General features: G+C 72.6%; 50 protein-coding genes and 1 riboswitch (2 of these 51 running past the window's edge). Of the genes, 29 read left to right on the plus strand and 21 right to left on the minus strand.

From position 1 onward, the window contains the following. The 4 genes in view from ACGF5O_RS09650 to ACGF5O_RS09665 are tightly spaced (at most 1 nt apart) and all read right to left on the minus strand, a layout consistent with a single transcriptional unit that may run on beyond the window. Positions 1 to 868 carry the 5' portion of a sensor histidine kinase gene (locus ACGF5O_RS09650; protein ID WP_393809349.1) on the minus strand. The gene continues 314 nt to the left of window position 1, outside the view, so only the first 868 of its 1182 coding nucleotides appear in the window; its start codon is at positions 866 to 868; its stop codon lies off the left edge, out of view. Then, complete coding sequence (locus ACGF5O_RS09655; RefSeq protein ID WP_393809350.1) at positions 865 to 2577, minus strand: cation acetate symporter; 1713 nt, start codon at positions 2575 to 2577, stop codon at positions 865 to 867. The genes ACGF5O_RS09650 and ACGF5O_RS09655 overlap by 4 nt, the downstream gene beginning before the upstream one ends. After that, positions 2574 to 2933 carry a hypothetical protein gene (locus tag ACGF5O_RS09660; protein WP_393809351.1) on the minus strand — a complete coding sequence of 120 codons (360 nt, stop codon included), beginning with the start codon at positions 2931 to 2933 and terminating at the stop codon, positions 2574 to 2576. The genes ACGF5O_RS09655 and ACGF5O_RS09660 overlap by 4 nt, the downstream gene beginning before the upstream one ends. A gap of 1 nt (position 2934) precedes the next feature. Then, positions 2935 to 3684: a LytR/AlgR family response regulator transcription factor gene (locus ACGF5O_RS09665; protein ID WP_393809352.1), complete on the minus strand. Its 750-nt coding sequence runs from the start codon at positions 3682 to 3684 to the stop codon at positions 2935 to 2937. A 111-nt stretch (positions 3685 to 3795) separates the two neighbouring features. On the opposite strand from ACGF5O_RS09665, the gene ACGF5O_RS09670 reads away from it, so the two are divergent. The 3 genes from ACGF5O_RS09670 to rocD all read left to right on the plus strand — a co-directional run bounded on the left by ACGF5O_RS09670 (position 3796) and on the right by rocD (position 6486). Further along, positions 3796 to 4281, plus strand: coding sequence for an Lrp/AsnC family transcriptional regulator (locus ACGF5O_RS09670; RefSeq protein WP_393809353.1), 486 nt, complete (start codon positions 3796 to 3798; stop codon positions 4279 to 4281). A gap of 145 nt (positions 4282 to 4426) precedes the next feature. Next, complete coding sequence (gene ddaH, locus ACGF5O_RS09675; RefSeq protein ID WP_393809354.1) at positions 4427 to 5236, plus strand: dimethylargininase; 810 nt, start codon at positions 4427 to 4429, stop codon at positions 5234 to 5236. A gap of 29 nt (positions 5237 to 5265) precedes the next feature. Then, a complete protein-coding gene (gene rocD, locus ACGF5O_RS09680) occupies positions 5266 to 6486 on the plus strand; it encodes an ornithine--oxo-acid transaminase (RefSeq protein WP_393809355.1) in 1221 nt (406 codons plus the stop codon). 56 nt (positions 6487 to 6542) lie between these two features. Here the strand turns inward: rocD and ACGF5O_RS09685 are convergent, their stop codons facing one another. Then, positions 6543 to 7160 carry a DUF305 domain-containing protein gene (locus tag ACGF5O_RS09685; RefSeq protein ID WP_393809356.1) on the minus strand — a complete coding sequence of 206 codons (618 nt, stop codon included), beginning with the start codon at positions 7158 to 7160 and terminating at the stop codon, positions 6543 to 6545. Positions 7161 to 7242: 82 nt separating this feature from the next. After that, the gene (locus tag ACGF5O_RS09690) at positions 7243 to 7656 is read right to left on the minus strand and encodes a DUF6153 family protein (protein ID WP_393809357.1); all 414 of its coding nucleotides are present in this window, start codon (positions 7654 to 7656) and stop codon (positions 7243 to 7245) included. Positions 7657 to 7925: 269 nt separating this feature from the next. Here ACGF5O_RS09690 and ACGF5O_RS09695 point away from each other — a divergent pair, with 269 nt between their 5' ends. Then, positions 7926 to 9149 carry a metallophosphoesterase gene (locus ACGF5O_RS09695; RefSeq protein WP_393809358.1) on the plus strand — a complete coding sequence of 408 codons (1224 nt, stop codon included), beginning with the start codon at positions 7926 to 7928 and terminating at the stop codon, positions 9147 to 9149. A gap of 139 nt (positions 9150 to 9288) precedes the next feature. Beyond that, complete coding sequence (locus ACGF5O_RS09700) at positions 9289 to 10014, plus strand: lysophospholipid acyltransferase family protein (protein WP_393809359.1); 726 nt, start codon at positions 9289 to 9291, stop codon at positions 10012 to 10014. Between the two features lie 69 nt (positions 10015 to 10083). Here ACGF5O_RS09700 and ACGF5O_RS09705 read toward each other — a convergent pair whose 3' ends face one another. The 8 genes from ACGF5O_RS09705 to ACGF5O_RS09740 form a co-directional block, all read right to left on the minus strand. After that, positions 10084 to 11688 carry an alpha/beta hydrolase gene (locus ACGF5O_RS09705; RefSeq protein WP_393809360.1) on the minus strand — a complete coding sequence of 535 codons (1605 nt, stop codon included), beginning with the start codon at positions 11686 to 11688 and terminating at the stop codon, positions 10084 to 10086. Between the two features lie 130 nt (positions 11689 to 11818). Next, a complete protein-coding gene (locus ACGF5O_RS09710; protein WP_393809361.1) occupies positions 11819 to 12589 on the minus strand; it encodes an urease accessory protein UreD in 771 nt (256 codons plus the stop codon). Continuing rightward, positions 12586 to 13266 carry an urease accessory protein UreG gene (ureG, locus tag ACGF5O_RS09715; RefSeq protein ID WP_393809362.1) on the minus strand — a complete coding sequence of 227 codons (681 nt, stop codon included), beginning with the start codon at positions 13264 to 13266 and terminating at the stop codon, positions 12586 to 12588. Before ureG ends, ACGF5O_RS09710 begins: the two co-directional genes overlap by 4 nt. Positions 13267 to 13568: 302 nt before the next feature. Beyond that, the gene (locus ACGF5O_RS09720) at positions 13569 to 14246 is read right to left on the minus strand and encodes an urease accessory protein UreF (protein WP_393809363.1); all 678 of its coding nucleotides are present in this window, start codon (positions 14244 to 14246) and stop codon (positions 13569 to 13571) included. A 15-nt stretch (positions 14247 to 14261) separates the two neighbouring features. Then, positions 14262 to 15983, minus strand: coding sequence for an urease subunit alpha (locus tag ACGF5O_RS09725; protein WP_393809364.1), 1722 nt, complete (start codon positions 15981 to 15983; stop codon positions 14262 to 14264). Then, positions 15976 to 16287, minus strand: coding sequence for an urease subunit beta (locus ACGF5O_RS09730; RefSeq protein ID WP_362585627.1), 312 nt, complete (start codon positions 16285 to 16287; stop codon positions 15976 to 15978). Before ACGF5O_RS09730 ends, ACGF5O_RS09725 begins: the two co-directional genes overlap by 8 nt. An 11-nt stretch (positions 16288 to 16298) precedes the next feature. Then, positions 16299 to 16601 (minus strand): urease subunit gamma, encoded by a 303-nt coding sequence (locus tag ACGF5O_RS09735; RefSeq protein ID WP_037782101.1) that lies wholly within the window; start codon positions 16599 to 16601, stop codon positions 16299 to 16301. A gap of 456 nt (positions 16602 to 17057) precedes the next feature. Continuing rightward, positions 17058 to 17345, minus strand: coding sequence for a type II toxin-antitoxin system Phd/YefM family antitoxin (locus ACGF5O_RS09740; RefSeq protein ID WP_393809365.1), 288 nt, complete (start codon positions 17343 to 17345; stop codon positions 17058 to 17060). Positions 17346 to 17464: 119 nt separating this feature from the next. Between ACGF5O_RS09740 and ACGF5O_RS09745 the strand changes: the two genes are divergently transcribed. The 3 genes from ACGF5O_RS09745 (at position 17465) to ACGF5O_RS09755 (ending at position 19439) form a co-directional block, all read left to right on the plus strand. Further along, entirely contained in the window at positions 17465 to 18100 is a 636-nt protein-coding gene (locus ACGF5O_RS09745; RefSeq protein ID WP_393809366.1) for an ATP-dependent Clp protease proteolytic subunit, read from the plus strand. A gap of 7 nt (positions 18101 to 18107) precedes the next feature. Further along, complete coding sequence (locus ACGF5O_RS09750) at positions 18108 to 18416, plus strand: hypothetical protein (RefSeq protein ID WP_393809367.1); 309 nt, start codon at positions 18108 to 18110, stop codon at positions 18414 to 18416. A gap of 361 nt (positions 18417 to 18777) precedes the next feature. Beyond that, a riboswitch (cyclic di-AMP (ydaO/yuaA leader) is annotated at positions 18778 to 18962 on the plus strand. A gap of 3 nt (positions 18963 to 18965) precedes the next feature. Then, positions 18966 to 19439 (plus strand): C40 family peptidase, encoded by a 474-nt coding sequence (locus ACGF5O_RS09755; RefSeq protein WP_362585614.1) that lies wholly within the window; start codon positions 18966 to 18968, stop codon positions 19437 to 19439. 34 nt (positions 19440 to 19473) lie between these two features. On the opposite strand, the gene ACGF5O_RS09760 is transcribed toward ACGF5O_RS09755, so the two are convergent. Continuing rightward, a complete protein-coding gene (locus ACGF5O_RS09760) occupies positions 19474 to 19947 on the minus strand; it encodes an ATP-binding protein (RefSeq protein WP_393809368.1) in 474 nt (157 codons plus the stop codon). 212 nt (positions 19948 to 20159) lie between these two features. Between ACGF5O_RS09760 and ACGF5O_RS09765 the strand changes: the two genes are divergently transcribed. Both ACGF5O_RS09765 and ACGF5O_RS09770 read left to right on the plus strand, forming a co-directional pair. Further along, positions 20160 to 21020, plus strand: coding sequence for a helix-turn-helix domain-containing protein (locus ACGF5O_RS09765; protein ID WP_393809369.1), 861 nt, complete (start codon positions 20160 to 20162; stop codon positions 21018 to 21020). Positions 21021 to 21029: 9 nt separating this feature from the next. Beyond that, entirely contained in the window at positions 21030 to 21257 is a 228-nt protein-coding gene (locus ACGF5O_RS09770; protein ID WP_393809370.1) for a DUF397 domain-containing protein, read from the plus strand. Positions 21258 to 21367: 110 nt separating this feature from the next. Here the strand turns inward: ACGF5O_RS09770 and ACGF5O_RS09775 are convergent, their stop codons facing one another. After that, positions 21368 to 22495: an 8-amino-7-oxononanoate synthase gene (locus ACGF5O_RS09775; protein ID WP_393809371.1), complete on the minus strand. Its 1128-nt coding sequence runs from the start codon at positions 22493 to 22495 to the stop codon at positions 21368 to 21370. Positions 22496 to 22642: 147 nt separating this feature from the next. Here ACGF5O_RS09775 and bioB point away from each other — a divergent pair, with 147 nt between their 5' ends. Genes bioB through bioD form a run of 3 tightly spaced genes read left to right on the plus strand, consistent with a single transcriptional unit; the run spans position 22643 to position 25882 of the window. Continuing rightward, on the plus strand, positions 22643 to 23884 hold the full coding sequence (bioB, locus tag ACGF5O_RS09780; protein ID WP_393809372.1) for a biotin synthase BioB: 1242 nt from the start codon (positions 22643 to 22645) through the stop codon (positions 23882 to 23884). Then, a complete protein-coding gene (locus ACGF5O_RS09785) occupies positions 23877 to 25163 on the plus strand; it encodes an adenosylmethionine--8-amino-7-oxononanoate transaminase (RefSeq protein ID WP_393809373.1) in 1287 nt (428 codons plus the stop codon). Before bioB ends, ACGF5O_RS09785 begins: the two co-directional genes overlap by 8 nt. 2 nt (positions 25164 to 25165) lie before the next feature. Continuing rightward, positions 25166 to 25882, plus strand: a complete 717-nt coding sequence (gene bioD / locus ACGF5O_RS09790; RefSeq protein WP_393809573.1) for a dethiobiotin synthase — start codon at positions 25166 to 25168, stop codon at positions 25880 to 25882. Between the two features lie 73 nt (positions 25883 to 25955). Here the strand turns inward: bioD and ACGF5O_RS09795 are convergent, their stop codons facing one another. Continuing rightward, complete coding sequence (locus ACGF5O_RS09795; protein ID WP_393809374.1) at positions 25956 to 27326, minus strand: BTAD domain-containing putative transcriptional regulator; 1371 nt, start codon at positions 27324 to 27326, stop codon at positions 25956 to 25958. A gap of 324 nt (positions 27327 to 27650) precedes the next feature. Beyond that, positions 27651 to 29822, minus strand: a complete 2172-nt coding sequence (locus ACGF5O_RS09800; RefSeq protein WP_393809574.1) for a LuxR C-terminal-related transcriptional regulator — start codon at positions 29820 to 29822, stop codon at positions 27651 to 27653. A 119-nt stretch (positions 29823 to 29941) separates the two neighbouring features. Here ACGF5O_RS09800 and ACGF5O_RS09805 point away from each other — a divergent pair, with 119 nt between their 5' ends. Next, positions 29942 to 30628 (plus strand): triacylglycerol lipase, encoded by a 687-nt coding sequence (locus ACGF5O_RS09805; RefSeq protein WP_362585591.1) that lies wholly within the window; start codon positions 29942 to 29944, stop codon positions 30626 to 30628. 79 nt (positions 30629 to 30707) lie between these two features. Then, positions 30708 to 31391: a class I SAM-dependent methyltransferase gene (locus ACGF5O_RS09810; protein ID WP_393809375.1), complete on the plus strand. Its 684-nt coding sequence runs from the start codon at positions 30708 to 30710 to the stop codon at positions 31389 to 31391. A gap of 19 nt (positions 31392 to 31410) precedes the next feature. On the opposite strand, the gene ACGF5O_RS09815 is transcribed toward ACGF5O_RS09810, so the two are convergent. Further along, positions 31411 to 31785 carry a fic family toxin-antitoxin system, toxin component gene (locus tag ACGF5O_RS09815; RefSeq protein ID WP_362659459.1) on the minus strand — a complete coding sequence of 125 codons (375 nt, stop codon included), beginning with the start codon at positions 31783 to 31785 and terminating at the stop codon, positions 31411 to 31413. A 4-nt stretch (positions 31786 to 31789) separates the two neighbouring features. After that, positions 31790 to 32041, minus strand: coding sequence for a toxin-antitoxin system HicB family antitoxin (locus ACGF5O_RS09820; RefSeq protein WP_393809376.1), 252 nt, complete (start codon positions 32039 to 32041; stop codon positions 31790 to 31792). Positions 32042 to 32195: 154 nt separating this feature from the next. On the opposite strand from ACGF5O_RS09820, the gene ACGF5O_RS09825 reads away from it, so the two are divergent. The 10 genes from ACGF5O_RS09825 to mug all read left to right on the plus strand — a co-directional run bounded on the left by ACGF5O_RS09825 (position 32196) and on the right by mug (position 42816). After that, the gene (locus tag ACGF5O_RS09825) at positions 32196 to 33029 is read left to right on the plus strand and encodes an ABC transporter ATP-binding protein (protein WP_393809377.1); all 834 of its coding nucleotides are present in this window, start codon (positions 32196 to 32198) and stop codon (positions 33027 to 33029) included. A 4-nt stretch (positions 33030 to 33033) separates the two neighbouring features. Further along, complete coding sequence (locus tag ACGF5O_RS09830; protein ID WP_393809378.1) at positions 33034 to 35601, plus strand: ABC transporter permease; 2568 nt, start codon at positions 33034 to 33036, stop codon at positions 35599 to 35601. Positions 35602 to 35630: 29 nt separating this feature from the next. Next, positions 35631 to 36485 carry an LLM class F420-dependent oxidoreductase gene (locus ACGF5O_RS09835; RefSeq protein WP_393809379.1) on the plus strand — a complete coding sequence of 285 codons (855 nt, stop codon included), beginning with the start codon at positions 35631 to 35633 and terminating at the stop codon, positions 36483 to 36485. 44 nt (positions 36486 to 36529) lie between these two features. Continuing rightward, complete coding sequence (locus ACGF5O_RS09840) at positions 36530 to 36964, plus strand: GNAT family N-acetyltransferase (protein WP_393809380.1); 435 nt, start codon at positions 36530 to 36532, stop codon at positions 36962 to 36964. A 157-nt stretch (positions 36965 to 37121) separates the two neighbouring features. Next, the gene (locus ACGF5O_RS09845) at positions 37122 to 38459 is read left to right on the plus strand and encodes a hemolysin family protein (RefSeq protein WP_393809381.1); all 1338 of its coding nucleotides are present in this window, start codon (positions 37122 to 37124) and stop codon (positions 38457 to 38459) included. Continuing rightward, positions 38456 to 39469, plus strand: coding sequence for a hemolysin family protein (locus ACGF5O_RS09850; RefSeq protein WP_393809382.1), 1014 nt, complete (start codon positions 38456 to 38458; stop codon positions 39467 to 39469). The genes ACGF5O_RS09845 and ACGF5O_RS09850 overlap by 4 nt, the downstream gene beginning before the upstream one ends. Before the next feature lie 106 nt (positions 39470 to 39575). Beyond that, complete coding sequence (locus ACGF5O_RS09855) at positions 39576 to 40358, plus strand: SGNH/GDSL hydrolase family protein (protein ID WP_393809383.1); 783 nt, start codon at positions 39576 to 39578, stop codon at positions 40356 to 40358. A 10-nt stretch (positions 40359 to 40368) separates the two neighbouring features. Next, positions 40369 to 40713, plus strand: a complete 345-nt coding sequence (locus ACGF5O_RS09860) for a DUF4326 domain-containing protein (RefSeq protein ID WP_393809384.1) — start codon at positions 40369 to 40371, stop codon at positions 40711 to 40713. A gap of 103 nt (positions 40714 to 40816) precedes the next feature. After that, complete coding sequence (gene purB, locus ACGF5O_RS09865) at positions 40817 to 42262, plus strand: adenylosuccinate lyase (RefSeq protein ID WP_393809385.1); 1446 nt, start codon at positions 40817 to 40819, stop codon at positions 42260 to 42262. Between the two features lie 65 nt (positions 42263 to 42327). Beyond that, positions 42328 to 42816, plus strand: coding sequence for a G/U mismatch-specific DNA glycosylase (gene mug, locus ACGF5O_RS09870; RefSeq protein ID WP_393809386.1), 489 nt, complete (start codon positions 42328 to 42330; stop codon positions 42814 to 42816). Positions 42817 to 42905: 89 nt separating this feature from the next. Here the strand turns inward: mug and panD are convergent, their stop codons facing one another. Continuing rightward, on the minus strand, positions 42906 to 43325 hold the full coding sequence (gene panD, locus ACGF5O_RS09875) for an aspartate 1-decarboxylase (RefSeq protein WP_393809387.1): 420 nt from the start codon (positions 43323 to 43325) through the stop codon (positions 42906 to 42908). 487 nt (positions 43326 to 43812) lie between these two features. Here panD and ACGF5O_RS09880 point away from each other — a divergent pair, with 487 nt between their 5' ends. The 4 genes from ACGF5O_RS09880 to ACGF5O_RS09895 all read left to right on the plus strand — a co-directional run. Continuing rightward, complete coding sequence (locus tag ACGF5O_RS09880) at positions 43813 to 44073, plus strand: acyl carrier protein (protein WP_393809388.1); 261 nt, start codon at positions 43813 to 43815, stop codon at positions 44071 to 44073. Between the two features lie 150 nt (positions 44074 to 44223). After that, on the plus strand, positions 44224 to 44409 hold the full coding sequence (locus tag ACGF5O_RS09885) for an MbtH family NRPS accessory protein (protein ID WP_350782525.1): 186 nt from the start codon (positions 44224 to 44226) through the stop codon (positions 44407 to 44409). Positions 44410 to 44419: 10 nt separating this feature from the next. After that, the gene (locus ACGF5O_RS09890) at positions 44420 to 56524 is read left to right on the plus strand and encodes an amino acid adenylation domain-containing protein (protein WP_393809389.1); all 12105 of its coding nucleotides are present in this window, start codon (positions 44420 to 44422) and stop codon (positions 56522 to 56524) included. Continuing rightward, positions 56518 to 56526 carry the 5' end (the start) of an amino acid adenylation domain-containing protein gene (locus ACGF5O_RS09895; protein ID WP_393809390.1) on the plus strand. 1563 nt of this gene lie beyond the right edge of the window, so the window shows 9 of its 1572 coding nt (coding positions 1-9); the start codon lies at positions 56518 to 56520; its stop codon lies beyond the right edge, outside the window. Before ACGF5O_RS09890 ends, ACGF5O_RS09895 begins: the two co-directional genes overlap by 7 nt.

Consider the following 56526-nt stretch of genomic DNA (forward strand, 5'->3'; position numbering starts at 1 on the left):
GCTGGAGGCAGAGGAAGGGCAGGGTGACCGGCAGTACCTCGGGGGCGATCTGCAGCGTGACCGTGAGGCGGTCGCCGAAGCGGGCCCGGACCAGCGCCAGGTAGTGGTCGATGGCGTGGAGTTCGTCGGCGAGGGTGGTGAAGTCGCCGTGCCTGCGGAACGAGTAGCGGGTGAAGTCGGCGAACTCCAGCAGCAGCTCGCGGGCGCGCTCGGGATCGGTGCGGACGAACGAGGCGATCACCGCGAGCGAGTTGAAGATGAAGTGCGGGGAGATCTGGGCGCGCAGGGCGCGGATCTCGGCCTCGATGAGCCGGGTGCGGGAGCGGTCCAGGTCGGCCAGTTCCAGCTGGACGCTGACCCAGCGGGCGACCTCGCCTGCCGCCCGGACCAGGACGGCTGACTCGCGCGGGGCACAGGCGACCAGGGCGCCGTGGACGCGGTCGTCGACGGTGAGGGGCGTGACCACCGCCCAGCGGACCGGACAGTCGGGGTGCTCGCAGTGCAGGCGGAAGGCCTCGCCGCGGCCGGACTCCAGCGGCCCGGCGAGCCGCTCCATGATCTCGGTGCGGTGGTGGTCGCCGACGCCGTCCCAGACCAGCAGGTTCTCGTGGTCGGTGAGGCAGAGCGCGTCGGTGCCGAGCAGGGTGCGCAGCCGGCGGGCCGAGCGGCGGGCGGTCTCCTCGGTGAGGCCCGCGCGCAGCGGGGGCGCGGCGAGGGAGGCGGTGTGCAGGGTCTCGAAGGTGGCGTGCTCGACGGGGGTGCCGAGGCCGCCGAGGTTCTCGGGGCGTGCGGTGCGGCGGCCGAGCCAGAAGCCGGCGGCGAGGAGCGGGAGTACGGCCACGAGGAGGCCGGCCAGGAACCCGGTCACGCCTTGACCTCCGCGCGCAGCTCTTCGGGCAGGTGGAAGCGGGCCAGGATCGCGGCCGTCCCTGGCGGCACCCGGCCGGGGGTCGCCAGGGAGACCAGGATCATGGTGAGGAAGCCCAGCGGGACGGACCAGAGGGCGGGCCAGGCGAGCAGGGCGTGCAGGCTCCCGGTGCCGGGCAGGTCCGCCATCGTCGCGGCCACCGCGCAGAACGCCGAGCCGCCTCCGGTCAGCATCCCGGCCGCCGCGCCGGGCGGGGTCAGCCGGCGCCACCAGATGCCGAGGACCAGTAACGGGCAGAAGGAGGAGGCGGACACGGCGAAGGCCAGTCCGACGGCGTCGGCGACCGGCAGGCCGCCCACCAGCACGCTGGCGGCGAGCGGTACGGCCATGGCGAGGACGGTCCCGAGTCTGAAGTGCCGTACGCCGCGGGACGGGAGGACGTCCTGGGTGAGGACGCCGGCGACGGCCATGGTGAGGCCGGAGGCGGTGGAGAGGAACGCGGCGAAGGCGCCGCCCGCCACCAGCGCGCCGAGCAGCTCGCCGCCGAGGCCGCCGACGACCCGGTCGGGCAGCAGCAGGACGGCGGCGTCCGTCTCGCCGGTGAGGGTGAGCTCGGGGGTGTAGAGGCGGCCGAGGGCGCCGTAGACGGGCGGCAGCAGGTAGAAGAGGCCGATCAGGGCGAGCACGGCGACCGTGGTGCGGCGGGCAGCGACGCCGTGCGGGCTGGTGTAGAAGCGGACGACGACGTGCGGCAGGCCCATGGTGCCGAGGAAGGTGGCGAGGATCAGTCCGTACGTGGCGTACAGCGGGCGTTCCTCGCGGCTCTCGGCGAGCGAGGTGGACATGCCGCCGTTGGTGCCCCGGTCGGTGGCGGGGACGCGGGTGCCCTCGGCGAAGGTCAGGCGGGTGCCGGCGGTGATGCGGTGGGTGCCCTCGGGGAGGGTGACCCTGGCGTCCTCGTGTCGCCGGCCGTCGACGGTGCCGGTGACGGTGACCGTGAGCGGGCGGTCGAGCTTGAGGGAGAGGGTGTCCTGGACGGCGACGGCACGCTGGGTGCGGAAGGTCGCCGGTTCATCGAAGGCGTGGACGGGGGCGCCGGCGCTCTGCCAGGCCAGGACGAGGAAGAGGGCGGGGACGAGCAGGGCGGTGAGTTTGAGCCAGTACTGGAAGGCTTGCACGAAGGTGATGCTGCGCATGCCGCCGGCCGCCACGGTGGCGACGACGACCACGGCGACGATGAGCCCGCCTAGCGCGTCGGGGGCGCCGGTGAGGACCGCCAGCGTGAGTCCGGCGCCCTGGAGTTGGGGCAGCAGGTAGAGCCAGCCGACGCCGACGACGAACGCCCCGGCCAGCCGCCGTACGCTCTGCGAGGCGAGCCGGGCCTCGGCGAAGTCGGGGAGGGTGTAGGCGCCGGAGCGGCGCAGCGGGGCGGCGACGAAGAGGAGCAGGACGAGGTAGCCGGCGGTGTAGCCGACCGGGTACCAGAGCATGTCGGGGCCCTGGACGAGGACCAGTCCCGCGATGCCCAGGAAGGAGGCGGCGGAGAGGTACTCGCCGCTGATCGCGGCCGCGTTGAGGCGGGGGCCGACGGTGCGCGAGGCGACGTAGAAGTCGGAGGTGGTCCGGGAGATGCGCAGGCCGAAGGCGCCGACGAGGACGGTCGCGACGACGACGAGGGCGACCGCCGGGACGGCATAGCTGGAGTTCATCGGTCCTCGACGAGGCGGACGAAGTCCTCCTCGTTGCGTTCGGCGCGGCGCACGTACCAGCGGGCGAGCAGGATCAGCGGGGCGTACAGGCAGAAGCCGAGTACCAGCCACTCCAGGCGGCGGGCTTCGGGGGCGGCGGCGAAGACCAGCGGGAGCGGGCCGACGAGCAGCACCAGGACGGCGAACACGACGAGGGCGACGCGCAGTTGGCTGCGCATGAGGGAGCGGACGTAGGTGTGGCCGAGGGTGGTCTGCTCGTCGATCTCGGTGCGCGGCCGGTAGTAGCCGGAGGTACGGCCGCTGCGGCGGGGCGGGCCGGTGACGGTGACCCGGCGCTCGGCGGGGTCCGCGGCCACGTCAGGCCCTCCTCATCAGGAGGTCGCGCAGCTCGCGGGCGTGGCGGCGGCTGACCTGGAGCTCCTCGGCGCCGACCAGGACGCTCACCGTGCCCGCGTCCAGGCGGAGTTCGCCGATGTGGCGGAGGGCGACGAGGTGGCGGCGGTGGATGCGGACGAAGCCCCGGGAGCGCCAGCGGTCCTCCAGGGTGGAGAGCGGGATGCGGACCAGGTGGCTGCCGCGGTCGGTGTGCAGGCGGGCGTAGTCGCCCTGGGCCTCGACGTGGGTGATGTCGTCGACCGCCACGAACCGGGTCACGCCGCCGAGTTCGACGGGTATGTGGTCGGGGTCGGGTTCGTGGACGGGTATCAGTGGTGCGGCGCCGCGCAGTTCGGCGGCCCGGCGTACCGCCTCCGCGAGGCGTTCCTTGCGTACCGGCTTCAGGACGTAGTCGACCGCCTTCAGATCGAAGGCCCTTACCGCGAAGTCCTCGTGGGCGGTGACGAAGACGACCAGCGGGGGCCGGGCGAAGCCGGTGAGCAACCGGGCCAGGTCGAGGCCGTCCAGGCCGGGCATCTGGACGTCGAGGAAGACGACGTCGACAGCCTCGGGGCCGTGCGGGCCGGACTCCAGTGCGCGGGTGATGCGGCGCAGTGCCTCGGTGGCGTCCCCGGCGCCCTCGACGCTGCCGATGCGCGGATCGGCGTGCAGCAGATACAGCAGCTCCTCCAGCGAGGGGCGTTCGTCGTCGACGGCGAGGGCGCGCAGCATGAACGGAGTGTAGGCGGCGGAACGCGGCGCTGGACATGTACCGGACGTGGACGTCGGCGCCGGATGACGTGGCGTTCCCGAAGTGTCTTCGCCCGTGGTTACAGTGCGGGCATGAACAGCGGCACCGCCCCCTTCGACGAACTCGACCGGAAGATCACCATCGCGTTGATGGCGAACGCGCGGACCAGCTTCGCCGAGATCGGCGCGGCCGTCGGGCTCTCCGCGACGGCCGTGAAGCGGCGGGTCGACCGGCTGCGCGAGACCGGTGTGATCACCGGGTTCACGGCCACCGTCACCCCGGCGGCCCTCGGCTGGCGCACGGAGGCGTACGTCGAGGTCTACTGCGAGGGCGCGGCCCCGCCCCGGCGGCTCGCGGAGGTGGTGCGCAACCATCCGGAGATCACCGCGGCGATGACGGTGACGGGCGGCGCGGACGCGCTGCTGCATGTGCGGGCCCGGGACGTGGACCACTTCGAGGAGGTGCTGGAGCGGATCCGCGTCGAGCCGTTCATCCGGAAGACGATCAGCGTGATGGTGCTGTCGCATCTGCTGCCGGAGAGCCCGGAGGCCGGGGCCACGCAGCCCGTGCCGGAGTAAACGCACCGATGCTGCGTTTGTAGGACCGGAGACGCAGCGTTCCTGCGCGAACGCGCAACATTTGTTTCTTGTCGTCCGTATCCGACGCTTTCTACCTTGGTGTCAACCCTCAGTCGACACCGCGGGAAAGCGGAGGAACACCTCTGTGTCCGAAAGCCGTGCGCCGCGCCTCAGGCGCTTTCTCGTCTGCGAGCCCAGACATTTCGCCGTGCAGTACGCGATCAATCCCTGGATGAACCCCGACACCAGGGTCGACGTCGACCTGGCCCAGGAGCAGTGGACCGCGCTGATCGGCGCCTACCGCACCCATGGCCACAGCGTCGACCGGCTGGAGCCGGTCCCCGGCCTGCCCGACATGGTGTTCGCCGCGAACTCGGCGGTGGTCGTCGGCGGCCGTGTCTTCGGCTCGCTCTTCCACGCGCCCGAGCGGCGCCCCGAGTCCTCCCACTACGACCTCTGGTTCAAGACCGCGGGCTACGACGTGTACCGCCCGGGCTCGGTGGTCGAGGGCGAGGGCGACCTGGTCTGGACGGGTCGGTACCTGCTCGCCGGCACCGGGTTCCGCACCAGCCGCGAGGCGCACCGCGAGGCGCAGGAGTTCTTCGGCCACCCGGTGATCAGCCTGACCCTGGTGGACCCGTACTTCTACCACCTGGACACCGCGCTGTTCGTCCTCGACGAGGACAACGTCGTCTACTACCCCGAGGCCTTCTCCCCCGGCAGCCGCGACGTGCTGAGCCGGCTGTTCCCGGAGGCGGTCCTCGCCACCCGCGACGACGCGCTGGCGTGGGGGCTGAACTCGGTCTCCGACGGCCGCCACGTCTTCATCGCGCCGCAGGCCGAGGCGCTCGCCGCCCGGCTCGCCGACCAGGGCTACGAGCCCGTCCCCGTCGACCTGTCGGAGTTCCACAAGGCAGGCGGCGGCATCAAGTGCTGCACCCAGGAAATCCGCTGACAGCCGCCGAGGACCAGGAGATCCCCCTGATGACCGCACCCGCACGCGCACGCACCTCCGCCGAGCTGATCGAGGCGGAGGGACCGGTGCTCGCGCACAACTACCACCCGCTGCCCGTCGTCGTGGCCCGCGCCGAGGGCGCCTGGGTGGAGGACGTCGAGGGCCGCCGCTACCTCGACATGCTGGCCGGCTACTCGGCCCTCAACTTCGGCCACCGCCACCCGGCGCTGATCGAGGCCGCGCACCGCCAGCTGGACCGCCTCACCCTCACCTCACGCGCCTTCCACAACGACCGGCTCGCCGAATTCGCCGAACGGCTGGCGGAGTTGACCGGCCTGGACATGGTCCTGCCGATGAACACCGGCGCCGAGGCGGTCGAGTCCGGCATCAAGGTGGCCCGCAAATGGGCCTACGACGTGAAGGGCGTCCCGGCCGACCGGGCGACCATCGTCGTCGCCGCGGACAACTTCCACGGCCGGACGACCACGATCGTCAGCTTCTCCACGGACGAGACGGCCCGGGCGGGCTTCGGCCCGTTCACGCCGGGCTTCCGGATCGTGCCGTACAACGACCTGGCCGCGCTGGAGGCGGCCGTCGACGAGACCACGGCGGCGGTGCTGATCGAGCCGATCCAGGGCGAGGCCGGGGTGCTGATCCCCGACGACGGCTATCTGACCGGGGTCCGCGAGCTGACCCGGCGCAAGGGCTGCCTGTTCATCGCCGACGAGATCCAGTCCGGGCTCGGCCGCACCGGCCGCACCCTCGCCGTGGACCACGAGGACGTGGTGCCGGACGTGCTGCTGCTCGGCAAGGCGCTGGGCGGCGGGATCGTGCCGGTGTCGGCGGTGGTGGCCCGCCGGGAGGTGCTGGGGGTGCTGCACCCCGGCGAGCACGGCTCGACGTTCGGCGGCAACCCGCTGGCGGCGGCGGTCGGCACGGCGGTGGTCGAGCTGCTTGAGACCGGCGATTTCCAGCGCCGGGCCACCGAGCTGGGCGTGATCCTCCGGGACGGCCTGACGGAGCTGGTCGGCAACGGCGTGGTCGGCTTCCGCTCGCGCGGGCTGTGGGCGGGCGTCGACGTGGACCCGACGATCGGCACCGGCCGGGAGATCGGCGAGCGCCTGATGCGCGAGGGCGTCCTGGTCAAGGACACCCACGGCTCCACGATCCGGCTGGCCCCGCCGCTGACCGTCACGGCGGAGGAACTACGGTCGGCGCTGGGCGCGTTGGAGAAGGTGCTGACGGCCTGAGCCCGGGGTGGCCGCGCCCGTGGCCGCGCCCGTGTGCGCGGCCACCCCGACCCCGGTCAGCCCTTGCCGAGGAGCTTCTTCATCTCCTTGATCTCGGCGTTCTGGGCGGTGACGATGGAGCCGGCCATGCTCGTCGCCGGGCCGTACTCGCCCTTGGCCCGCTCGGTGCCGGCCATCTCCACCGCGCCCTGGTGGTGCTGGACCATCATGGTCAGGAACATCGTGTCGAAGTCCGTCCCCTTGGCCTGCTTCAGCATGGTCATGTCCTTGTCGGACATCATGCCGGTCATGCCGGCGTGGTTGCTGTGGTCCATGCCCGCCATGGGCACGTCCTCGCCCCAGGCCCCGAGCCAGCCGGTCATGGTCCTGATCTCCGGGTCCTGGGCCTTCTCGATCCGGGCCGCGAGGTCCCTGACCTGGGTGGAGGAGGCACGGTCGACCGCGAGGCCGGCCATCTCCAGGGCCTGCTGGTGGTGCGGGATCATGCCCTGTGCGAAGGACACGTCCTGCGCGTTGTGCGCACCGGCACTGGCGGTCGCGGTGGTGCCGGCCGCCGCCGAGTGCGACGCGTGCGCGGTGTCGGGGCTGTCGTCGCCGCTGCCGCACCCGGTGAGGGCGAGGGCGGCGGTCGCGGTGAGCGCGACGAGGACGGAACGGGTACGCGTGATGGTCATGCTGGATCTCCTGCGAGAGGTCTGTACGGGCACGCGGGAGCACGACCGCCGCGCTGTGCGCGCACGGCTGGCTCGGGTGCCTCTAGATCCGCAGGAGCTGGAGTTCGGCCAGGTCGGGGGGTGCCCGTGCGCCGTCCGGCGCCACGGCCGGGCGGGAGGGGGCCAGGCAGTCGCCCGCGAGCGCGGGGACCGGGTCCGGGACCGGCGCGGGCAGCGCGGGTCCGCCGCTGACCGCACCGGAGGCGCAGGTCGGGTCGGCGTGGTGCGCGTGGTCGCCGCCGCAGTGGCCGTCGTCGCCGGAGCAGCCCTCGTACGCGGTGACCACGACCGCCGCACGGGTGACGGTCCGCTCGTGCCCGCCGTGCATCGCCGTTCCCATGACACCGCCGGGTGCCAGCGCGTGCATGCCGAACAGCCCGGCCAGCAGCCCCAGTACGAGCAGGCCGCGCAGACGCCGGTGCGGCGGTCGGGGGGCGGGCGGCTCGGTGCGGCGCATCGGGGCCATCCTATGCACACCCTGAGAGCCGACCGGGCCCGGCACACCCCGGCAGGTTCACCCACGACCGCGTCGGCGGCACCCACGCGACGATCGCCAAGCCCGTCGACAGCGTCTGCCACGACTTCCCCCGCGTATCCCCACAAGGCCCCCGGGCTACAGTCGCCCGGGGGTCCTGGTGTGCCCGTCGGCAGGTCCGGACGCGGGATCCGGCCCTCGGACGACCGGATACAGTGCGCGAGACGGCAGACAGGTCAGAGAGGGCAAGCGTGACCGACACCAGCGACACCCGACCCGCCGACAGCGCGGCGCAGGCTCCGCGGCAGAGCCGACTGCACCGCCTGATGCGCTACATCCCCCTGATCGCCCCCGTCCTGCTGTGGACGGTGCCCTGCTGGGTGCTCCTGTACACCGGCCAGCACTGGCCGCTGCCCGTCTCGCTGGTCGGCACCGCGCTGTTCGTCCTCGGTCTCGTCGGTATGCCGCTCGCGATGATGCGCGGTCACGGCCGGCGTCAGCAGGACCGGGCGGCGATAGCCGGGGACACCCTGCTGGGCGCCAGTTGGGTGCTGTTCACCTGGTCCGTTCTGCTCGGCGTCCTCCTGCGGCTCGCCCTGACCGTGGCCGGAGTCGGCGCGAGCCAGGACCGGGCCCGTATCGTCACGTGGGCCGTCCTCGGCACGACCGCCGTACTGCTCGCCTGGGGGTACGCCGAGGCCCGCCGGGTGCCCCGGGTGCGCCGCCTCGACGTGCAACTCCCCCGGCTGGGTGCCGGGTTGGACGGCCTCCGCGTCGCCCTGATCACCGACACCCACTACGGCCCGCTCGACCGCGCCCGCTGGTCGGCACGGGTGTGCGAGACGGTGAACACCCTCGAAGCGGACGTGGTCTGCCACACCGGCGACATCGCGGACGGCACGGCCGAACGCCGCCGCGCCCAGGCCGTCCCCCTCGGTACCGTGCGGGCCACCCGGGCGCGGGTCTACGTCACCGGCAACCACGAGTACTACAGCGAGGCCCAGGGCTGGGTCGACCTGATGGACGAACTGGGCTGGGAGCCGCTGCGCAACCGCCACCTGCTGGTCGAACGCGGCGGCGACACCCTCGTGGTGGCCGGCGTGGACGACGTCACCGCCGAGTCCTCCGGCCTGGCGGGCCACCGCGCCCACCTGGCCGGAGCCCTGGACGGCGCCGACCCCGACCTGCCCGTCCTGCTCCTGGCCCACCAGCCGAAGTTCGTCGACCGGGCGGCGGCCCACGGCATCGACCTCCAGCTCTCCGGCCACACCCACGGCGGCCAGATCTGGCCCTTCCACCACCTGGTCCGCATCGACCAGCCCGCCCTCGCCGGCCTCAGCCGCCACGGCACCCGCACCCTGCTCTACACCAGCCGCGGCACCGGCTTCTGGGGCCCGCCGTTCCGCGTCTTCGCCCCCAGCGAGATCACCCTCCTCGTACTCCGCTCCCCGCAGCCGCCCACCTCGCCGCGGTAGGGAAGGCACGCTCCGGTCTCCGCTCGTAGTGACTCACCCTCATATCGCTGAGACACTGAGCCGAAGATCCAGACGGCCGCCGCCAGAGTCCGACCGCCGCCCGGCCAACCTGGGGGAATGAACAAGTGAGGGGCGAGCCGTGTTCTACTACCTGCTCAAGTACGTACTGCTGGGGCCGCTGCTGAGAGTGGTGTTCCGGCCGCGGATCGAGGGCCTGGAACACGTGCCGCCGACGGGACCGGCGATCATCGCGGGCAACCATCTCTCCTTCTCCGACCACTTCCTGATGCCGGCCGTCCTCAAGCGGCGCATCACCTTTCTCGCCAAGGCCGAGTACTTCACGGGCCCCGGTGTACGGGGACGGCTGACCGCGTTCTTCTTCCGCAGCGCGGGGCAGATCCCGGTGGACCGCTCCGGCAAGGAGGCGGGCCAGGCCGCGATCCGGGAGGGGCTCGGGGTGCTGAGCAAGGGCGAGCTGCTCGGGATCTACCCGGAGGGCACCCGCTCGCACGACGGCCGTCTCTACAAGGGCAAGGTCGGGGTCGCCGTGATGGCGCTGCGGGCCGGTGTCCCGGTGATCCCCTGCGCGATGATCGGCACCTTCGAGGCACAGCCGCCCGGCGCGGTGATCCCGAGGATCCACCCCGTGGTGATCCGCTTCGGCAAGCCCCTGGAGTTCTCCCGCTACGCCGGGATGGAGAGCGAGAAGGCGATCCTGCGCGCGATCACCGACGAGATCATGTACGCCATCCTGAGCCTCTCCGAGCAGGAGTACGTCGACGAGTACGCGGCCGTCGTCAAGGCCGGGCAGACGGCGGCGAAGGGCGAGAGGGAGCGCAAGTTCCCCCGGGCGCCGCTGAGTTGAGGCCGTGGGGTCACGCGGGAGGGGCGGCGGGAGTGGATCCCGCCGCCCCTCGTCGTCGTACCGGATGGGTTACGGCTGCGGTGTCGCGTGCGGGGTGCAGGTGACGTCCGCGCCGTCCAGCTTGCCGGTGAGCAGGTAGGCGTCGACGCGGCTGTTGATGCACGGGTTGACCAGGCCGGTCACACCGTGCGAACCGGCGCCCTGCTCGGTGATGAGGCGGGAGCCCTGGAAGCGCTTGTGCAGTTCGACGGCGCCGGGGTACGGGGTGGCGGCGTCACGCGTGGACTGCACGATCAGCACCGGCGGCAGACCCTTGTGGGTCCTGACCTCCACCGGGGTCTGCTGCTTGACCGGCCAGGTGGCACACGGCAGGTTGAGCCAGGCGTTGGCCCAGGTCATGAAGGGGTACTGCTTGTTGAGCTCGGTGTTGTCGCGGTCCCACTTGTGCCAGCCGGTCGGCCACTTGGCGTCGGTGCACTCGACCGCGGTGTAGACGGCGTTGCCGTTCTCCGAGGTGATGTTGCCCGCGGTGTCGGTCAGGTCCGGGGCGGCCGCGTCGACCAGGGCCTGGGTGTCACCGGCGAAGTACTTGCTGAACACCGTGGCGACCGGGATCCACGAGGAGTCGTAGTACGGGGCGCTCTGGAAGAAGCCGATCAGCTCGGCCGGTCCGACGACCCCGCCGATCGGGTTCGCCTTGGCCGTGGCACGCAGTTGGAGCCACTTGGCCTGGACGGCGTCCCGCGTGGTCCCCAGGTGGAAGGCGGAGTCGTGTGCGGCGACCCAGTCCTCCCAGTCCTTCCAGCGGCCCTCGAAGGCGACGTCCTGGTCCAGGTTGGCCTGGTACCAGATGTTCTTCCGGGACGGGTTGACGACGCTGTCGACGATCATCCGGCGCACGTGCCCCGGGAACAGCGTGCCGTACACCGCGCCGAGGTAGGTGCCGTAGGAGACACCGAGGTAGTTGAGCTTCTGCTCGCCGAGCGCGGCCCGGATGACGTCCAGGTCGCGGGCGGTGTTCGCGGTGGTCATCTGCTGGAGCATCGCGCGGCCGGTGCGCTCGGCGCAGCCGTCCGCGTACTGCTTGGCCAGCTTGCGCTGAGCGGTCTTGTCGGCCTCGCTGTCCGGCACCGGGTCGGCCTTGGGGGCCTTCACGAACTCCTGCGGGTCCTGGCAGGAGATGGGCGCGGAGTGGCCGACGCCGCGCGGGTCGAAGCCCACGAAGTCGTACGCCTTCGAGGTGTTGACCCACAGGGGGTTCTTGGTGGTGACCCGGAGCGGGAAGCGCATCCCCGAGCCGCCGGGGCCGCCGGGGTTGTAGACGAGCGCGCCCTGGCGCTCCGCCGGCGTCCCCGTGCTGCCTATTCGGTCGACGGCGAGCCTGATCTGCTTGCCGTAGGGCTTGGTGTAGTCGAGCGGCACGCTGACCCAGCCGCACTGGACGGGCTTGGTCAGGGCCCAGTCGGCCGGGCAGTCGGCCCAGTCGATCCCGGCCTTGGCGGCCCGGGCGGCCGCGACCGCCGCGCCCTGCTGCGCGCGGTCCTGGCCGCCGTGCCGGGCCTCGGCGCCGGCGGCGGGAACCGCGAGCGCACCGGTGAGCAGGCTGGCCGTGACGAGCGTCCCGGCCGAACCGAGCGCCAGTACCCGACTCCTCGATCTGAAGTAGTCCCTCAAGTGGGCTCCTCCCCCTCCATCATGACGAATGGTCAGGGGAGATCCTTACGGCTGTGAGGTGCCTGAGAACAGGCCCCAACAGCCGTCTTTACCAATCCGATAACCGGACTGACACGTCCCGCTGAGCGGATCAACCGTCCAGCTGGGCCAATGCCTCCAGTGCCTCGTCCAGGACCCGGCGCAGCCGCAGCGCGTCCCCGGCCACCGCACTCACCAACACGGCGGGCCCGGCGAGCGGAGTGAGCGCGGCCGCCTCCCCCAGCATCCGTGCCTCCGCGGGATGCACCGCGAACTCCGGCCGTACGACGACGAGTTGACCGACAGCGCGGTGTCCCGCCAGCACGGCGGGCCCGTCCCAGCCGCCGGGCGCCCCGGGCCCGCAGGCCAGCTCCTGGTCCAGCACCGCTCTTCCGGCCACCCGCACGGTGAGCCGACTGCCGAGCCGCCCCGGCTCCTCCCCCACCCGCCCGAGCACCTGCTCCTCCCGCAGCACGAGCCGCCCCCGCGCGCCGACCTCGACGCGTGTGGAGACGCACAGTTCGCTGCCCTTGGCTGAGATCAACTGCTCGGGCAGCCACCGCAGTTCGGCTCCGTCGGCGACGTCGAGCCGTACGTCGTACCGGGCCTCCTCCTTCCCCTGCCCGGGCAGGGCGATGGTCGCGGCGGCCGACCCGACGCACAGCCGGGCCCCTTCCTCGACCCGGGCCTCGATCCCGAACCGGTCCCCGCCGAGCGGCCCGCTCATCGCCCCGACGACCATCACCCGGGCCTCGGCCCCGTTCCCCCGGGTACGCCGCAGCGCGAGCGGTCCCTCGCCCTCCAGCACCGGAAGCGCGGTACCGCCACGCCCGTCGTCCCGGGCCACGATGCGGGCGACGGCGCGTACGCCCGTCCCCGTCATCCGGCCCACGCGGCGAGCCGCTCCCGCACCCACGCGGCCACGTCCGCGACACCGGCCTCGCCGCGCAGCGACTGGAAGACGACGGGCAGTTCGGCCCGCTGTGCCTTGGCGTCGGCGGCCATCCGCGCCAGATCCGAGCCGACGTAGGGAGCGAGGTCCGTCTTGTTCACGACGAGCAGGTCGGCCGTGGTCACCCCCGGTCCGCCCTTGCGCGGGATGTCGTCGCCTCCCGCCACGTCGATCACGAAGACCTGCGCGTCCACGAGCCCCTTGGAGAAGGTGGCGGTCAGATTGTCCCCACCGGACTCGACGAGGATCAGGTCCAGCGGCCCGACCTCGTCCTCCAGGTCCTCGACGGCTTCGAGGTTGGCCGAGATGTCGTCCCGGATCGCGGTGTGCGGACAGGCCCCCGTCTCGACGGCACTGATCCGCTCCGGCGGCAGCACGGCCTCCCGGAGCAGGAACTCGGCGTCCTCGCGGGTGTAGATGTCATTGGTGACGACGGCCAGGGACAACTCGTCCCGCAGCAGCCGGCACAGGGCCGCGACAGTCGCGGTCTTACCGGACCCGACGGGCCCCCCGAGCCCGATCCGCAGGGCCCGACGGGACCCGTCGGGCCGATGGGCGTCGGCGCTGAGCGCAGCCGGGCCGTGGTGGTGGTCGTGGTCGAGATGCATGTACGGCTCCTCTTCAACAAGCTCTGTCTTTCAACTCGTCCGACGTCTGCGGACGAAGGCCGGCCGACACCCCCTCCAGCCCGTCCGACGTCTGCGGACGAAGGCCGGCCGACACCCCCTCCAGCCCGTCCGGCGTCCGCAGACGAAGGCCGGCCCGCACTTCATCTCAGCCCGTCCGGCGTTTGAGGACGAGGCCGGAGGCCGATGCGGGGGTCCGGGGGCGGCAGCCCCCGAACCGGGCGGTCGCAGGGGCCCACCCCCTGGAGGGACGGGACGGGTAGGGGCGGCGGGGGCGAACCCCCCTACGACGCGAACAACCGCACCGCCCACCCCGCATGCCACTCCGCCCCGATCTCCATCACCGGCGCCGACCCCGCGGGCAACGCCTCGACCCCCGCCCCGCCGACCACCCCCCGCGCCGCCTCCACCGCCCGGTCCGCCACCCGGTCCACCTCCCCCGCCAACCGCGCCAGCACCCCCGTCGCCTCGAACGGATCCAGACTCAGCAACCGCACCACCGCCGTGGCCGGCCCGCTCACACACTCGTACGCCGCGCAGTACGCCGCGTCCACCGCCGAGAGCCCCGCCGTCCTGGCCACCACCCCCAACACCACCGGCTGATGCGCCCCCTTGGGGAACTCCCGCGCCAGGGCGTCCAGTTCGGCCCCCGGCCAGGCCACCCGCGCGGCCCGCAGCAACTGCCGCCCGAGCCTGCGCGCCGCACCCCGCAGCGCGACCGACGGCGTCCGCGCGTCGAGGGCCGCGTCCAACTCCCGTACGTCCGCACCGAGTACCGCAGCCGCGGCGACCGCACCCGCCATCAGCCCCGCCGTGTGCAGCCGCCCCCGGCAGTACTCCTCCAGGTCCGCGGCCCCGGTGATCCGGCCGGCCTTGACGGCCGCCTCCGCCCCGCCGGAGTGCGCGTGCCCTCCGGCGGGGAAGCGGCCGTCGGCCAGTACCAGCAACGCTGCCCGAGACACCACACCCACCAGCTCTCAGAAGAGGAAGTAACGCTGGGCCATGGGCAGTTCGGCGGCCGGCGTGGCCTCAACCAGCTCCCCGTCGATGTGCACGGCGAAACTGTCGGGATCCACCCGGACGTGCGGGCGCGCGTCGTTCTCCCGCATGTCCGCCTTGGTCACGCCACGGGTCGACTCGATGGCGACGAACCGCTTCCCGAGCTGCAGCCGCTCCGGCAACCCGTCCTCGATCGCCAACGGGGCGACGAAGTTGAAGGAGTTGGCGGCCGGTGCCCGTCCGATCGCGCCGTACATCGGGCGCGGCAGGATCGGCTGGGGCGTCGGGATCGACGCGTTGGCGTCGCCCATCTGCGCGTAGGCGATCTGCCCGCCCTTGAGGACGAGGTGCGGCTTGACCCCGAAGAACGCGGGCTCCCAGAGCACCAGGTCGGCGAGCTTGCCGGTCTCGACCGAGCCGATCTCGCGGGCCAGGCCCTGCGCGAGGGCCGGGTTGATCGTGTACTTGGCGACGTACCGCCGTACCCGGTGGTTGTCGGCCCGTCCGTCACCCGGGAGCGCGCCCCGACGCCGCTTCATCACGTGCGCGGTCTGCCAGGTCCGCAGGATCACCTCGCCGACGCGCCCCATGGCCTGCGCGTCGGAGGAGATGATCGAGATCGCGCCGAGGTCGTGGAGTATGTCCTCCGCGCCGATGGTCGACGGCCGGATCCGCGACTCGGCGAAGGCCAGGTCCTCGGGCACCGCCGGGTTGAGGTGGTGGCACACCATCAGCATGTCGAGGTGTTCCTCGGCGGTGTTCACCGTGTACGGCCGGGTCGGGTTGGTCGAACTCGGCAGCACGTGCGGTTCGGAGACCACGGTCATGATGTCCGGGGCGTGCCCGCCGCCCGCGCCCTCGGTGTGGTACGCGTGGATCCCGCGCCCGCCGATCGCGGCGAGCGTGTCCGCCACGAAGCCCGCCTCGTTCAGGGTGTCCGTGTGGATGGCGACCTGGACGCCCGTCCGGTCGGCGACGGTCAGGGACGCGTCGATGACGGCCGGGGTCGATCCCCAGTCCTCGTGCAGCTTCAGACCGAGCGCCCCGCCCCGGATCTGGGAGAGCATCGCCTCGTGCGAGACGGTGTTGCCCTTGCCGAGGAAGCCGATGTTGAGCGGGTACTGCTCCATCGCCTCCAGCATTCGGGCGAGGTGCCACGGACCGGGGGTGACGGTGGTCGCCTTCGAGCCCTCGGCGGGACCGGTGCCGCCGCCCACCAGGGTGGTGACCCCTGCCGACAGTGCCTCGTCGGCGATCTGCGGGCAGATGAAGTGGACGTGCGCGTCGACGCCGCCCGCGGTGAGGATGCGGCCGTTCCCGGCGATGACCTCGGTCTCGGGGCCAATCACCAGGTCGGGGTGGACGCCGTCCATGGTGTCGGGGTTGCCGGCCTTGCCGATGCCGGTGATCCGTCCGTCGCGGATGCCGATGTCGGCCTTGACGATGCCCCAGTGGTCGATGATCACGGCACCCGTGACGACCGTGTCGGGGGTGCCGTCTGCGCGCGTAGCACGCGACTGGCCCATGGATTCGCGGATGACCTTGCCGCCGCCGAAGACCGCCTCGTCCCCGGCGAGTCCGGGGCCGCCGGAGCGGTCCTCCTCGATCTCGACGAGCAGGTCGGTGTCGGCGAGCCGGATACGGTCGCCGGTGGTCGGCCCGAACAGGTCGGCGTAGGCGGCACGGGAGATCTCAGGCATCGAGGGCACCTCCGGTCTCGCCGCGCAGTCCGGGCACCACGCGGGCACCGGCGAGCGGGACGAGTTCGACGTCGACGGGGATGCCGGGCTCGAAGCGGACGGCGGTGCCGGCCGCGACGTTCAGGCGCTTGCCGCGGGCCGCGTCCCGGTCGAACTCCAGTCCGGGGTTGGCCTCGGCGAAGTGGTAGTGGGAGCCGACCTGGACGGGCCGGTCGGCGGCGTTGAGGACGGTCATCCGGGTGACCTCGCGGCCCGCATTGAATACGACAGGCCCGTCGGCGAAGAGCACTTCTCCGGGAATCATCGGCGGCCCCCTCAGACGATCGGGTCGTGGACGGTGACGAGCTTGGTGCCGTCCGGGAAGGTCGCCTCGACCTGGACGTCGTGGATCATCTCGGGGATGCCCTCCATGACGTCGTCCCTGGTGAGCAGCTTGCGCCCGGAGGCCATGAGTTCGGCGACGGTACGGCCGTCACGCGCGCCTTCGAGGATGTGCGACGTGATGAGGGCGACCGCCTCGGGGTGGTTCAGCCTGAGGCCGCGGGCCCGGCGCTTCTCGGCCACGTCGGCCGCCACATGGATCAGCAGCCTCTCTTGCTCGTGCGGGGTCAGTTGCACGTCCCACCTCACAGTCCTCGCTCCGGACCGTGCGGGGTCCGGTTGCCGCGGCCACCGCGACGGATTGGGCTCACGGACCCAATCCGGCTAGGAAAACCCCAGGTGGCGTGGATCGGCAGGCTAGTTTGCCGGAGTTTCGGCGACGTTAACCGGACCTTGATCACTTCATGACCGGCGCGTGGGCCTCACGGTGGGGGGCGCGGGGGGCGCATCTCGCCGGGGCGGAGGCCGACCGTGGGCCCATGACACCTGAACGGCCCTCACCCGGATGCTCGGGGGGGGCCGCGGGGCAGCTCGGCGACACGCGTTCTGAGACGTGCAGGGTGCTCGGCGGGAAGCGCCACGAGGCGCAGTCGTTCGTCCGCGGCGCCGTCGCGGCTGGTCGCGCAGTTCCCCGCGCCCCTTCGGGGGCGCTTGTCGTCGCGCAGTTCCTCATGCCCCTTCGGGGGCGCTTGTTCAGGAGCCTTGGGCTCCCCTGTGTTCCGCCGCGATGCCGAAGCGGCCGCGTTCGGGGCGTACGGCGGCGGTCTCGCGGACCGTGGAGACCGAGCTGACCATGTGGTCCACATGGTCATCGGCGGGGTCCGCGAGCTCTTCGAGGCGTTCGAGGTCGGCGGCGGAGACAAGGGCGACCAGGGGCTTGCCATGGCGCGTGACGACGACGCGCTCACCGCCGTACACCACCCGGTTGATCAGTTCGGCGAGCTCAGCCCTGGCTTGGGTCACCGGAATCTCGTAGGCCATGAACCCAGCTTACGGGGCACCCCGGACATCACATCTTGTTCGGCCACAGCGGAATCCCCTCCCAAGGATCTGTACGTCCTGTACATTTTCAACAGAGAGAGCCCGAGGAGGGGTACGCCATGACCCGACCGTCCGCCCGCTATGTCCTGCCCGAGTTCACGGAACGCACGAGCACGGGCCAGCGCACCATGGATCCGTACTCGAAGCTGCTGGAGGAGCGGATCGTCTTCCTCGGCACGCCCGTCGACGAGACCTCGGCCAACGACGTGATGGCGCAGTTCATGTACCTGGAGCACGCGGCTCCGGAGCGGGACATCTCGCTGTACATCAACTCACCGGGCGGGTCGTACAGCGCGATGGCCGCGATCTACGACACGGTCCAGTACGTGACCTGCGACGTGGAGACGGTCTGCCTCGGGCAGGCCGGGGCCTCCGCGGCGGTCCTGCTCGCGGCCGGCACCCCGGGCAAGCGGTCCGTGCTGCCCGGGGCGCGGATCGTGCTCCAACAGCCGTCGCTGCCGCAACCGGTGCAGGGCCAGCCGAGTGATCTGGCCATCCAGGCGGCGGAGTTGGACCGGGTCAGGACCATGATCGAACAGATGCTCGTCCGGCACACCGGGCGCACGGCGGAGCAGGTGCACCAGGACCTGGAGCGGGACCTGGTCCTGGACGCGCCGGAGGCGCTGGCGTACGGGCTGGTGGACCGGGTCATGCCCACCCGCCGGACCTCGCCCGGTCTGCCGGACGCGGGGTGAGCCGCCGATGCCTCCGCCGGAGCTGCCGCCGCTGCCCGCGCTGACCCGCGCCGAGGGCGAGCTGATCGACCGTTACCTGGACGTGGTGGATCTGCTGGGCCGGATCAATCCGGCGCAGAACGAGGACACCTACCGTGGGCTGCGCGCCGCGCAGGCGCTGGTGCGCGCGGCGGCCGAGCTGCGCGACGCGCTCGCCCTGATGCATCTGCGGGGCGAGACGGAGCTCCACGGGGACACGCTGACACGGGCGTTGCGGGTGCTCGACGGCGAGCGCCGGACCGCTCGCGTCGTACTCCCGCCCGACTGCGTACGGTGACACCCTCCGGACACCGGTGCACCGCGTCGACGGAACGACCGGGCCCGAGTCGAAACGATCCAAAGGGGTTACCGCCGAACGGCGGAGTGTGGCGTGGTTTTACCTGCCCGCGGGGGCCGCTCAGGTTGCCCGTACGGGGGTGTCCGCGAACGGCTTTCGCGCAGGTCCGGGGCTACGCAGGGCAGTTGACGAAGAATCGAACACAGGGCTGTCCACCCGAACGGGTGGGTGGTGAGTAACCCCACAAATCCCCGATTCCGTTGGGATTTTCGGACACGAGTGCGTGAAGATCCCTGTCTGACGACAAGCCCCCGCCACAGCGGCGGGGCGGTCCGGGCGGACGCCGAGTCCTGCCGCCGCCCGGATTGACCCGTCGACAGAAGTGCATCGGCAGGAGTGGAGGACCCAAGCAAGCCGGGTCGCCGGCACGGTCGCGCCATGACCGGGTCGAGCAGCCCTTGGGGTGAAGCCGTGGTGACACGGCCGGGCAACTTCGCCAGCCCGAATCCGACAGGTCATCCTTCACAGGCGGCTGACGAAGGGTTGCGCATGACTGCGCTCAATCGTGTTCCGTCGCTGATGGCCCGGGCCGGTACGGCCTCGGCGCTGACCATCGCCGCCGTTGGCGGTTCGATCGTGATACCGGGTGTCGCCTCCGACGCCTCGGCCGCCACGATGGCGACGAAGGCGCTGCAGATCGCCGCCTCGAAGAAGGGCTCGCCCTACAGGTGGGGCGCCACCGGACCGAACAGGTTCGACTGCTCCGGGCTGACGCTGTACTCGTTCAAGAAGGCGGGCAAGAAGCTGCCGCGTACGGCGGCCCAGCAGTACAACAAGACCCGTCACATCTCGGCCGGCAACCGCAAGGCCGGGGACCTGGTCTTCTTCCACTCGGGTTCCAGCGTGTACCACGTCGGCATCTACGCCGGGAAGGGAAAGATCTGGCACGCCCCGAAGACCGGGGACGTGGTGAAGCTCCAGAAGATCTGGACGCGCAGCGTCTGGTACGGCCGGGTCAGCTGACCCGCACCGACGGCCGGCCTGCAGGGGCTCAGGGCTACGGCTCCTGCTGGCCGGCCGCGGTGACGGTGTCCGCGGTGACGGCGTCCGCGGGGACCGTCCAGGGCAGTTCGATGGAGACGGTCTTGCCGCCCTCCCGGGTGGGACGTACCCGGAGCTTGCCGCCGCACTCCGCGGTGAGCCAGCGGATGATGACCATGCCGCGCCCGTTGTCCTGCTGCACCGCGGCGGGGAGTCTCTTGGGGAAGCGCGGATGACTGTCCGTGACGCCGATGCGCAGCTGCTCGTCACGGTCGAGCACGAGGTCCACCGTGAAGGTGGGTGACTGCCCGAAGGTGTGCTGCACGGCGTTGGTGGCGAGTTCGGAGACGATGAGGCGGATGGTGTCCGCGGTCTCCGTCTCCGGTGGCAGGCCCCACTCCGCGAGGGTGTCCAGCGCGTAGGAACGGGCGGCGGAGACCGAGGCGGGATCGCTCGGCAGGGTGACGGATGCTTCCAGGTGGTCTGCCATGGCGACGTCGTCCCTTTCCTCGGGACCGGAGTCCGACACAGTGCGGATGGTTCGAGTACGGTCCCGGACTGGTGCTTCTTCGCCAGACTGCCATTACCGGGCCGGTCACGGGGAGCGATCCACCAAGATATGCATATATCTGTCGCTCGAAGCGGTGAACTCTGCAACCTCAGACCGTATTTGGGCGGCTCGGAAGGAGTAAGGAGTAGCCCATGCAGAACGGTCCCGCGGTACGCCGCCGGAAACTGGGCGCCGAACTGCGCACACTGCGCACCGGCGCCGGCCTCACGAGCGGTGAGGCCGCCCGTCTGGTGGGCTGGCATCAGTCGAAAGTGAGCCGCATCGAGACCGGCGCCAGCGGTGTGAAACCGGCCGATGTGCGGTTACTCCTGGACGCCTACGGCGTGGTCGAGGGGCAACTGCGCGAGTTGCTGCTGGTGTTGGCGGGGTCGGAGGACACGGCGGGGCGGCACCACTGGTGGCACGCCTACCGTGGGGTGCTGCCGCCCGCCTACCGCGATTTCATCAGCCTGGAGTCACAGGCCAGTGCGATGCGCACGCTGGAGACCCTGGTCGTGCCGGGGCTGCTGCAGACCCCCGAGTACGCACGGGCGGTGACCCGGGCGGCCATGGACGGGCGCGCCGACGACTCCCTCGACACCCTGGTGGAGGTACGGCTGGCCAGGCAGGACGTGCTGCGCCACGATCCGCCGCTGGAGCTGAGCGCGGTCCTGGACGAGGCGGTGCTGCGCCGCGAGGTGGGCGGTCCCGGAGTGATGGCGCGGCAGCTGGAGCGGCTGATGGAGGCGGCCCGGCTGCCCCAAGTACGGCTCCAGGTACTGCCGTTCGCGGCCGGAGCGCATATCGGCATCACCGGACCTTTCGTAATCTTCTCATTTCCGAGCACTTCTGATCTGGACGTGGTTGTTATCGACCAGTTGACGAGTAGCCTCTACCTGGAGCGGAAAGAAGACCTCCAGGCCTACACGGAGGCCTTCGACACGCTCCGGATCCACGCCCTTTCGCCCGAGGACTCGTTGGATTACATCGCCGCAATAGCTGACGGCGCGTAAGGAGGCACCATGACTGCACTGCCTCGGAACGTACCTCCAAGTGCTGATCTGCACGGACTGCGGTGGCTGCGCAGCAGCTACAGCACCGGAGCGAACAACTGCGTGGAGACGGCACGGCCGCGCTCCGGCCCGTCGGCCGGACTGCTCGCCGTGCGCGACTCCAAGGCTCCGGCCGGACCCGCGCTGCTCTTCTCCCCCGAGAGCTGGACGGGATTCACGGCCGCGTTCGCCGGCTGATCAGCCCCAGAAGAGTCTGATCAGAGATGAACGAAACCGATCAGGCTCGCACCCATCCATCCCCGACTCCGTATCCGCCCGCGGGCCAGGCCCGGCCGTGTCACGCCGACTCATGGTCGTGTCTTGCCGATCACACGTACAGCGCGTTCGATCTCGGCCCCGGAGAGGTCCGCACGGGCGGTCAGCCTGAGCCGTGAGATGCCGTCCGGCACCGACGGCGGACGGAAACAGCCCACGGCCAGGCCTGCCGTACGGCAGTCGGCCGCCCACCGCACGGCCTGCTCCGGGGACGGGGCCCGCACGGAGACCACCGCGGCGTCCGGACGTACCGCTTCCAGACCCGCGGCGGTCAGCCGTGCGTGCAGTTCCGCGGCCACCTCGCGGGCCCGCGCCGCACGGCCCGGTTCGCGGCGCAGCAGCCGCAGGGCCGCCAGCGCCGCGCCCGCCGCCGCGGGGGCCAGGCCGGTGTCGAAGATGAACGTCCGGGCCGCGTTGACCAGATGGTCGATCACCCGGGCCGGACCCAGCACCGCCCCGCCCTGGCTGCCCAGCGACTTCGACAGGGTCGCCGTGACCACCACGTCGTCGGCGGCGGCGAGCCCGGCCGCGTACGGCGCGCCCCGCCCGCCGTCCCCGAGCACGCCGAGCCCGTGGGCGTCGTCGACGAGCAGCCCGGCACCGCGCTCCCGGCACGCCTCGGCCAGTGCGGCCAGCGGTGCCGCGTCCCCGTCGACGGAGAACACCGTGTCGGAGACGACCACGGCGGGCCCCTCGTGCGTCCCGAGGGCCTTGCGTACGCCGTCCGGGTCGGCGTGCCCGACGACCTGGGTGGCGCCCCGGGCCAGCCGGCAGCCGTCGATCAGGGAGGCGTGGTTCAGGGCGTCGGAGACGATCAGGGAGCCGTGCGGACCGAGCGTGGTGACGGCGGCGAGGTTCGCGGCATAGCCGGAGGAGAAGACCAGGGCGGCCTCGAACCCGCAGAATTCGGCCAGCTCCCGCTCCAGCTCGGTGTGGAGTTCCGTCGTACCGGTCACCAGCCGGGAGCCGGTGGAGCCGCCGCCCCAGGTCCGGGCCGCCCCCGCGGCGCCCTCGGCGACCTCCGGATGGTGGGCGAGGCCCAGGTAGTCGTTGCTCGCGAGGTCCAGCAGCGGCGAGTCGGCGGGGCGGGGACGCAGGGTCCGTACGAGTCCGGCGCGGCGGCGGAGTTCCGCCTGTTCGTCGATCCAGCCGAACGCCATGGCCCCTCCGGTGAATTTGTAGGCAGTGAACAGACCCTAGCGGGATCATCAGGCGCCCACTGTGTGGCAATACCCACACGTTGAACTGACAGGGTTGTGCAAACTCTCCTTGGCCCGGAGCAGCCTCGTAGTACAGGATCGGCTCTCATGGACCTGCTGAACACGCTGGTGGACAAGGGGCTTCGGCGCGAGCTGCCGACCCGCGAGGAAGCGCTCGCCGTATTGGCGACCTCCGACGACGACGTGCTCGATGTGGTGGCCGCGGCCGGCAAGGTGCGCCGCCACTGGTTCGGCCGGCGCGTGAAACTCAACTACCTGGTCAACCTCAAGTCGGGCCTGTGCCCCGAGGACTGCTCCTACTGCTCGCAGCGGCTGGGCTCGTCCACCGGGATCCTGAAGTACAGCTGGCTGAAACCCGACGAGGCCTCGAAGGCGGCCGCCGCGGGCCTGGCCGGGGGCGCCAAGCGGGTCTGCCTGGTGGCGAGCGGGCGTGGTCCGACCGACCGGGACGTGGACCGGGTGGCGGGCACCATCAAGGCGATCAAGGAGCAGAACGAGAGCGTCGAGGTGTGCGCCTGTCTCGGCCTGCTCTCCGACGGCCAGGCGGAGCGGCTGCGCGAGGCGGGCGCGGACGCCTACAACCACAACCTGAACACGTCCGAGGGGACGTACGGGGAGATCACGACCACGCACACGTACGCCGACCGGGTGGACACGGTCAACAAGGCGCACGCGGCGGGGCTGTCGGCCTGCTCCGGTCTGATCGCCGGCATGGGCGAGAGTGACGAGGACCTGGTCGACGTGGTCTTCTCGCTGCGCGAGCTGGACCCTGACTCCGTTCCGGTGAACTTCCTGATCCCGGTCGAGGGCACCCCGCTGGCCAAGGAGTGGAACCTCACCCCGCAGCGCTGTCTGCGGATCCTGGCGATGGTGCGGTTCGTCTGCCCCGACGTGGAGGTCCGGATCGCGGGCGGCCGTGAGGTCCATCTGCGCACCATGCAGCCGCTCGCGCTGCACCTGGCCAACTCGATCTTCCTCGGCGACTACCTGACCACCGAGGGCCAGGCCGGCCAGGCCGACCTGGAGATGATCGCGGACGCCGGGTTCACCGTGGAGGGCGCGGACGAGGTGACGCTGCCGCGGCACCGGGCCGAGGTCCAGGGCGGCGGCTGCGGGTCGCACGGGGCCGAGGGCGGCGGGTGCGGGTCGCACGCGGCGGAAGGCGCGGGCTGCGCGTCCCACGCGGGCGAGGGTGCCGGGTGCGGGTCGGTGTGCGGCTCCCACGAAGGCGCGCCCGAGGCTGTCGCCGTCGCCGCCGGCGAGCCGCGCACCGACCTGGTCGCCGTCCGCCGCCGGGGTGCCGGAACGGATCTCGCGCCCAATGCCTGACCCCGCTCTGAGCGTCCCCGAGCTGCTGGAGCTGGACCGCCGGCACGTCTGGCATCCGTACGGCCCGATGCCCGGCCGGGCCGAACCGCTCGTCGTGGAATCGGCGAGCGGGGTCCGGCTGCGGCTCGCGGACGGCTCGGGCGAGCTGGTCGACGGCATGTCGTCGTGGTGGTCGGCGATCCACGGCTACAACCACCCGGTGCTCAACGAGGCCGCGCACGACCAGCTGGGCCGGATGAGCCATGTGATGTTCGGCGGGCTCACCCACGAGCCCGCCGTCCGCCTGGCGAAGCTCCTGGTCGACATCACGCCCGTCGGCCTGGAGCACGTCTTCCTCGCCGACTCGGGGTCGGTGTCGGTCGAGGTCGCGGTGAAGATGTGCCTGCAGTACTGGCGTTCCCTCGGCCGCCCCGCCAAGCAGCGCCTGCTGACCTGGCGCGGCGGCTACCACGGCGACACCTGGCAGCCGATGTCGGTCTGCGACCCCGAGGGCGGCATGCACGAGCTCTGGTCCGGGGTGCTGCCCCGCCAGGTGTTCGCCGACGCGCCGCCGGCGGAGTACGACGACTCGTACGCCGGGCATCTGCGTTCGGTGATCGAGCGGCACGCGCACGAGCTGGCCGCGGTGATCGTGGAGCCGGTGGTGCAGGGCGCCGGCGGGATGCGCTTCCACTCCCCCGCCTACCTGCGGGTGCTGCGGGAGGCGTGCGACGCGCACGACGTGCTGCTGGTGTTCGACGAGATCGCGACCGGCTTCGGCCGCACCGGCGCGCTGTTCGCGGCGGACCACGCGGCCGTCACGCCGGACGTGATGTGCGTCGGCAAGGCGCTGACCGGCGGTTACCTGACGATGGCGGCGACCCTGTGCACGCCCGAGGTGGCCGCGGGGATCTCACGGGGCGAGGTGCCGGTGCTGGCGCACGGGCCGACGTTCATGGGCAACCCGCTCGCGGCCTCGGTCGCCTGCGCCTCGCTCGGGCTGCTGCTCGGCCAGGACTGGCTCGCGGAGGTGAAGCGGATCGAGGCGGGGCTGCGGGAGGGCCTGTCGCCGGCCCGGGAACTCCCCGGCGTACGGGACGTCCGGGTCCTCGGGGCCATCGGGGTCGTACAGCTCGACCACGAGGTCGACATGAGGGTCGCCACGGCCGCCGCGGTGCGCGAGGGCGTGTGGCTGCGGCCGTTCCGCGACCTCGTGTACACGATGCCGCCGTACGTCACGGGTGACGCGGACGTGGCACGGATCGCGCGCGCGGTGTGCGCCGCGGCGCGGGAGGGATGAGCATGCCGATCCTGGTCATCACGGGGACGGGCACGGAGGTCGGCAAGACGGTCACCACGGCCGCGGTCGCCGCCGCCGCGGTCGCCGCCGGCCGCTCGGTGGCGGTCCTGAAGGCCGCGCAGACGGGGGTACGACCCGACGAGCGCGGGGACGCCGACGAGGTCGCGCGGCTCGCGGGGGCCGTGACGGCGGTCGAAGTCGCCCGTTTCCCCGAGCCGTTGGCGCCGGGCACGGCGGCCCGCAGGGCGGGGATGCCGCCTGTTCGGCCGCAGGACGTGGCCGAGGCCGCCGCCAAGCTGGCCACCGAGCACGAGCTGGTGCTGGTCGAGGGCGCGGGCGGCCTGCTCGTCCGGTTCGACGCGGCGGGCGGCACACTGGCGGACGCGGCCCGGCTGCTGAACGCGCCGGTGCTGGTGGTGGCGTCGGCGGGGCTCGGCACACTGAACACCACCGAGCTGACGGCGCGTGAACTGCGCTTTCGTGAGCTGGAGTTGCTCGGGGTGGTGATCGGGAGCTGGCCGGACTCCCCCGATCTTGCGTCGCGGTGCAACGTCGCCGACCTGCCGGAGGTGGCGGGGGCGCCGCTGCTCGGCGCGCTGCCCGCGGGGGCGGGGGCGCTGGAGCCCGCCGACTTCCGCGCGGTGGCGCCGGGTTGGCTGTCGGCACGGCTGGACGGGAGCTGGGACGCGGAGGCGTTCCGGATTCGGGAGGCGCCCTAGAGCCCCGGACAGAACGGGAGTCCGGCTCGCGACACCTGGCACGCGTACTCGCCGCGTCGTCGGGTTCGCATGCTCACCTCTGTGCTGCCCGGGAGCACTGACATCGGCGCCCGGATCCGAGACGGCAGTGTCCGCCACCGGCCCGGGGCCGGCCCGCGGACCACGTCCTCGGGCCGGCCGGGGCGGACCTGGTCAGCAGTGCGGAACGGACCCGTTGGCCGCGGCGCTGTCGTCCACGTACGGCGCGTACGTCCATCCGGTGACGCACCACGAGTACCCTCCGGCCGGCCAGCAGACTCCGGTAGAGGCCCGTCTGCGCCTCCAGTCCCCGCGGGATGCGGGCCGGGGGCACCCCCAGGGCGTCCAGGAACCCCCGGACCGCGTCGGCCGGGCTCAGCACGGAGCCGCCCGGGTCGAATCCGTGCAGGTCCACGTACAACTGCCCGTCGGGGAAGGAGTCGCGCACCCGGTGCGCCCAGTGCACGGCCAGCGCGGTCTTGCCCACTCCTGCGGTGCCCGACATCGCCGGGACGACCACCGCGGCGGGCCGCGCCGGACCTGTCCCGGACGCGTCGGTGCCGGGGAGCAGGGCGTCAAGGCTGGCGAGTTCGTCCGCACGGCCGGTGAAGGCCGCGACGGACAGGGGCAGTTGGGCGGGAGGCGTGATCGGCCGCGCCGGTTCTCGCTCCCGCGGGGTGGTTGTGCCGGCGGTGCCCTGGCCCAGGACCGCGCTCTGGGCGTCCCGCAGCGCCTGCCCCGGGTCGATGCCCAGTTCCCGGGCCAGTCGGCCGCGGGTCCGGTGGAAGTGGTCCAGAGCCTCGGCGGAGCGGCCGCTGCGGTGCAGGGCGAGCATCAGCTGGGCGGCCAGGCGTTCGTCCAGCGGACGCGCCGCCGCGCCGGCCGACAGGCCGGGCAGCATCGCCGCATGCTGTCCGAGGCGTAATCGCAGGTCGTCCAGGTCGAGTTGGGCTGCCTGCCGTTCCTGGACCAGGGTGTCGCGCAGGGCGTTCAACCAAGGGGTGTCCAAGGTCGCGAAGGGTTCCGAGCGCCATAGCCGCAGGGCCTGTTCGAAAAGGGCCGCGGCACGGGTGTCGTCGGCGGTGGCACGGGCCCTGGTCAGGAACAGCCGAAAGGTGTGCATGTCCACGGTCACGGTGTCGGCGGCGTTCAGGACGTAACCGCCCGGCTGCCGCGCGATGGCCGCCTCGCGCGTGGCGGCCAGGGCCTGTCTCAGCCGGGAGAGGTAACCGCGCAGGGTGGTGACGGCCTGCCGCGGCGGACGGTCTCCCCAGACGCGGTCCACCAGCTGATCGGTCGTCACCGGGCGGTTGACGTCCACCAGCAGCACGGCCAGCACGACCCGTTGGCGGGCATGCCCCAGCGACGCGGACCGGCCGTCGATATCGGCCTCGACACTGCCCAGCACGCCGAACTCCACCGTCATCCCGACCCCACTCCGCACTCCTCCACGCCGGCAGCCGCACGCCCGTTCCTGCCCGTTCGCTCAGGGTGCTCACGGGGCTCAGCAAGCTCGGCATCAGTCTGACGGGCCCGAACGGCTTCTCGAAGGAGCCCACTTGGAAAGGCGACCCGTGACAGCGTTCCGCCTTCGGTAGCGCGACTCGATGGTCGGGTGCGGCTGTGTGGGGGCTGGTCGCGCAGTTCCCCGCGCCCCTGGAAGGGGCGCTCCACCGGCGCCCCCGAAGGGGCGCGGGGAACTGCGCGACCGGCCATGACGGCGCCGCACTCAACCACGGGGAGCCGCTCCTCAGTGCGACTCGCCGAGCAACCGGACCAGTTCGATCCGCGAGCGGATGCCCAACCGGCTGAAGACCCCCCGCAGATGGTGGTCGATGGTGCGCGGGCTGAGGTTGAGCCGGTCGGCGATCTCGCGGTTGGTGGCGCCGTCGGCTGCCATCCGGGCGACCATCAGCTGCTGGGCGGTGAGCACGGCGGCCGGGTCGGTTCCGGAGTGCGGGGTCAACGGCGTCCCGAGGGCGCGGAGTTCGGCGCGGGCCTGGGCGGCGCAGTGCGGGGCGCCGAAGGACTCGAAGGCCTCCCGGGCACTGTGCAGCCGGTCGCGCGCCTCGGTGCGCTGCCGCAGCCGGCGCAGCGCACCGCCGAACAGCAGCTCGGTGCGGGCGCGTTCGAAGTCCCGGGTGCCCCGGGCGTGCAGGTCCAGTGCGGCCCGGTAGTGCTGGACGGCCTCGGCGCCGGGGGCGAGCAGGGCCCGGCAGCGGGCGCTGAGCGCGAGGTCGTCGGGGCTGCGGACGGCGGTGGCCCAGCGGTGGTAGTCGGCGTGCGCGGCGCGGGCGACCCGGGTGTCGCCGGTGCGGACGGCGGCCTCGACGTAGTGCGGGGTGGCCAGGTGCCGGATGGCCCGGTGGCCGTGTCCGGGGCCGAACCCGGCGAGGGCGCGCAGCCGGGCGGCCGCCGCCGGGAAGCGGCCGTTGGTCAGGTCGAGGAAGGCCAGCGCCCACTGGGCGAGGGCGGCGGGCAGCCCCAGTCCGTGGGCCAGGGCGTGCGAACGGGCCGCCGCCGCGCGCTCCCGGCAGGCCTCTTCGTCGCCGGTGACGGCGGCGAACATGGCGAGCGCGGCCTGGAGATGGCAGGCCCCGTTGTCCTGCCCGGTGGCGTGGGCCTGGCGCAGGGCCTCCCGGGCGGCGGCCTCGGCGGCCCGGGGGCGGCCGGTCCAGAAGTCGGCGTAGGCGCGGAACTCCATGGCCTGGGCGACCGTCCCCGGGATGCCGCGCGACCGGGCGGAGGCGGCGGCCCGGAGGGTGGCGGTGACGGTCCGGGTGTGGTCGCCGAGCATCAGCGCGGCGATGCCGGAGTGGATCAGCGGACCGGGGTCGCCGCCGGGCCCGCAGCGGCCCGCGGTGCCCTTGAGGAGGACGCGGGCCTCTGCGTAGCGGCCCTCGACGGCGCAGGCGAGGGCGGCGAGGATGCCGGACGGCGGGAGGTCCAGCCACTGGGCCAGGACGTGGGCCTCGCGGCAGCGTCTCAGGTCACCGGTGTAGACGGCGGCCTCGGTGGCGAGGGCGAGGAGTTCCACGGCATCGGCGGAACGTTCCTGCCGGACGGCGGCGGTGAGCAGGGCGTCGAAGGCCTCGGCGGCGTTGCCGGCTCTGAGCGCGAGCACGCCGTCGAGGGCGGAGTTGTCGGTGCGGGCGGCGAGCCGTCTCGCCCGGTCGGGCTCTCCGGAGCGCCAGGCGTCGGCGGCGGCCAGGGCGAGCAGCCGGCCCGCCTCGGGCGGGTCGGGGCAGAGGTCGGCGGCGCGCTCGGCGAGGGCGCGGGCCAGGGCGGGGCGCCCCTCGCAGCGGGCCCGGTCGGCGGCGGTGCGCAGTTCCGCCGCGAGCCGGGCGCTGGGGCCCAGTGCCGCGGCGCCCCGGTGCCAGGAGCGGCGGGCCGTCTCGGCCTTGCCGCCCAGCACCCGGGCGAGCAGCAGATGGGCTTCGCGGCGGTCGGCCGCCGAGCCGGTCTCGTAGGCGGCGATCCGGGTCCAGGGATCCCGGAAGAACACCCCGCCGGCACTGGCGTGGGCGACCCCGGCCGCCTCGGCCGCCTCCAGCGGGCGGGTGTCGAGCCGGCCGGCGGTGACCGCGCGCAGGAAGGCGTGGGTGGCGACCGGGTACTGGTCGGCGGCGGCGAGCAGCAACAGCAGCCGGGTCTCGTCGGGCAGGGCGCGGATCTCCCGGCGCAGGGTACGGAGCAACCCCGGTGCGAGTTCCGCCGGTTCGACCGGCAGCGGGTCGGCGCCGGCCGCCTGCCGTTCGGTGAGACGCGGCACGAGTTCGGCCACGGCGCGCTGGTCTTCGTATACGACGTGGAGCACCCGGGCGCGGACGCCCTCGGGGAGCGCCGAAGCCGGGCACGGCCCCGCGTCGGTCGGCTGCGGTGGCGAAGTGCGGTCCAGAGGTGGGGGGTTCACCGGAATCACCACACCAAAGACGTTACTGGCGAGTTAGTTGACTCGTAAAGACTGGCGACTTCGCCGATGCGCCGCGCGTAGACCTGTCCCGACACTCCTGAACAACCCCACCCGTTTCAGGAGGCATCATGCAACGCGCCAAGCGTCGCATCGCAACCGCTCTGTCGGCGATAGCCGGTTCGCTCCTTCTGTCCCTCCCCCTGAGTGCCGGCACCGCGCACGCGGCGAGCCACGACCCGATCGTGTTCGTACACGGTCTGAGCAGCGACTCCAGCAGCTGGGACGACTGGATCGCGGACTTCGAGGCGGACGGCTACTCGTCCTCGGAGCTGTACGCGATCTCGTACGACTGGACGAAGTCGAACGTCACCACCGCCTCGACGCTGTCCACCTACATCCAGTCCGTCCTCTCCAAGACCGGCGCCTCCAAGGTGGACCTGGTGGTGCACTCCATGGGTGCGCTCAACAGCCGCTACTACCTGAAGAACCTCGGCGGGACCTCGTACGTGGACCACTTCGTGTCGGTCGCCGGGGTGAACCACGGGACCAGCGTCGCCTCGCTGTGCGGGTGGCTGTACACGTCCTGCAAGGAGATGACGACCGGCAGCTCCTTCCTGACCGCCCTGAACTCCGGCGACGAGACGCCCGGCAGCGTCTCGTACGCGGCGTACTGGTCGGACTGCGACGCGGCGATCGACCCGGACACCTCGGCGGAGCTGAGCGGGGCGACCAACGTCGACGTCGGCTGCATCTCGCACACCGACATGAACAACGACTACGGCGTCTACGAGCAGGTGCGCGACTTCATCGGCTGAGCCGTCCGCGGCAGCGGGGGTGCGACGGGCCGCAACGGGGGACAATCACCGTAGACCCGCTTCCGTCGGGAGGTCCGTCATGCGGCTGATGTCCGCCGGCGCCGGGACACCGGTGCGGGATCCCGTCCACCACCCGCTGTTCGCGCGTTTCTACGCCCGCTGCAGCGTCTCCGCCGAGACCGGTCTCGGGATGGCCGCGATCCGGGAGCGGCTGCTCTCCGGGCTGTCCGGGCGGGTGATCGAGATCGGCGCGGGCAACGGGCTCAACTTCGCCCGCTACCCACGTTCGGTCGCGGAGGTCGTGGCGATCGAACCGGAACGCACCCTGCGGCAGTTGGCGGCGGAGGCCGCCGTGCGCGCCGACGTCCCGGTGGACGTGGTGCCGGGTGCGGCGGAGGCGCTGCCGGTGAAGAGCGAGGCCTTCGACGCGGCGGTGTGCTCGCTGGTGCTGTGCAGCGTCCGGGATGTGCGGCGGGCGCTCGCGGAGGTGCGGCGGGTCCTGCGGCCGGGCGGTGAGCTGCGGTTCTTCGAGCACGGCGCGGGCGGTGGCCCGGCCATGCGGTTCACCCAGCGGACCCTGGACCGGACGGTGTGGCCGCTGCTGGCCGGCGGCTGCCATCTGTCCCGGGAACCGCTCGCCGAACTGCGCGCGGCCGGGTTCGAACTCGGCCCGTACCGCCGGGTGTTCCTGCCGGAGAACGGCCCCCGGCTGCCCTCCTCGTACTGCGCGCTGGGCGTCGCACGCAAGCCTTCGGAGGCCTGATCCAGGCTCCGCGGGCCGGTCACAGGCTCCAGCGGCGCAGTTCCTCGGCGATGTCGGCGACGCTCGCCTCGCCGTTCTTGACCAGCCGGGCCAGGTCGCGGACCTGCTCGGGCGAGGTGACGACCTTGAGGCCGCTGGCCACCAGGTAGGCGTAGGCGACCGAGGACGCGAACAGGGCGTTCGAGCGCTCCAGGGCCGGGACGTGGATCAGCAGCTGGAGCAGGGCGGCGGCGCGGGCCTGCGGGGAGTCGTAGACGGGGACGTCGAATATCTCGGCCCGGTGCCTGGCCACGGCGGCGATCAGCGCACCCCAGTCGGTGACCTGGGGGTCACCGGGGGTCTTCTGTTCGGCGAGCATGAGGAGCCAGGCGAGGTCGATCGTCAGGTCGCTCAAGGGATCAGTGACGGCCTTCGGTCTTGTCAGACGTGTCCGTACCGTGCGTCTCGCCGAACTCCTCGGCGAAGACGGACTCGTACTGCTTCATGAAATCGGCAGCGGCCTCGACGAACGTGCGGCCGGCCTCACCCGTGTCCTGCATGACCAGTTCCTCTATGTAGCGGTTGACGCTCATACCGCGCGCGAGAGCGCGTTCGCGGGCCGCCCTGGCGGTGTCCTCGTCCACGCGCACGTTCAGCTGGGTCTTCGCCATGACTCGAAGCTAGCGCGGATCCGCTAGCAACGGCAAGCGCGCATCGGAATCGAAAAGTGATACCGGCTGTGGGACGGGTCACACTACGCTCGACCCGGACAAAGAGGCGGGGCGAAGAGGCCGGACGACCGTCGTGCGACACGGGGAGGCAGTCTTGTCCACAGCAGCTGCGGAGGCGCCCGCCGCGGACGGGGTCGCGGCCCGTGCGCGCGGGCTGACCAAGGCGTACGGAGCGGGCGAGACGGCGGTGCTCGCGCTGGACTCGGTGGACGTGGACATCGCGCGGGGCCGCTTCACCGCGGTCATGGGGCCGTCGGGCTCCGGAAAGTCCACGTTGATGCACTGCCTGGCGGGGCTGGACACCGTGTCGGCCGGTCAGGTCTGGCTCGGCGGCACCGAGATCACCGGGCTGCGCGAGCGCGACCTGACGCGGCTGCGCCGGGACCGGATCGGGTTCATGTTCCAGTCGTTCAACCTGATCCCGACGCTGAACGCCGCCGAGAACATCACCCTGCCCATGGACATCGCGGGCAAGAAGCCCGACGAGAAGTGGCTGGACCAGGTCATCGACACGCTCGGGCTGCGGGACCGGCTCAAGCACCGGCCCGCCCAGCTCTCCGGCGGCCAGCAGCAGCGCGTGGCCTGCGCGCGGGCGCTGGCCTCCCGCCCTGAGCTGATCTTCGCCGACGAGCCGACCGGGAACCTGGACTCACGGGCGGGTCTCGAGGTGCTGGGATTCCTGCGGGACGCGGTGGACCAGCTCGGCCAGACGGTCGTCATGGTGACCCACGACCCGGGCGCCGCCGCCCACTCCGACCTGGTGCTCTTCCTCGCGGACGGCCGGATCGTGGACCGGATGGAGGGGCCGACGGCGGAGGCCGTGCTGGAACGGATGAAGCGGTTCGACGTAGGTCGCGGGTCCGACGCAGGTCGCGGGTCCACGGGGACCGACGTGGGCGACGGGTCCACGGGACCCGGGGAGGACTGACCCGGTGCTCAGGGCAACCCTGCGGAGCTTCCTGGCCCACAAGGGACGGCTGATGCTGTCCGCGCTGGCCATCGTCCTGTCCGTGGCGTTCGTCGCGGGCAGCCTGATCTTCTCCGACACCGTCACCCGCACCTTCGACCGGCTGTTCGCCTCCACCTCCGCCGACGTGACGGTGGAGCCGAAGCAGGACCTCAAGTCGTCGGTGCCGACCGGGGCCGTCCAGACCGTGCCGGCCGCGCTGGCGGGCAAGGTGGCGAAGGTCGACGGGGTCGCGGACACCCACGCCGACGTCTCGGTGCAGAACATCGTGGTGGTCGACAGCCACAACAAGTCGGTCGGCCCGACCACCGGCGCCCCGACCATCGCCACCGACTGGTACCTCACCCACCGCAGCCCCGTGAAGCTCACCTCGGGACACGTCCCGCGGGGCGCAGGCCAGGCGCTGCTCGACGCGGACACCGCCGACAAGAAGGACGTCCGGATCGGCGACACGCTGACCGTGCAGGCCCAGCCCGGCACCTTCGAGGTGGAGATCGTCGGCATCGCCACCTTCACCACCACCAACCCCGGCGCGGCCCTGGTCTTCCTCGACCCGGCGGTGGCCGCGAAGGAGCTGCTGGGCTCGCCCGGCCGGGCCACCAGCATCTCGGTGGACGCGGCGCAGGGAGTGCCGGACGCCACGCTCAAGGCCCGGATCGGCGCGGCGATCGGGACCGGCACGTACGACCTGAAGACCGCCGACGAGCAGGCGAAGTCGTCGGCCGCGGACCTCGGTGGCTTCCTCGACGTCATCAAGTACGTGATGCTCGGATTCGCCGGGATCGCCACCCTGGTGGGCGTCTTCCTCATCGTCAACACCTTCTCCATGCTGATCGCCCAGCGCACCAGGGAACTGGGGCTGCTGCGCGCCCTCGGCGCCGACCGGCGGCAGGTGCGGCGGTCCGTGCTCACCGAGGCGGTGCTGCTGGGTCTCGTCGGTTCGACGCTGGGCCTGGGCGCCGGGGTCGGGCTGGCGTTCGGGCTGATCAAGCTGATGAGCGCGTTCGGGATGAACCTCAAGGCCACCGAGATGGTCGTCGGCTGGGGCACGCCGGTCGCCGCCTACGTCGTGGGCGTCGGCGTCACCTTCGTCGCCGCGTATCTGCCCGCCCGGCGCGCGGCCACGGTGTCGCCGATGGCGGCGCTCGCGGACGCCGAGATCGCCGGGGTGGGCAAGCCGCTCAGGACCCGGGCGATCGTGGGCGGGATCGTCGGGGTGCTCGGGGCCGCGGCCCTCGCCGGTTGCGCCACGGCGACCAAGACCGCTTCCGCCGCCTCGCTGCTGGGCCTCGGGGTCGTCCTGACCCTGGTCGCGACGGTCATCGCGGGCCCGCTGCTGGTCCGGCCCGTCATCCGGGTCCTCGGCGGGGCCTTCCCCGCCCTCTTCGGCTCGGTCGGCCGGATGAGCCAGCGCAACGCCCTGCGCAACCCGCGTCGCACCGGCGCCACCGCCGCCGCGCTCATGGTGGGGCTCGCCCTGGTCGGCGGGATGTCGGTGGCCAGCGCCTCCATGTCCAAGTCCTTCGACCAGCAGATCGACAGGACGCTGGGCGCCGACTTCGTCGTCCAGAACGGCAACTTCCTGCCGTTCACCCGGGAGATCACCGACAAGGTGCGCGGCACCGAGGGCGTGGGGCTCGTCGTACGGCAGCGGTTCGCGCCGGTGGCGGTACGGCTGCCGGACGGCAAGCGGGTCACCACGACCGCCGCCGGGTACGACCCGCAGGTCGACGAGGTCGCCCATGTCGCCTACAAGGGCGGCGACACCGCGGCGGCGCTGGCCCCCGGCAGCCTCGGCATGGACATCACCTTCGCCGAGGACCACAAGGTGCGCCTGGGCAGCGTGCTCCCGGTCGAGTTCCAGGGCGGGAAGCGGGCCGAGATGAAGGTGGGCGCCCTCACCGACCAGGACAGCGGCAGCGGCTTCGGTACCCAGGGCGGGCTGTTCTTCGGCATCGCCACGGTGGAGAAGTACGTCCCCGACGGCCAGGACTCGTCGCTGTACGTGAACCGGGCCCCGGGCACCAGCGCCGACCAGCTGCGCTCGCGGCTGGAGCGGACGCTGGCGCCGTATCCGCAGGTGCAGGTCCGTGACCAGGCCGACTACAAGAAGCTGGTGCACGACCAGATCGCCGTGCTGCTCTACCTCGTCTACGCGCTGCCCGGGCTCGCGATCGTGATCGCGGTGCTCGGGGTGGTCAACACCCTGGCCCTGTCGGTCGTGGAGCGCACCCGGGAGATCGGGCTGCTGCGCGCCATCGGGCTGGCCCGGCGGCAGTTGCGCCGGATGATCCGGCTGGAGTCGGTGGTGATCGCGGTGTTCGGCGCGGTGCTGGGGCTGGCGCTGGGCCTGGTGTGGGGCGTGTGCACGCAGCAGGTGCTGGCGCTCCAGGGCATGAAGGCCCTCGCCGTCCCGTGGGGCACGATCGTGGCGGTCGTGATCGGGTCGGCGGTCGTGGGGATCGTGGCCGCGCTGCTGCCGGCGTTGCGCGCGTCACGGATGAACGTGCTGGCGGCCATCGCGCACGAGTGACCCAAGTCGTCTTCGGCGAAGGAGAGTTCATGCCGCGCCCGTTCCGTTTCGGGGTCAGTCTGCTCACGCCCGCGTCGGCCGGCGAGTGGCGCGCGAAGTGCCGGCGTGCCGAGGAACTCGGGTACGACGTCATCCTCGTCCCCGACCACCTGGGCATGCCGGCGCCCTTCCCGGCGCTGGTCGCGGCGGCCGAGGCGACCGAACGGCCCCGGCTCGGCACGTTCGTGCTCAACGCGGGCTTCTGGAACCCCGTGCTGCTGGCCCGCGAGGTGGCGACGACCGCCGCGCTGACCGGCGGCCGTCTCGAACTCGGCCTCGGCACCGGCTATGTACGGGCGGAGCACGACCGGGCCGGGCTGCCGTTCGGCTCGCCGCGCGAGCGGGTGGACCATCTGCGGCGCACGGTAGAGGAGTTGCTGAAGTCGGACGGGGCCGGGGTGCCGCTGCTGATCGGCGGCAACGGTGACCGGATGCTGCGGCTGACCGCCGAGCACGCGGACATCGCGGCCTTCACCGGGGCCCGCCTGGTGCCGGGGAGCGCGGAGGGCCGCCTGGATCCGGTCACGGCCGAGGAACTCGACGAACGGGTGGACCGCTACGGGGAGTTGGCGGTGACGCGCGCCGAGGCCGCCGAACGGAACCTGCTCATCCAGGTCGCGGCGGTCACCGACTCCCCCTCGTCCGCGCTCGGCCCCGTCCTGGAGCGGCGGCCCGAGCTGACCCTGGAGCAGGTCCTCGCCCTGCCCACGGTCCTGGTCGGCACGCTGGAGGAGGTCGCCGGGCGGGTGCGAGGACTGCGCGACCGGTACGGGTTCTCGTATCTGACCGTCCTGGAGCCGTACATGGAGGCGTTCGCGCCGGTGCTGGCGGAGCTGTCCGCATAATGGAAATCGCTTACGGGCGGGAACGGCCGTGATGTGATCACCGCATGACCGATCTGCGCATACGGGCTGCCACGTCCGGAGACCTCGACGCCGTGCTCGCCTTCTGGAAGACGGCGGCCGAGGGCACCAGCATCAGCGACGACCGCGGTGGCGTGGACCGTCTCCTCGCCACCGACCCCGAGGCCCTGCTCCTCGCCGAGCTGGACGGTGAACTCGTCGGCACGGTGATCGCCGGCTTCGACGGCTGGCGCTGCCATCTGTACCGGCTGGCGGTGCATCCCGAGCGGCGCCGCCGGGGCATCGGCTCGGCCCTGCTGACGGCGGCCGACGAGCGCTTCCTGCGGCTGGGCGGACGGCGCGCGGACGCGATGGTGCTGGTCCGCAACGAGACCGCGCAACATGCCTGGCGGGCGGCCGGGTACCAGCCCCAGGAGCAGTGGCGGCGGTGGGTGAAGCCGCTGACGGACGACGGCCTCTGACACCACTTTGCCGATCCTTTACTATTGGGGGAGTCGTCGTCCTTCCTCGATGAAAGGTGTGTGAGCGTCCAGCCATGGGCGAGCCTCCCAGTCCTGTCCTTCGGCAACGCCGCGCGGTCCCGACCGCCCTGCCCGATCATGGGACGGAGGTGACCCGATGACCGAAGTGCTCCTCCTGCTGGTGGCGATCCTGCTGTCGCTCGCCTGCGGTGCCTTCGTCGCGGCCGAGTTCTCCCTGACCACGGTCGAGCGCGGCGAGCTGGAACGCGCTGTGGAGCGCGGCGAGCGCGGGGCGGCCGGCGCCCTCAAGGCCGTACGGAACCTGACGTTCCAGCTCTCGGGGGCGCAGCTCGGCATCACGGTCACCAACCTGGTGGTCGGCATGCTCGCCGAGCCCTCGATCGCCAAGCTGCTGGCCGGCCCGCTGGAGGCGGTGGGCATCGGGGCGTCGGCGGCGAGCTCGCTCGCGCTGGTGATCGGTACCGCGCTGTCCACGGTGTTCCTGATGGTCGTCGGCGAGCTGGTGCCCAAGAACTGGGCGATCTCCGCACCGCTGGCCGTGGCCAAGCGGGTGGGCAACGCCCAGCGCTGGTTCAGCGCGGCCTTCGGGCCGTTCATCACGCATCTGAACAACACCGCGAACCGGTTGGTACGGCGGTTCGGCGTGGAGCCCGCCGAGGAGCTGGCCTCCGCGCGCGGGCCCCAGGAGCTGGCCGCGCTGGCCCGGCACTCCGCCAAGCAGGGGGCGCTGGAGGCGGACACCGCCGAGCTGTTCGTGCGCACGCTCAACCTCGCCGACCTCACGGCCGAGAACGTGATGACCCCGCGCGTCCAGGTCGTCGCCCTGGAGGTCCGGGCGACCTGCGAGGACGTGGCGAACGCGACCCGGGCGACCGGCCTGTCCCGCTTCCCGGTCTACGAGGACAGCCTGGACTCGGTCGTCGGCACCGCCCACATCAAGGACATCGTGGCCGTGCCCGCCGAGGAGCGGTCCCGGGTCCGGGTCGCCCAGGTGATGCGCGAGCCCCTGCTGGTCCCCGAGTCCCTGACCGTCGACCGTCTCCTGGACCGCCTCGGCGGCCGGCGCACGATGGCCGTCGTGATCGACGAGTACGGCGGTACCGCCGGGGTCGCCACCCTGGAGGACATCGTCGAGGAGGTCGTCGGCGAGGTCCGCGACGAGCACGACCCGCACGAGACGCCCGACCTCGCCCCCGCCGGTGCCGACGCGACGGGCCGCGCGCTCTACTCGGCGGACGGCGCGGCCCGCATGGACCAGCTGGCGCGCGTGGGCCTCCGGCCGCCCGAGGGGCCGTACGAGACGCTGGCCGGGCTGGTCGCGGCCGAGCTGGGCCGGATACCGGAGACCGGGGACGGCGTCGAGGTCGCCGGCTGGCGGCTCGACGTGGTGGACGCGTCGGGACGGCGGGCGGCCCGGGTGCTGCTGCACGCGCCGCTCGCCGGCGGGACGACGGAGCAGGAGGGGCAGCGGTGACCGCCGTACAGCTGTTGATCGGTTTCGCGACGCTGGTCGTGAACGCGTTCTTCGTCGGCGCCGAGTTCGCGCTGATCTCCGTGCGCCGCTCCCAGATCGAGCCGCACGCGGAGGCCGGCGACCGGCGGGCCAGGAGCGTGCTGTGGGGGCTGGAACACGTCTCCGCGCTCCTTGCCGCCGCCCAGCTGGGCATCACGTTGTGCACGCTGGTCCTCGGCGTGGTCGCGGAGCCCGCGATCGCGCATCTCCTGGAGCCGGTGTTCCACGCGGTCGGCGTGCCCACGAGCGCGGGCCATGCCGTGTCCTTCGTGATCGCGCTGTCCGTCGCGACCTACCTGCACATGCTGCTCGGCGAGATGGTGCCGAAGAACGTGGCGCTGGCCGAGCCGGTGCGCAGCGCCCTGCTCCTCGGGCCTCCCCTGGTCGCGCTGTCCCGGGCACTGCGTCCGGTGATCTTCACGATCAACGCGTTCGCCAACACCCTGCTCAGGCTGCTCCGCGTGGAGACCAAGGACGAGGTCGCGGCGACCTTCACGGACGCCCAACTGGCCGAGATCGTCAAGGACGCCAGCGAGGCGGGTCTGATCGACGACCGGGCGCAGGAGCGGCTGCACGACGCCCTGGAGCTGGGCCGCCGGCCGGTGCGGGACGTGGTGGTACCGCTGGAACGCGTCGTCTACGCGCGCGTGGGCGTCACCCCGGAGGAGCTGGAGCGGCTGTCGGCGGAGTCCGGGTTCTCCCGGTTCCCGGTGGTGGACGAGGGGCGGCGGATCGTCGGCTATCTGCACGTCAAGGACGCGCTGGACGCCTCGCCCCGGGACGAGGCGTTCCGGCTGCGGGACATGCGGCCGATCGCCCGGGTACGGGAGGACACCCCGCTGGACGACGTGCTCACCGCGATGCGCGGCAGCCGTACCCACCTGGCGGGCGTGCGCGGCGACGACGGGCGGCTGGCGGGTCTTGTGACGATGGAGGACGTGCTGCGGGAGCTGTTCGGGCAGCACGCGTAGGCCTCCCCGGAGGAGGGGTCGTCGCCGGAGGGGTCGTCGCCGGAGTCGTAGCCGGAGGGAGTGACCGACCAGCGGGTATGCGCCCCGGGATACCATCTCTGTCGCCATGCAGAAGAACCCGGTGCTTCCCGCACACTCCAGCCTGGTCGCGATCGGCGACTCCTTCACCGAGGGCATGTCGGACCTGCGGCCCGACGGCTCCTACCGAGGCTGGGCGGACCTCCTCGCCGCCCGGATGGCCGCCCGCACCCCCGGCTTCCGCTACGCCAACCTCGCGGTGCGCGGCAAGCTGATCGGGCAGATCGTCGAGGAGCAGGTGGACGTGGCGGTCGCGATGCGGCCCGACGTGATCACGCTGGTCGGCGGCCTCAACGACACGCTGCGCCCCAAGTGCGACATGGTCCGGGTCCGGGACCTGCTCACCGAGGCGGTGGAGCGGTTGGCGCCGGCCTGCGAGCAACTGGTGCTGATGCGCAGCCCCGGCCGCCAGGGCCCGGTCCTGGAACGGTTCCGGCCGCGCATGGAGGAGCTCTTCGCCGTCGTCGACGAGCTGGCCGGGCGGCACGGTGCCCTGGTCGTCGACCTGTACGGGGCGCCGTCCCTCGCCGACCCCCGGATGTGGGACGTGGACCGGCTGCACCTGACGGCGGAAGGGCACCGCAGGGTCGCCGAGGCGGTCTGGCAGACCCTCGGCCACGACCCCGAGGACACCGAGTGGCGCACGCCGATCCCGGCCACGGTGCCGCCCGGCTGGGTCGCGCGCCGCGTCGAGGACGCCCGCTTCACCCGGCAGCACCTGCTGCCGTGGATAGGCCGCCGCCTCACCGGCCGCTCCTCGGGCGACGGCCGCGAGCCGAAGCGCCCGGAGCTGCTGCCGTACGAGGCGTGAGGGCGCTCCCGTGTCCACCCGGGTGATCAATGTCAGGGGCCGGATCCACGCGTTCGGCCCCCGGCTGGAACACGCCCCCGCCGACGTCGTCTACGTGGGCCGCCGCTGGACGATGGGCGGCTGGGACCTGCCCCGCCATCCGCTGTACAACCCCTTCGCCTACGACACCCCGAAGAAGAAGCGGGACGGCACCCGGGCCGAGGTGATGGCGATGTACCGGGCCTACCTGCTGGAGCGGCCCGAACTGCTGGAACTGGTGGCCGGGCTGCGCGGAAGGACCCTGGCCTGCTGGTGCGCGCCGGAACTCTGCCACGCGGACGTCCTGGCGGAGCTGGCCGGCGTTCCTGAGCGGTGACGCGGCTCCGCAAGTTCACCGGAGCGGTGACGCAGCTCTCGTACGTTCACACGAGCGGGCCCGCGGCGCTGGCCTGCAGGAATCGCCAGTAGAATCCGTACACGTGACTTCAGCCGCGCCCGCCAAGCCCCGTATCCCGAACGTCCTCGCCGGACGCTACGCCTCCGCCGAGCTCGCCACGCTCTGGTCGCCCGAGCAGAAGGTGAAGCTGGAGCGGCAGCTCTGGCTCGCCGTGCTGCGGGCCCAGAAGGACCTCGGGATCGAGGTGCCGGACGCGGCGATCGCCGACTACGAGCGGGTTCTCGACACCGTCGACCTGGCTTCCATCGCCGAGCGCGAGAAGGTCACCCGGCACGACGTGAAGGCGCGGATCGAGGAGTTCAACGCCCTCGCCGGCCACGAGCACGTGCACAAGGGCATGACCTCCCGGGACCTGACGGAGAACGTCGAGCAGCTCCAGATCCGCCTCTCGCTTGAGCTGATGCGGGACCGTACGACGGCCGTCCTGGCCCGCCTGGGCAGGCTGGCCGGCGAGTACGCCGAGCTGGTCATGGCCGGCCGCTCGCACAACGTGGCCGCGCAGGCCACCACTCTCGGCAAGCGTTTCGCGACCGCCGCGGACGAGCTCCTCGTGGCGTACGGCCGCGTCGAGGAGCTGCTCGCCCGCTACCCGCTGCGCGGCATCAAGGGCCCGGTGGGCACCGCCCAGGACATGCTGGACCTGCTGGGCGGGGACGCGGCGAAGCTGGCCGAGCTGGAGGACCGGATCGCGCGGCACCTCGGCTTCTCGCAGGCGTTCACCTCGGTCGGCCAGGTGTATCCGCGCTCGCTGGACTACGAGGTCGTCACCGCGCTCGTACAGCTGGCCGCCGCCCCCTCCTCCCTCGCCAAGACGATCCGGCTGATGGCCGGGCACGAGCTGGTCACCGAGGGCTTCAAGCCGGGCCAGGTCGGCTCCTCGGCGATGCCGCACAAGATGAACACGCGGTCCTGCGAGCGCGTCAACGGTCTGATGGTGATCCTGCGCGGTTACGCCTCGATGACCGGCGAGCTGGCCGGCGACCAGTGGAACGAGGGCGACGTCTCCTGCTCGGTGGTGCGCCGGGTGGCCCTGCCGGACGCCTTCTTCGCGCTCGACGGCCTCCTGGAGACCTTCCTGACGGTCCTCGACGAGTTCGGCGCCTTCCCGGCCGTCGTCGCCCGGGAGCTGGACCGCTACCTCCCCTTCCTCGCCACCACCAAGGTGCTGATGGGCGCGGTGCGCGCGGGTGTCGGCCGTGAGGTCGCGCACGAGGCGATCAAGGAGAACGCCGTCGCCACCGCGCTCGCGATGCGCGAGCAGGGCGCCGAGCGCAACGACCTGCTCGACAAGCTCGCCGCCGACGAGCGGCTGCCGCTGGACCGCGAGCAGCTGGCGGCGCTGATGGCCGACAAGCTGTCCTTCACGGGCGCGGCCGCCGCCCAGGTCGGTGTCGTCGCCGGCCGGATCGAGGAGATCGTCAAGCAGCACCCGGAGGCCGCCGGTTACACCCCCGGGGCGATCCTCTGACCGGCCGTTCCCCTCGCTTCACCGCGGCGGAGCTGGAGGCCGCCCGCGACCGTCTCGTCCCGGACGTGCTCGCGGACGGCCTGCGCGTCCTGTTCTGCGGCATCAACCCCGGCCTGATGACGGCGGCCACGGGGCACCACTTCGCCCGCCCCGGCAACCGCTTCTGGCCGGTCCTGCACCTGTCCGGCTTCACCCCGCGGCTGCTGAAACCCGCGGAGCAGGGCGAGTTGCTGTCGTACGGGCTCGGCATCACGAACGTGGTGGCCCGGGCGACCGCACGGGCCGACGAACTGTCGGCCGAGGAGTACGCCGAGGGCGGACGCCTGCTGACCGCGAAGGTGACGCGGGTCCGGCCGAGCTGGCTCGCGGTGGTGGGCGTCACCGCCTACCGCGCCGCCTTCGCCGACCGCGGGGCCCAGGTGGGGCCGCAGGAGCGGACGATCGGGGACACCCGGGTGTGGGTGCTGCCGAACCCGAGCGGACTGAACGCGCACTGGACGGCGGCGACGATGGCGGAGGAGTTCGGGCGGCTGCGGGTGACGGCCGAGGGCTAGCCGGCGACGCCGGTGGCGTGTGCGGTGACGGATGGTGAAGAGGTACGTGTCGCACCTCTTCACCATCCGTCACCCGAGTCCGCCTTCGGTCAGGCCGTGTGCGTCTCGCTTCCGTCGAGCAGGCCGTGGCCGCCGGGGGCTGCGCTGAGGGCCGTGCCCTCGTCGATGATCTCGTTGCGCTCGTTGACGAAGACGACGCTTGGCTCGATCTTCGCCGCGTCGGCGTCCGGTACCGCCGCGTAGGCGATGATGATCACGAGGTCGCCGTTCTGGACGAGGCGGGCCGCGGCGCCGTTGACGCCGATGATGCCGCTGCCCCGGGGGCCCTCGATCACGTAGGTCTCGAGCCGGCTGCCGTTGTTGATGTCCACGAGGTGGATCAGCTCGCCGGGGAGCAGGTCGGCGGCGTCCATGAGGTCGGCGTCGAGGGTCAGGGATCCGACGTAGTTCAGATCGCACTGGGTGATCGCGGCCCGGTGGATCTTCGACTTGAGCATGGTTCGGAACATGGCTGTCGCCTTTCGGGGTGGGCGCCTTCTGGTGTCGCGGCTTTCCCGCGGCTGGCCTGGCGAGCACACGAGAAATTCGATACCGGCCGTTGGAATCGGCCCGTGCATGACCGACGTGAGCCCGTTCCAGAGGATCCTGGGCGGCGGTGAACGAGCATTCCAGCAGGAATTGAGTTTCGGTAGAGGCGGATTTCCGTGACAACTCCGGGAAGATCTCCGCCTGGCCGGGCAAGCGCCCTTACGCCCTTTTGTCGCAGGTCAGGGCGGATCCCACCGGTCCCTCGGGTGTCGTATGTCGCCCACTCACTTTCATGCCGTGCAGGTTGATGAGCGGGAGCGGGACTGGAGCCGGCATCCGTGTCGCGGTCACAGTGAGGAAGCGTCGAGGGCATGGAAATGGCCTCGGTCGCAATACCGCGGAAGCACGGAATCACCGCATCGCAGAATCACGGAATCCCGAATGATTCGGCCTTGAAGGGAGCAGAGGGTGACGGTGGAAATCACGACACAGGAGGCCCAGGAGATCGCCGGGAAGATCGTCGTGGTCTTCCAGGAGGTGCTGGGCGCGACGGAGGTGCCCGACACCGCCAGCGGGTTCCTGGACATCGGCGGTGACTCGCTGACGGCCGCCCGCGCGGTGTCCCTCATCAGCTCGCGGCTGGGTGTGCGGATCACGGTCCGCGACCTGTTCCGGGAGCGGAACGCCGACGCACTCGCCCTCGTGGCGGTGCGCCGCCTGGCTGCGTAGCGCCCCGGGCGGTCGGCCGCTCCGGCTCGACCAGCCCGTTCTGCAAGGCGGACCCGCCCGGCCGATCCGGTACGGCGGGCTCCGGGCCGGCCCGTGACGGTGCCGGTCGTCCGATCGCACGTCCGCAATGACTTTTCGAGAGGTGAGGACATGGTGGCTCAGACGTATCGCGTGGTGGTGAACGGCGAGGAGCAGTACTCGATCTGGCCCGAGGGGCGGGACCTGCCCGACGGGTGGTTCGACGAGGGCACCTCCGGCACCAAGGAGGACTGCCTCGACCACGTCGAGCGGGTCTGGACCGACATGCGGCCGCTCAGCCTCCGCCAGGCGCGGTGACCGAACTGCCATGACGACGTGGACCGGAGAAGCCGCCGAAGTGGAAGAGCCGGCGGCGATGAAGAGGGAACTGACCGCCGAGAAGCGTGAGTTGCTCAAGCAGCGGCTGCTCGGGAGGTCTCGAACCGCTGCGGCGCCCGTGGGTGTCCCGAGTGCCGTACCGCGCCGTCCTGGCACCGAGGGCGCCCCGTTGGCGCCCGTCCAGCACAACCTGTGGGTCGCGGACCGCCTGTTGTCCGACAACTCCACCTTCAGCGTCCACCGCGTCCTGCGCCTGACGGGGGCGCTGGACCGGGACGCGGTCCGCCGGGCGCTGGACGCCCTGGTGGAGCGGCACGAGACGCTGCGCATGGTGTTCCGGGACGACAGCCCGCCCCGTCAGGTCCCGCTGCCGCCCGCCCCGGCCGCGCTGCGCACGGTCGACCTGTCGCATCTTCCCCCGGTCGCGCGGTCGGCCGCGGCCGTGCGGGTGGCCGAGGAGGAGATCGCGGACCCCTTCGACCTGGAGCGCGGCCCCGTCTTCCGGGCCGTCCTGGTCACCTGCGACGACAGCACCCACGTCCTGGTGCTGAACCTGCACCACTGCGTCGCCGACGAATGGTCGTGCGGCGTGCTGGGCCGCGAGTTCGGCGCCCTGTACGCGGCGTCCGCGCGGGGGGTCACCGACCTCGCGAAGGTGCTGCCGGAGCTTTTGGTGTCGTACCGGGACTACGCGCACTGGCAGTCGGAGCGGCTCTCCGGTGACCTGCTGGAGCGGCAGCTCGCCTACTGGCGTTCGGCGCTGGACGGAGTGCCGCCGGTCCTGGAACTGCCCACCGACCAGGTGCGTCCCCCCACCCCGTCGTTCTGGGGGCACGGCGCCCGCCGGCTGCTGTCCCCCGAGGTCAGTGCGGCGCTGCGGGACTTCGCCCGGCGGCACAACGTCACCCTCTTCACCGCCCTGCTGTCGGTCTTCGCGGGCTATCTGCACCGCTGGAGCGGTGGACAGGACCGTTTCTCGGTGCTGACGCCGGTCTCGGGCCGGGTCGTCGGCGACACCGAACCGCTCATCGGCATGATGGCGAACACCCTGCCGCTGACCGTGGACGTCAGCGACGACCCCGGTTTCGCCACGCTGGTGCGGCGCATGAACGCGGTGGTTCTCGGGGCTCTGGAACACCAGGACGTCACCTTCGAGCAGTTGGTCGCGGACTCCGGGCATCCCCGGGACGCCTCCCGCAATCCGCTGTCGCAGGTCATGTACCAGTGCATCGAGTCGCGTGAGCACGTGTGGGACCTGCCCGGTGTCACGGTCGAGCGCGAGCGCATCGGCATGGCGTCCGCGAAGGTGGACCTGTCGTTGGTCGCGGCCAACCTCGACGAGGGGGTCCGGCTCGACCTGGTGGGTGAGAGCACGCTGTTCGAGCCGGCGACGGTGGAACGGATGCTGGACTCGCTGGTCGAGGTACTGAGCCGCGCGGTGGCCGCGCCCGACACCACCGTCGGCCAGGTGGGCCTGCTCTCCGACGAAGAGCTCGCCCGTGTGGTCGAGGACTCCCTGGGCTCCGGAGCCGCGACGCCCGACGGCACCGTGCTGGACCTCTTCGCGGCGGTCGCCGCCGCCACGCCCGACGCCACCGCGGTCACCGCGGGCGGAACCTGCCTCACCTACCGGGATCTGGACGAGCTGTCGGACCGTATCGCCGCACAGCTCCGCGCGGCCGTGCCGGGACCCGGCGCGCTGGTGGGGATCCATCTGCCCCGCTCCGAGCGGCTGGTGGCCACGCTGCTCGGGGTGTGGAAGGCCGGCTGCGCCTTCCTGCCCCTGCCGCTGGATCACCCCGAGGAACGCCTGCGGACCATGGTGGAGGACGCGGGGGCCGCGCTCGTGGTCACCGAACCGGGGCGGGACGCGCTGTTCGGCGCGGTTCCGTCGCTGCACGTCGGCCCCGGCTCCGAGGACCGCGCCGCCGGCATCGTGCCCGCGCCGCGGGACCACGACGCGCCGCGCGCCGACGACCTCGCCTATCTGATGTACACCTCGGGCTCCACCGGCCGCCCCAAGGCCGTGGCGATCGAGCACCGGGGACTCGTCAACTTCCTCAGCGGCACCGCGCGTCGGCTCGATGCCGGCCCGGACGACGTGTGGCTCGGTCTGACCGGCATCGGGTTCGACATCGCGCTGGTCGAGATGTTCCTGCCGCTCACCACCGGTGGCCGGGTGGTCCTGGCTCCGGAGGGGGCCGCGCAGGACGGTGACGCCGCGGTCGCCACGGGCCGGGAGCACGGGGTCACCCATGTGCAGGCGACCCCGTCGGGCTGGCGGGTCCTGCTCGCCTCGACCCTGCGGCTGCCGCGGCTGGCGGTCGCCATGACCGGCGGTGAGTCGCTGCCGCCCGCGCTCGCCGCGGAGCTGCGGCTGACGGCCGGACGCGTCCTCAACTGCTACGGGCCCACCGAGTCCACGGTGTGGGCCACGTACGACGACGTCACCGACCCGGCCGCGGACATCACCGTCGGCACCGGCGTCGACCAGGTCGCCGTCCATGTCCTCGACGCCGCGATGCGCCCGGTGCCCGTCGGCGTCCCGGGTGAGCTGTACGTGGGCGGGCCCGGGGTCGGGCGCGGTTACCACGCGCGGCCGGGGCTGACGGCGGGTGCCTTCGTGCCGGACCCGTTCGGACCGCCCGGGGCGCGCCTGTACCGCTCGGGCGACGTGGGCGCGCGACGCCCCGACGGCCGTATCCGCTTCTTCGGCCGCGACGACCACCAGGTCAAGATCCGCGGCCACCGCATCGAACTCGGCGAGATCGAGGCCCGGTTGACCGCGCACCCGGACGTGGCGCACGCCGTGGTCGTGGTGGACCGCAGTGCCGCCGGGGACCGGCTCGTCGGTTACGTCGTCGGGGACGTCACGGAGGACGCGCTGAAGCGCCACCTCACGGCCGCCCTGCCCGTGGCGATGGTGCCCGCCGTCTTCATGTCGCTGGAGAGCCTGCCGCTGTCGCCGAACGGCAAGGTCGACCGCCGTCGCCTGCCCGCCCCGCGCAACGAGGCTCCCGCGGAGCGCAGGCCGCCCGCCGCCGGGGCCGAGCGGGTCCTGGCCGGCATCTGGAGCCGGCTGCTCGACGTCCCGTCGGTGGCGGCGCAGGACAACTTCTTCACCCTGGGCGGCGACTCGGTGACCGCCGTGTTCCTCGTGTCGCGGGCCCGGGAGGCGGGGTACGTGTTCACCGCGCGCCAGGTCTTCGCCCATCAGACCCTGTCCGAACTGGCGGCCGTCGCCGTCGCGTCGGACGACGGGGCGGCGGCCGGCGGCGTGGACCCGGGCGACTTCCCGCTGGCCGGCCTCGACCGGGAGGGACTGGAGCGGGTCCTGACCGGACTCTCCGCCGAGGACGTCCAGGACATCTATCCCTGCACCCCGCTCCAGGCGGGCATGCTGTTCCACAGCCTCCACGACGACGACGGGGACTCCTACTTCACCCAGTACCGCTGGGAGATCGACGGCGACCTCGACCAGGACGGCCTGATCGCCGCCTGGCAGCACGTCCTGGACCGGCACGACGCGCTGCGCTGCTCCTTCCGCTGGGAGGGACTGGAGCGCCCGCTCCAGATCGTGCACCGCCATGTGCGGGCCGACTTCACCGTCCTGGACTGGTCCCAGGTCCCGGCGGACGAGATCCCGGGGCGCCTGGAGGCGCTGCTCGCCGAGGAACGCGCCGCGGGTTTCGACCTGTTCCGGGTTCCGCCCCAGCGGTTCCATCTCATCCGCACCCGACCCGACCGCCACCACCTCGTGTGGCACAACCATCACATCCTGGCCGACGGCTGGAGCGTCGGTCCGCTGCTCAACGAGGTCTTCGCGACCGCCACCGCGCGCCGTACGCCGGGACGCCCCGCGCGCGAGCTGCCCGCACCGGTGTCCCATCGCGCCTACGTGGAGTGGCTGGCGGAGCAGGACCCGCGTGCCGTCGAGCGGTACTGGCGCGACGCCCTGGCCGGTTTCGTCGAGCCCACCTCGCTCCCGGTGGTGCGACCGGCGTCCCCGGACACACCCGCCGGAGCGGCCCGCACGGTCGAACTCGCCCTGACCCCGGAGCTGACGGAGGCGCTGTCGCGGCTCGCCCGTGAGCGGGGGTGCACCCTCGGGACCGTGTTCCAGGGTGCCTGGGCCCTGCTGCTGGGCCGCTGGAGCCGGAGCCGTGACGTGCTCTTCGGGCTGACCGTCTCCGGGCGTTCGGTCGACCTTCCGCAGGTGGAGCAGATCGTGGGGCTGCTCTCCAACACCCTTCCCGTGCGCGTGCGCTGGGCGGACGACGACCGGCTCGACGACTGGCTGGGCCGCCTGGCCGGGCAGTCGGCCGGGCTGCGCGACGTCGAGCACACCGCGCTGACCGACATCCACGACTGGTCGGACGTGCCGGGCGACAAGAAGCTGTTCGACAGCATCCTGGTCCTGCAGAACCTGGCGGTGGCCGAGCGCGCCGATCTGGGCGGGCTGTCGCTGCGCATGGGTCCGGTGCACCAGAGCAGCGGCTATCCGCTGATGCTGAACATCCGTACCGGCCCGGCGGGGGCCGTCCTCCAGCTCCTCCACGACGACCTCCGGGTCGACTCCGCCGACGCGGAGCGTCTGCTGGCGTCGTTCGGCCGCCTGCTCGACGCCTTCGTGGAGCGACCGGGCTCCCGGGTCGGGGAGCTGGCGATCCTTCCGGAGGCCGCCCACGACACCGTCGTACGCCGCTGGAACGACACCGCGCACACGTTCCCCGCCGCCACGACCGTGCCCGCGATGATCGAGGAGCAACGCACGCGCACGCCGCACGCGGCGGCGGTGGTGTACGACGCGCGGGAGTGGACGTACACCCGCCTGGACGAGGAGGCCACGCGGCTGGCGTGGCGGCTGCGGGCCGCCGGGCTGCGGCCGGGTGACCGGGTGGGCCTGCGCCTCGACCGCTCGGCGACGATGATCGCCGCGGTGCTCGCGGTGTGGCGGGCCGGCTGCGCCTACGTCCCGCTGGACCCCGAGTACCCCGACGCCCGGGCCGCCTTCGTGCTGTCGGACTCCGGGGTACGGGTCCTCCTCGCGAGCGAGGAACCCCCCGCGCGGTCCGTCCCGGACGGGGTGACCGTGGTCCGCGTCGGTACCGCCGACGACCCGACACCTCCGGAGTCGTCGTCCGCGGAAACGGCGGGGAGCACCGGCGACGGTCCCGGCCGGGACGACGTGGCATACGTCCTGTACACCTCCGGCTCCACCGGCCGTCCCAAGGGCGTCGAGGTCACCCATGCGGCGCTGGCCCACCTGACGGCCGCCATGACGCACGTGCTGGAGCCCACCGGCCCGCAGACGTGGCTGGGACTGACCGCCCTGTCCTTCGACATCTCCACCGTGGAGATGTTCGTGCCGCTCACCACGGGCGGCCGGGTCGTGGTGGTCCCGGAGGAGGGACGCTGGGACGCCGCCGCCCAGCGGGCCCTGATCCACACTCACCGGGTCAGCCATGTGCAGGCCACCCCGTCCGGGTGGCGGCTGCTGCTGGCCGCCGGGTTCGGCGCGGCGGACGGCGTCGAGGTCGGCCTCGTCGGCGGCGAGGCGCTGCCGCACGCCCTGGCCGGCGAGCTGCGTACGGGCCTGCCCCGGCTGATCAACGTGTACGGCCCGACCGAGGCCACCGTCTGGTCCACCTGGGACGACGTCGACTGCGCCCAGGACGAGGTGACCATCGGGCTCCCCCTGCCCAACACCTCCGCCCACGTCCTCGACGAGGCCATGCGCCCGGTGCCGATCGGCGTGCCGGGCGAGCTCTACCTCGGGGGCGCGGGCGTGGCCCGCGGATATCTGGGACGCGCCGGGCTGACCGCGCGGCAGTTCGTGCCCGACCCGTTCGGCGCCCCAGGCACCCGGCTGTACCGCACCGGTGACCTGGCCGCGCGGCGGGCGGACGGCCGTATCCGCTTCCTGGGCCGGGACGACCACCAGGTCAAGATCCGCGGTCACCGCATCGAACTGGGCGAGATCGAGGAGGCGTTGGCCCGCCACCCGGACGTGCGGCTGGCCGCCGTCACCGTCCACCGGGACGCGGCGGGCGAGGAGTTCCTCGTCGGCCATGTCGCCGGCGACGCGCTCGACCCCGCCGAGGTGCGGACGTTCCTGCGGGGCGAGGTGTCCCGGGCGATGGTGCCCGACCGGCTCGTCGTCCTGGAGAGGATGCCGCTCAGCCCGGCGGGCAAGATCGACCGTGCCGCGCTTCCCGCCCCGGAGGCGGCCCCGGAGAACCTGTCCGCGCGGACCGCGCCCCGCGGGCCCGTCGAACGGGCCCTCGCCGACATCTGGGCCCGGGTGCTGGGCACCGGCGACATCGGGGTGGACGACGACTTCTTCGCGCTGGGCGGCAACTCCCTCAAGGCGGTCACGGTCTCGGCGCTCGCCCGGGAGGCCGGACTCACCGTCACCACCCGGCAGATCTTCGCCCACCCCACGGTGGCGGCACTCGCGGGCCTCGGCGGCGGGGCGCCGGCCTCGACGCCGCCCGCGGAGACCCGGCCGTTCGCGTTCACCGGGCTCGACGCCGAGACCCTGGACGGGCTCCTGCACGCCGTGGGCAGGGAGGACACCGAGGACGTACTGCCCCTGTCGCCCCTGCAGACCGGGCTGTTCCTCGACACGCTGGCGGAGACCGGCGACTACGTGCGTGTGTTCGCCGTCGACATCGAGGGCGACTTCGACCAGGCCGCCTTCGAGGACGCCTGGGCCCATCTGGTCGACCGCCACGCGATCCTGCGGTCCACCTTCCACTGGGCCCACCTGCCCCGCCCGGTCCAGGTCGTCCGCGCCGCCGCGCCGCCGCGCTTCCGGTACGCCGACCTCACCGCCCTCCCGGAGGACCGGCGTGCCGGGCGGCTCGCCGAGCTGATCGCGGCGGAGGAGAAGACCGTCTTCGACCTCGGCGCCGCTCCGCCCTCCCGCTTCCTGCTGGTCCGGGTCGCCGAGGACCGGCACCGGTTCGTGTGGACCACCCACCATGTCGTCTTCGACGGCTGGAGCCTGCACGCCCTGCTCTCCGAGGCGTTCGCCGTCTACCGCAGCCGTCACGAGACGGGCCGGCTGCCCGTCCTCGCGGACCCGCCGCCGTACCGGGAGTACCTGCGCAGGCTCGCCGAGCACGACACCCCCGAGGAGACCGAGCGCGAGAGCGCCCACTGGCGGTCCCGCCTGGCGGGCTTCGCCCGGCCCACTCCCCTGCCCGGCAGCCGTCCCACCGGGGCCGCCACGGGGCTGTGGCACGCCCGGCGCACCCTGCCGGCCGCGCTCTGCGACGAGCTGGAGCGGGCCGCCCGCCACCACCGCGTCACCGTCGGCACCCTGGTCCACACCGCGTGGTCCCTGCTGCTGAGCCGGACGAGCGGGGAGCGCGACGTCGTCTTCGGCACGACCGTCTCCGGCCGCTTCGGCGACGTCGAGGGGGTCGAGCGGATGGTGGGTCTGCTGATGAACACCCTGCCGCTGCGCGTCGACGTGGACCCCGGGGCACACCTCACCGAGCTGCTGCGCGACGTCCAGCAGCGGGTCACCGAGGTCGCGGGGCGCGCCCATGTCGCGCTGCCGGCCGTGCAGCGGGCGAGCGAGGTGGCGCCGGGACGGCGGCTGTTCGACAGCCTGCTCGTCTACACCGACACCGGTCCCGGCGGTCTGCCGCGGGGCGTCGTCCCGGTCGCCGAGGACGAGGCCCGCGACACCGGCTACCCCCTGGTCCTGGAGGCCACCCGCGCCGACCGGCTGACCCTCAGCCTGAGCTGCGAGAGGTCCCACTACGACCAGGTCACCGCCGACCGGCTGCTCGCCCAGGTCGTGCAGCTGCTGACCGGCCTCACCGGAGGCCGACCCGGCCCGGACGGGCAGGACGGCCCCGGTGCCGCCGAGGGGCCGACGCTGGTCGCCGAGGTCCCGATGCTGTCGGCGGAGGAGCGCGAGCGGATCGTCCACGCCTGGAACGACACCGTCGTCCCCTTCCCGGACGACCGCACCCTGCACTCCCTGGTCGCGGGCCGGACCGCCGACACCCCGGACGCCGTCGCCGTCAGGCTCGGCTCCGACACCTGGACCTACGCCGAACTCGGGGCGCGGGCCGACCGGGTGGCCGCACGGCTGTACCGGGAGGGTGTCCGTCCCGGCGACCTGGTCGCCCTGTGCACCGAACGCTCCTTCGAGCACGTGGTGGGCCTGCTCGGCATCCTCAAGGCGGGTGCCGCCTTCGTGCCCGTCGACCCCGACCACCCCGCCCGGCGCCAGGCGTATCTGCTCGCCGACTCCGGGGCCCGGGTGGTGCTCACCCAGACCCGGCTGCTCCCGGCCCTGCCCGAGGACACGGCCGCCCTACTGCTGGCCCTGGACGACCCCACGGCCTGGCCGGAGGAACCCGGTTCCGGTCCCCGGCCGGACGCGCTGCCCGCCGACCTGTGCTCGCTGTACTACACCTCGGGATCGACCGGCGCGCCCAAGGCGGTGGCCTCGCACCACGCGGGCTGGGTCAACCGCATGACGTGGATGCAGCGCCGGCACGGGCTGCGGCCCGGCGAGGGCGTCCTGCACAAGACCACCCTCGGTTTCGACGACGCGGCGGTGGAGATCCTGTGGCCGCTGATCAACGGGGGCCAGGTCGTGCTGCTGCCGCCCGGGGCGCACCGTGACGCCCACGCGATCGCCGAGTCCGTCGCCCGGCACGACGTGGTGCACGTGCAGTTCGTGCCCAGTGTGCTGGAGGTGTTCCTGGACATCCTCACCCCGGAGCGGGCCCGGTCGATGTCCCGGCTGCGGTCCGTCCTCACCAGTGGTGAGGCGCTGCGCCCCGCCCTGGTGCGCCGGTTCCTGGAGGTGTTCGGGGAGCGGGTGAGCCTCGACAACACCTGGGGGGCCACCGAGGTGTCCATCGACTCGACCTGCCGGGTGTGCACCGCCGAGGACGCCGTCCCCGACACGGGCGCGGTGGCGCTGGGACTGCCCATCGACAACAACACCGTCCACGTCCTCGACGCGGCGATGCAACCCCTGCCGACCGGCGCCACCGGCGAACTCTTCATCGGCGGCCCCGGGCTGGCCCGCGGCTACCACGGCCGGTACCGGCTGACCGCCGAACGGTTCGTGCCGGACCCCTTCGGGCCGCCCGGCTCCCGGCTCTACCGCACCGGCGACCTGGGACGCCGACGGGCCGACGGCGTCCTGGAGTTCGCCGGCCGCGCCGACCACCAGGTCAAGCTGGGCGGAGTGCGCGTCGAACTCGGCGAGATCGAGGACGCGTTGCGCCGGGCGCCGGGCGTCCGGGACGCGGTCGCCGACGTACGGACCGTGGCCGGTTCCAAGACGCTCGTCGGGTACACCGTCGGCGGCGACGACCCGGACCGTACGCTCGCCGCCCTGCGCGCGGAGCTGCCCGACGTGATGGTGCCGAGGTTCCTCGTCGCCGTGGACTCCGTCCCGCTCAACGCCAACGGCAAGGTGGAGCGGGCCGCCCTGCCCGATCCGGACCCCGCCGCCCGCGAGGTGGCACCGGAGTCCCAGGTGGCTCCGCGCACCGCGACCGAGGAGGCCGTCGCCCGGATCTGGTGCCGGGTCCTCGGGGTGCCGCGCGTCGGGGTGCACGACAACTTCCGCGCGCTGGGCGGGGATTCCATCCTGCTGATCCACACCGTCGCCAAGGCGCGTGAGGCGGGCCTGTCCATCACCCCGAAGATGGTCTTCGAGCACCCGACGGTCGCCTCCCTCGCCGCGGCCTCGGACGAGGCGGCGGCCCAGGGCCGCTCCACCAGCGTCCACGCCGAGCAGGGCCCGGTCACCGGCGAGGTGCCCTTCGGACCGATCCAGCACCAGTACGCCGCCGTCGGGCCCTGCGACCGCTTCAACCAGAGCCGGCTCCTGCACGCCGCTCCGGAGATCGGCCCCGACGTCCTGCGGGCCGCGCTGCGGACCCTGATCGACCACCACGACGCGCTCCGGCTGCGCTGGAGCCGCCGGGAGGACCGCTGGCACCAGGACCTGGCGCCGGCGGGCGGCCACGACGACCCGCTCACGGTCGTGGACACCCCGCACGAGGCCGACGCCGCGGTGGAGGCCGCGCACGGCGGACTCGGCCTGGCCGGCGGCCCGTTGCTGCGTGCCGTGCTGCTGCGGCACACCGGGCAGCTGCTGCTGGTGGTCCACCACGTGGCCGTCGACACCGTGTCCTGGCACATCCTGGCCGAGGACCTCGCCACCCTGTGCGCGGGGGGTGAGCTGCCCGCCAAGACGACTTCCGTCCAGCACTGGGCGCGGCGGCTGGGCGAGCACGCGCACAGCGCGGAGTTCGCACCCGAGGCCGCCTACTGGGCGCTGCCGCGTCCGTCCGTCGCGCCGCTGCCCGCGGACCGGGAGGCCGGTGACAACACCGAGGGCCGGGCCCGCTCCACGAGCGTCGTCCTCGCGGCCGGGGCCACGGCGGGCCTGCTGCGCCGGGCCGCCGCGCGGCGCGGCGCCGAGCCGGAGCACCTGATGCTGGCGGCACTGGCCCGCACGCTCACCGAGGCCACCGGCGGTGACACCTGCGCGATCGACGTGGAGCGGCACGGACGTGAGCCGCTGTTCGACGACGTCGACCTCACCCGTACGGTCGGCTGGTTCACCAGTGTGCAGCCGCTGCTGCTCACCCGGCCGGAGTCCGGCGCCATGGACGCCTGGATCGACGTGGTCGCCGAGCACACCCGCACGCCCGCCGGGCGCGGCATCGGCCATGGACTCGCCCGGTACCTGCGCGGGGACGACAGCACCGCACCGGTGGCACAGCTGTCGTTCAACTACCACGGCCGCCGGGACACCGCTCCGACCGGGGACGCGCCGCTGCGGCCCCTTCCCCGGTCGCTCGGCGAGCACGTCGACCCGGAGCAGCGGCGCTCCCACCTCGTGGAGATCGAAGCGGCGGTCCTCGACGGCGAGCTGCACCTCGAATGGCGTTACGCGGCCGACCACTTCGACGCCGACACCGTACGCGAACTGGCCGAACGGCACCTGGAACACCTCGCCGGCCTGACCGCCGCCCCGTCCGAGGGGATACGTGTGCCGGCGGAGCCTTTCGTGCGGCGGCTGTTCGCGGGGGCTCCGGCCCCGAGGCTGCCGATGCTGCGGCACCGGGTACCGGGCGTGGCGATCGCGCTGATCGACGACGGTGACCTGCGCGGCGCCTGGGGCTTCGGGGTCCTCGGGGCCGACGACCCGGTCGAGGTCGACGAGCGCACCGTCTTCCAGGTCGGCTCGATCAGCAAGCACGTCACCGCGCTGGGCGTGATGGCCCTGGTCCAGGACGGGCGGCTCGATCTCGACACCGACGTCAACCGGATGCTCACCTCCTGGCGGCTGCCCGGTGACGGGGTCACCCTGCGCCATCTGCTCACCCACACCGCGGGGCTCGGCGCGCAGTCCTACGACGGCTACCGCGCGGGCCTGCCGATGCCCAGCCCGGCGCAGGTCCTCGCCGGCGGTCCGCCCTCGCTGACCCCGCCGGTCAGGCCCGTGGGCCCGCCCGGATCGCCGTACCTGTACTCGAGCAGCAACTTCACCGTGGTGCAGCAGGTGCTCCAGGACGTCACGGGGCAGGAGTTCGCGCCGCTGATGCGCGCGCTCGTCCTGGACCCGCTGGGCATGCGGGACAGCGACTTCGCGCCGCGCGTGCCGGATCTGCCCGGCACCACGCTGGCTCGCAACCACCAGGCGTCGGGCGCGCCCTACCCGGAGGGCTGGCACCTGTACCCGGAGTCCGCCGCGGGCGGCCTGTGGTCCACACCCGGGGACCTGGCCCGGGTCGCCGTCGAGATCCAGCGGGCGGTCACCGGTGGCCCGGCGGTCCTGCTGGGTGCGGAGGCGGCGGCCGAGATGCTGCGCCCCCACCCCGGCACTCCGGGCGGCCTGGGCACCGCGGGCAAGCCGTACGGCGGCCGCCGGTGGTTCGGACACACCGGGGGCGTCCCCGGCTTCCGTTCGCTGACCTGGGCCGACCCGGACCGCGGTCTGGGCCTCGTCGTCACCGCCAACTCCGACGCCGGTGAGGACTTCCTTCGAGAACTGCTGCACGACCTCGGGGTCGGATTGGAGGACGCACGATGGTGACG

It is taken from the genome of Streptomyces sp. NPDC048291 (assembly GCF_043201715.1).
GTDB lineage: Bacteria > Actinomycetota > Actinomycetes > Streptomycetales > Streptomycetaceae > Streptomyces.

Excerpts from the sequence above, each read along its gene's own strand:
- ACGF5O_RS09655 (WP_393809350.1), bottom strand. The coding sequence starts at position 2,577 with ATGAACTCCAGCTATGCCGTCCCGGCGGTCGCCCTCGTCGTCGTCGCG.
- ACGF5O_RS09665 (WP_393809352.1), bottom strand. The coding sequence starts at position 3,684 with ATGCTGCGCGCCCTCGCCGTCGACGACGAACGCCCCTCGCTGGAGGAG.
- ACGF5O_RS09670 (WP_393809353.1), top strand. The coding sequence starts at position 3,796 with ATGAACAGCGGCACCGCCCCCTTCGACGAACTCGACCGGAAGATCACC.
- rocD (WP_393809355.1), top strand. The coding sequence starts at position 5,266 with ATGACCGCACCCGCACGCGCACGCACCTCCGCCGAGCTGATCGAGGCG.
- ACGF5O_RS09685 (WP_393809356.1), bottom strand. The coding sequence starts at position 7,160 with ATGACCATCACGCGTACCCGTTCCGTCCTCGTCGCGCTCACCGCGACC.
- ACGF5O_RS09690 (WP_393809357.1), bottom strand. The coding sequence starts at position 7,656 with ATGCGCCGCACCGAGCCGCCCGCCCCCCGACCGCCGCACCGGCGTCTG.
- ACGF5O_RS09710 (WP_393809361.1), bottom strand. The coding sequence starts at position 12,589 with ATGACGGGGACGGGCGTACGCGCCGTCGCCCGCATCGTGGCCCGGGAC.
- ureG (WP_393809362.1), bottom strand. The coding sequence starts at position 13,266 with ATGCATCTCGACCACGACCACCACCACGGCCCGGCTGCGCTCAGCGCC.
- ACGF5O_RS09725 (WP_393809364.1), bottom strand. The coding sequence starts at position 15,983 with ATGCCTGAGATCTCCCGTGCCGCCTACGCCGACCTGTTCGGGCCGACC.
- ACGF5O_RS09730 (WP_362585627.1), bottom strand. The coding sequence starts at position 16,287 with ATGATTCCCGGAGAAGTGCTCTTCGCCGACGGGCCTGTCGTATTCAAT.
- ACGF5O_RS09740 (WP_393809365.1), bottom strand. The coding sequence starts at position 17,345 with ATGGCCTACGAGATTCCGGTGACCCAAGCCAGGGCTGAGCTCGCCGAA.
- ACGF5O_RS09745 (WP_393809366.1), top strand. The coding sequence starts at position 17,465 with ATGACCCGACCGTCCGCCCGCTATGTCCTGCCCGAGTTCACGGAACGC.
- ACGF5O_RS09750 (WP_393809367.1), top strand. The coding sequence starts at position 18,108 with ATGCCTCCGCCGGAGCTGCCGCCGCTGCCCGCGCTGACCCGCGCCGAG.
- ACGF5O_RS09755 (WP_362585614.1), top strand. The coding sequence starts at position 18,966 with ATGACTGCGCTCAATCGTGTTCCGTCGCTGATGGCCCGGGCCGGTACG.
- ACGF5O_RS09760 (WP_393809368.1), bottom strand. The coding sequence starts at position 19,947 with ATGGCAGACCACCTGGAAGCATCCGTCACCCTGCCGAGCGATCCCGCC.
- ACGF5O_RS09765 (WP_393809369.1), top strand. The coding sequence starts at position 20,160 with ATGCAGAACGGTCCCGCGGTACGCCGCCGGAAACTGGGCGCCGAACTG.
- ACGF5O_RS09770 (WP_393809370.1), top strand. The coding sequence starts at position 21,030 with ATGACTGCACTGCCTCGGAACGTACCTCCAAGTGCTGATCTGCACGGA.
- ACGF5O_RS09775 (WP_393809371.1), bottom strand. The coding sequence starts at position 22,495 with ATGGCGTTCGGCTGGATCGACGAACAGGCGGAACTCCGCCGCCGCGCC.
- bioB (WP_393809372.1), top strand. The coding sequence starts at position 22,643 with ATGGACCTGCTGAACACGCTGGTGGACAAGGGGCTTCGGCGCGAGCTG.
- ACGF5O_RS09785 (WP_393809373.1), top strand. The coding sequence starts at position 23,877 with ATGCCTGACCCCGCTCTGAGCGTCCCCGAGCTGCTGGAGCTGGACCGC.
- bioD (WP_393809573.1), top strand. The coding sequence starts at position 25,166 with ATGCCGATCCTGGTCATCACGGGGACGGGCACGGAGGTCGGCAAGACG.
- ACGF5O_RS09795 (WP_393809374.1), bottom strand. The coding sequence starts at position 27,326 with ATGACGGTGGAGTTCGGCGTGCTGGGCAGTGTCGAGGCCGATATCGAC.
- ACGF5O_RS09805 (WP_362585591.1), top strand. The coding sequence starts at position 29,942 with ATGCAACGCGCCAAGCGTCGCATCGCAACCGCTCTGTCGGCGATAGCC.
- ACGF5O_RS09810 (WP_393809375.1), top strand. The coding sequence starts at position 30,708 with ATGCGGCTGATGTCCGCCGGCGCCGGGACACCGGTGCGGGATCCCGTC.
- ACGF5O_RS09820 (WP_393809376.1), bottom strand. The coding sequence starts at position 32,041 with ATGGCGAAGACCCAGCTGAACGTGCGCGTGGACGAGGACACCGCCAGG.
- ACGF5O_RS09835 (WP_393809379.1), top strand. The coding sequence starts at position 35,631 with ATGCCGCGCCCGTTCCGTTTCGGGGTCAGTCTGCTCACGCCCGCGTCG.
- ACGF5O_RS09840 (WP_393809380.1), top strand. The coding sequence starts at position 36,530 with ATGACCGATCTGCGCATACGGGCTGCCACGTCCGGAGACCTCGACGCC.
- ACGF5O_RS09845 (WP_393809381.1), top strand. The coding sequence starts at position 37,122 with ATGACCGAAGTGCTCCTCCTGCTGGTGGCGATCCTGCTGTCGCTCGCC.
- ACGF5O_RS09855 (WP_393809383.1), top strand. The coding sequence starts at position 39,576 with ATGCAGAAGAACCCGGTGCTTCCCGCACACTCCAGCCTGGTCGCGATC.
- panD (WP_393809387.1), bottom strand. The coding sequence starts at position 43,325 with ATGTTCCGAACCATGCTCAAGTCGAAGATCCACCGGGCCGCGATCACC.
- ACGF5O_RS09885 (WP_350782525.1), top strand. The coding sequence starts at position 44,224 with ATGGTGGCTCAGACGTATCGCGTGGTGGTGAACGGCGAGGAGCAGTAC.
- ACGF5O_RS09890 (WP_393809389.1), top strand. The coding sequence starts at position 44,420 with ATGACGACGTGGACCGGAGAAGCCGCCGAAGTGGAAGAGCCGGCGGCG.